The sequence below is a fragment of the Actinoplanes sp. NPDC051343 genome (assembly GCF_044455125.1).
In the GTDB taxonomy this organism is placed as follows: Bacteria; Actinomycetota; Actinomycetes; order Mycobacteriales; family Micromonosporaceae; genus Actinoplanes.
This window is the reverse complement of record NZ_JBITEL010000015.1, coordinates 113,053-169,519: the sequence shown is the minus strand read 5'-3', so window position 1 is coordinate 169,519 and position 56,467 is coordinate 113,053. Positions and strand designations below refer to the sequence as shown.

The following is a 56,467-nucleotide window of genomic DNA, read 5'->3' as shown; positions in this document are numbered from 1 at the left end:
GGTGACATAGTGCAGCCGGAACTTGATCGCCTTACCGGCGTACGCGTTGAGCGGCACCGCGATGTCGGCCCACTTGCCGCCCGAGTCGCCGGTCAGCGCCGGCTTGCCGCTCGGATCGTTCGGAATGGTCGCGCCGTTGAGCGTGCCGCCGAGCCGGTCCCAGGTGGTGCCGCCGTTGGTCGACGCCTCGAAGTAGAGGTAGTCGAAGTCCTGCTCGATGTTGTACCGGCCCTTGAGCGTGACGCTCGCGCTGGTCTTCCCAGTGAGGTCGATGTCGTGGGACAGCGAGTTGTCCAGACCGTCGGCGTTACCGGAGAAGAACTGCTTGGTGCCCGCGAAGGGTGCCCCGAGATCGGTCGTCACCTTCTTGTCCGGGAGCGTCACCACCACCGCCTGCGGCTTGGAGGTGTTGTACTCCTCCGGCCCGAGGTTGACGAGCTTCGACTGCCCGGCCTTGACCGCCTTGTAGTTGAGCCAGCCGAGCTGCAGCTTGTTCCATGCGCCCATGTCGCCGGGGCGGGTGCCCAGAGGCTCGCCGGCCGCGTTCAGGCGGCTCTGCGCCATCAGCGTCCAGTACTCGCTGTTGTTGTCGCCGAGGCCGCTCGTGTCGTAGTCGTCGGGCAGACCCAGGTCGTGGGTGTACTCGTGGGTGAAAACGCTCAGGCCGCCGTTTTCGGGCTGGATCGTGTAGTCGCCGATCCAGATGCCGCTGCCGCCGACCTGGGTGCCGCCGAGCAGGTTGTCGGACGGGCCGGTCACGCCCTGGTCCGTGGGGTACGCGTACCACCGGTGGCTCCAGATCGCGTCCTCGCCCTGCTGCGGGTCGCCGTCCGCCTCGTCACCGCCGGCGTGGACGATCTGGAAGTGGTCGATGTAGCCGTCCGGCTCGTTGAAGTTGCCGTCGCCGTCGTAGTCGTACCGGTCGTACTGGTCGAACGACTTCAGGTCCGCCGAGATCTGGGCGTCGGTGCGTCCGGCCGCCTTCTGGTCGGCCACCCACGTGTTGGCGGCGTCGCGGATCAGCGCCCAGGTGTTGTTGCAGACGTTGCTGCCGCAGAGGTTCCGGCCGTAGCGGGCCTCGTTGTACGGCACCTTGACCCAGTCGGTGACCTCGCCGTCCACGCTGTAGCGCCCAGACGACTCGGTCTGCATGTACGTCTTGAGCGACTCGGTGTTCTTCCCGGCGCCGAAGTACAGCTGGCGGTAGTGGTCGGCGTTGTAGTCAGCCTGCCAGACCGTCGAGTTGTCCTTCGTGCGGTCGGGCTGCGGGATCTTGTTGTGCAGCGGGCCGTCGAACGTCGTCGGGCCGGCCGTGTCCGGGTCGGAGTCGACATCCGGGTAGGCCGGGTCGCGCTGGTCGCCGAACTCGGCCAGGATCACGAAGATCCGGTCGGTGCGTTCGCGGCTCAGCTCGACGTACTGGTCCTTGCCTTTCCCGTGCGAGCGGTCCCGCCCGAGCTTGACCACCGTGCTGCCGTTCTTCGTCACCGGCTTGGCCTTGCCGCTGACCACATCGGACACCGCCGCGGTCCGCAGGGCGCGGCGCTTGTCTTCAAGAGGGTTGGGCAGATCGTCGATCGGTGCGGCTTTCTTGCCGGCGATGGCTGCCGGTGCCGGATCGGCCGGGGGAGCCGCGGTGGCCGCGGCCGGGAGCATGATCCCGACACTGGTCACCATCGCGGCGCCGAGCAGTCCTACGACCACCTTGCGCACTCGTTTACCTCCGCATATGCGGCCGGATCGCCTGGGTGGGGCGGAATCCGGCGTAAAAACGGCCTCGAGGTTCGAGGACATGTTTCAACGTATGTAAAGGCAGCGATGCGTGGGCACAGCGATGCGAATCGATAGCCGATGGTTACGTGTTATGTCACGGCCATAACACGGCGAAAGGCCGGCGCTTTCGGCGCCGGCCTTTCTCGTACGGGTGGGGGAGTGTCAGTCCTCGGACTTCGCCGACTGCATGCCGGCCGAGATGAGCTCCATGACGGCCGAATCCTGCAGGGTCGTCACGTCGCCGAGCGAACGATTTTCCGCCACGTCCTTGAGGAGACGGCGCATGATCTTGCCGGACCGCGTCTTCGGCAGCTCGGCCACCAGCATGATCTGCCGCGGCTTGGCGATCGGGCCGAGCGTCTTGGCCACGTGGTTACGCAGGTCGACGTTGAGCTTCTCGCCCGCGTCGCCCTCGATGTCGGTGCTGCCCCGCGGGATCACGAACGCCACGATCGCCTGGCCGGTCGTTGCGTCGGTCGCGCCGACCACCGCCGCCTCGGCCACCGACGGATGCGACACCAGGGCCGATTCCACCTCGGTGGTCGAGATGTTGTGGCCCGAGATCAGCATGACGTCGTCGACCCGGCCGAGCAGCCAGAGCGAGCCGTCCTCGTCCTTCTTGGCGCCGTCACCGGCGAAGTAGATCCACTCGTCGCCCTGGCCGGTCCCGGCGCCGAAGCGCGACCAGTAGGTGTCGATGAACCGCTTGTCGTCGCCCCAGATCGTGCGGAGCATCGACGGCCACGGCTCGCGCAGCACCAGGAAGCCGCCGCCGCCGTTCGGCACCGACTGCGCCTGGTCGTCGACCACGTCGGCCGAGATGCCGGGCAGCGCGGTCATCGCCGAGCCGGGCTTGGCCGCGGTCACGCCGGGCAGCGGCGAGATCATCACCGCGCCGGTCTCGGTCTGCCACCAGGTGTCGACGACCGGGGTGTTGTTGTGGCCGATGTGCTCGCGGTACCACATCCAGGCCTCGGGGTTGATGGGCTCGCCGACGCTGCCCAGGACGCGCAGCGAGGAGAGGTCGTAGCCGGCCGGGATGTCGTCGCCCCACTTCATCATCGTGCGGATGAGGGTGGGCGCGGTGTACAGAATGGACACCTTGTACTTGTCCACGAGCTGCCAGAACCGGTCGCGGCCGGGTGTGTCCGGGGTGCCCTCGTACATCACCTGGGTGGCGCCGTTGGAGAGCGGGCCGTAGACGATGTAGGAGTGGCCGGTCACCCAGCCGATGTCGGCCGTGCACCAGTAGACGTCGGTCGCTGGCTTGAGGTCGAAGACCGCGTTGTGCGTGTACGAAGTCTGGGTCAGGTAGCCGCCGGTGGTGTGCAGGATGCCCTTCGGCTTACCGGTCGTCCCCGACGTGTAGAGGATGAACAGCGGGTGCTCGCTGTCGAAGGCCTGGGCCTCGTGCGTGCTGCTCGCCTGCTCGACCGTCTCGTGCCACCACAGGTCCTTGTCGGTCCAGGCGACGTCCTGGCCCGTGCGGCGGACCACCAGCACGTGCTCGATGCTCGGGCACTTGGCGACCGCCTCGTCGACCGTCGGCTTGAGCGCCGACGGCTTGCCGCGCCGGTAGCCACCGTCGGCGGTGATCACGAGCTTGGCGTCGGCGTCCTGGATGCGGGTCGACAGCGCGTCGACCGAGAAGCCGCCGAAGACCACGCTGTGGGTCGCGCCGACCCGCGCGCAGGCCAGCATCGCGACCGCGGCCTCCGGGATCATCGGCAGATAGATCGCGACCCGGTCGCCGGCGGTGACGCCAAGTTCGGTGAGCGTGTTGGCCGCCTGGCTCACCAGCGTGAGCAGGTCGGCGTACGTGATGGTGCGGGTGTCGCCGGGCTCGCCCTCCCAATGGATGGCGACCTTGTCACCGAGGCCCGCCTCGACGTGGCGGTCGACGCAGTTGTACGCGACGTTCAGCTCGCCGCCGATGAACCACTTCGCGAACGGCGGGTTGGACCAGTCGAGGACCTGTTCCCACCTCTTGGCCCAGGACAGACGCTCGGCCTGGGTGGCCCAGTAGGCGAGCCGGTCACTCGTGGCCAGCTCGTAGTCCTCGGCCTTGACGTTGGCGTTCGCGGCCAGCTCAGCCGGCGGCGGGAACTGCCGCGTCTCCGAGGACAAGTTCTCCAATGTCTCACTCATGAGGGCGGCTCCTCTGCCTGACCGGGGTCTTTGCGTTGCACACTAGTCCGTGCGCGGTGACCGGCGACACTTGCGCGGTCCTGCGCGAATCTTGCCAGTTCCGCGCTACTTCGCGCACCCCATGCTTCCCTACTTTTACCGGATACCGTGTCCGGGTGGATCCACTCGCCCCGCTCCTCGACCTTGCCGACGTCGCACCCGCCCTGACCCAGGCCCGCGAACAGGTCGACGCCGCGCTGCGGCACCGCGCCCTGCGCCGCCAGGGCGGCCGGGTCGCCGCCGAGGCGAGCCTGCGGGCGGCGGTCGCCGGCGCGGCTCTTGAGGGGCACGTCCACGACCTCGACGACGTACGGGCAGGAACGGTCACCGACCCGGTCGTCCAGGGCGCTCTGCGGGTCGCTGAGGGTCTCGGCGGGCTGGTCGACCTCTGGCCCCGGGCGCCGCGGCAGGTACTGGCCAAGCTGCACGTGCTCGCCGCCCGCGGTTCGGTCCCGGCCGACGACCTGGGCCGCCTGGTCGCCGGCGCCCACCGCATCGACGCGCTGGCCGGCCTGGTCGCGGGCAACGGGCAGACCCCGCCCCTGCTGCTGGCCGCGATCGTGCACGCCGAACTGCTCACGCTGCGCCCGTTCCCCGGCCCGGCCGGCCTGGTCGCCTGCGCGGCAGCCCGGCTCACCCTGATCGGTCGCGGACTCGACCCCCGCGGCCTGATCGCGGTCGAGGTGGGCCACGCCGAGCGCGAACCCGAATATGTCGGCGCATCCGGCGCATATGCCACCGGAACCCCGGACGGCGTCCGCTCCTGGCTGCGCCACTACGCCGCCGCGGTCACCGCCGCCGCGGCTGAGCTGGACCGCATAGGCGACGCGGTGCTAGCCGCTGTCTGATCATCCATTTTCGATGGGCCAGAAGTCTTGATCGCCCTGTTCGGCGGCATTCGCCTGGAATACTGGCCCGCGTGCCTGAAACGTGGACGCGACCCTATGTGCCGGGAGCGGGCCGCTGGCTGGTGATCGCCTGGGAGGCGCCCGCGCTGGCTCTGCTCGGATGGTCCACCGCGCACAAGTTAGGCCTCAGCGGCAACGGCCTCTGGGCCATGGTGGCCGTGCTGGCCGCGATCTGGTCGATCGGCGCCTGGCGCATTCTCCGCATGGGCGTCTATGCGGGCGCCGACGGAGTGCTCATCCGGGGGTTGCTGCGCTCGCGCACGCTGCGCTGGCACGAGGTCGCCCACGTGCTCCTGCACAAGGCAACCCACCGCCTCGGCCCGTGGGAGATCGAGAGCGGCCTGACCGTACTCATCGAGCGCCGCGACGGCTCCATGGTCAACACCGAACTCTGGGCCCAGGGCGTCGACTTCCACCGCCGCCCCCGAGTCTTCCGAGCCGTCTACCAGGAACTACGCACCCTCCACCTAGACGCCGCAGCCAGCTGACGACCACACCGCCACTCCTTCGCCCCCGGGCGCAGGAAGCAGCGCCACCCTGAAGGCTCGCCCCCGAGCAAAGGTCTGCCGGCCCGGCGCGGTTTCCCCAAGCCAAAGTTCCGGTAAGCCGGCGCAGGGCTCCGCGGGACTGGCGCGGGTTGGGGGCCTGGTCCCCACAGCAAAGCGTTGTGACGCGGCGCACCGTTGAGGCTTTCGCCCCCCGAGTGAGAGGCCTAGCGGTGGTTTGGCGGTAGTCCCCCAGCGAAAGGTCCGCCGCCCGCCACCGCAGAATCGGGGTCTAGGGGCTCGCCCCAGCAACCCCCCGCCGAGCCGGCGCCGATTGGAACGCGGGGTCTGGGGCTCGCCCCAGCAACCCCCCGCCGAGCCGGCGCCGATTGGAACGCGGGGTCTGGGGCTCGCCCCAGCAACCCCCCGCCGAGCCGGCGCCGATTGGAACGCGGGGTCTGGGGGCTCGGCCCCCAGGGGAAACGCGATGAGGCCCGGTCCGCATTTTCCGCGGACACGGGCCCCCGCCTCTTCGCCCCCCGACCGGGTTATCAAGCGTGCACCTGGGTCGTTGTCGACAGTCCTCGAACCCCTGGGGGCCGAGGTCCCGCCGCAACGTGCCTGCCGTGGCTGATCGCGCGTGGGTTCCCGGTGGTGGCGCACAGATCCAGCCCTAACCGCAACTCCGGGTCGCCCGAACCGGTCTCCCGAAGCTTGCTGTGGCGGTGCTGGTTCCGCCACCTCTTTCTACGCCCGGGCTTGCTTGATCGCCAGGGCATTCCGAACAAAACCCAAGGTCAAGACCTTTTCCCGTACGGCGTGCCTTGGTCCCGTGGCGCACGCCCGGCTGGTTGCAACTCACCCTCCGGTCGCCGCTTCCGGCCGGTTCGGCGGCGGACGTTGTATTTTAGTAACAACTAAAATACAGAGCGATAGCGGAGGCGATCATGGCAGGCGGACGGCCGCGCTCGTTCGACGATGACGTGGCGCTCGATCGGGCGTTGGAGGTGTTCTGGCGCCAGGGTTACGAGGGCACGGCGATCTCCGATCTGCTCAAGGCGATGGGGATCAACAACGCGCCCAGCCTGTACAACGCCTTCGGCAACAAGGAGCAGCTGTTCGTGAAGGTGCTGGACCGCTACGCGGACGGTCCGGCCCGTTACATCCGGGAGGCGTTCGATCAGCCGACCGCGCGGGCGGCGGTGTCGGCGTTGCTGCATGGTGCTGCCGACGCGACGACTGAGCCGGATCATCCGCGGGGGTGCATCACGGTGCAGGGCGGGTTGGCGTGTTCGCCGCCGGCGGAGCCGGCGCGTGACGAGTTGACGGCGCGGCGGGCGGCCGGTGAGGCGGCTCTGCGGCAGCGGTTGCAGGCGGCCCGGGCCGACGGCGAGATCCCGGCGGATGCCGATGCCGACGGCCTGGCGCGTTACTTCACCACGGTCTATCAGGGGATCGCGGTGCAGGCGGGGGGCGGAGCGACCCGGGACCAGCTGCACGGGATCGTCGACATCGCCATGACGGTCTGGCCGTCCTGACGACGTAGGTCACACATTCGTTTCTTGACCGGGTGCTTTCGTCGGGGCTAGTTTTTTAGCGACCAATAAAAAACGAGTCGGACGAAGGGCACACATCATGGGACAGCTTGAGGGCAAGACCGCGATCGTCACCGGCGGCAGCACCGGCATCGGCCTTGCCGCTGCGCAGCGGTTCGCGGCCGAGGGAGCACACGTCTACATCACCGGTCGCCGCCAGGAGGTCCTCGACGACGCCGTCGCCACGATCGGCCACGGCGCGACCGGCGTGCGCGGCGATGTCGCCGACCTCGCCGACCTGGATCGCCTGTACGCGACCGTGGCCGGCGACAACCGGCGCATCGACGTGCTGTTCGCCAATGCCGGCGGCGGGGAGTTCTCCACCCTCGAGCAGGTCACCGAGAAGCACTTCGACGAGACGTTCGGCGGCAACACCAAGGGCATGCTGTTCACCGTGCAGAAGGCGCTGCCGCTGCTCAACGACGGCGCGTCGATCATCTTGCAGTCGTCCAACGCGGCGACCCTCGGCAACGAAGCCTTCGGCGTGTACGCCGCGTCCAAGGCCGCGGTGCGATCGTTCGCCCGCACCTGGGCCGCGGAGCTGAAGGGCCGCTCGATCCGGGTCAACGCGATCAGCCCCGGCACCATCGACACCCCCGGCATCGACGGTCTGGTGCCGAGTCAGGAGCAGGCCGTCGAGCTCAAGTCGTACATGGCGAGCACCATCCCGATGGGCCGCGTCGGCCGCCCCGACGAGGTCGCGAGCGCCGCCCTGTTTCTCGCCTCCGACCAGAGCAGCTTCATCACCGGCATCGAACTTTTCGTCGACGGCGGCCGCAACCAGATCTGACCGGCCCGCATCGAGAGGAGATCCGTCATGCAGCTGGGATCGACCGGCATCTGGAGCATCGAGTTACGCATGGCCGACCCGCACGAGATCGCCGACACCGCGGCCGAACTCGACGAACTCGGCTGGGGCACCCTGTGGTTCCCCGGCCTCGGCGGTGGCGACGTCCTCGCCGATTCCGAACGGCTGCTGCGCGCCACCCGGCGGGCCACCGTCGCCATCGGTGTCGCGAGCATGTGGCGACACCCGGCCGGCGAGATGGCCGCCGGACACGCACGCTTGCAGGAGACGTACGGCGGGCGGCACATGCTGGGTCTGGGCGTCAGCGACCCGGCTGCCGCGCGGGCCGCCGGACACCCGTACCGACCCTTGGCCGACATGGCCCGCTACCTCGACGACCTCGATCGGGCCCCGGCTCCGGTAGCGGCGGCGGACCGGCTCATGGCGGCGCTCGGCCCCCGGATGACCGAACTCGCCGGCCGCCGTACCGCGGGCGTACACCCGTTCATGGTCACCCCGGACTACACCGCCGCCGCACGCAAGCAGCTGGGCGACGGCCCGTTGATCGCGCCCTACCAGGCTGTGGTCCTGGAACGCGACCCGGCAACGGCCCGCGCCTCCGCCCGCGACTTCCTGGGCATCTTCCTGGGCATGCACCATTACGCGCAAAGCCTGCTCCGCCAGGGCTTCACCGAGCAGGACCTCGCCGCCGGCGGCAGCGACCGGCTCATCGACAGCGTCGTAGCCTGGGGCGACGTCGAGGCCATCGGCGCCCGCTTGCGCGCCCACCACCAGGCCGGAGCCGACCACGTCTGCCTCCACGTCGTAGGCGCCGGCCCAGGCATGCCCCTGCCGCAATGGCGCGAGCTGGCGGTGCTCACTGCCTGACCGTACCGACCAGGTCCGGCACGGATCCCCGGAGTTACGCACCGGGAAGGCCATCGAGGGTGCGGGGCGCGTGTGGGCGGGCCGGGGTGAGGCCGGGATGCGGGCCCGCCCGGGCGGGCCCGCGGAGCTTGCGTTGCAGTCAGCTGGGCCGTGCGCCACGGGACCTTGGCACGCCGTACTTCTGACTGCTGCGTAGCTTGAGGGGCGCGGCGTCCGTGAGTTTCGCGGAGCCGGGCCGGTGTTGCCGGACGGTCAGGCGAGGGCTTTGGTTCGGCGGTGGCGGCCGTAGAGAGCGAGGCCGATGGCTACGCCGACGCCGACTCCCAAGGCGGCCGCTACCGGTACGGCCGGGCGGTCGCGTAGGCGGCGGCCCAGGGGGATCGGGTGGCGGAAGTCGAGGATGGGCCAGCCGTTCTCGACTGCCGTTCGGCGCAGGGCGCGGTCGGGATTGACCACGCTCGGGTGGCCGACCACCTCGAGCAGGGGCAGGTCGCTGCTCGAGTCGGAATAGGCGTAGCAGTCGGCCAGGTCGTAGCCGCGATCGGCGGCCAGTGCGCGCACGCCGGCCGCTTTGCTCGGGCCGGCGGCGTAGAAATCGACGTCGCCGCTGTATTTGCCGTCGACGATGCTCATGCGGGTGGCGATGATGTCGGTGATGCCGAGCAGCGCGCCGATCGGGCGAACCATTTCGTCGCCCGAAGCGGAGACCAGCACGACGTCGCGGCCGGCCGCCTGATGTTCGGCGATCAGGCTTGCGGCCTCGGCATAGACATAAGGGTTGATGAGTTCCTCGAGCGTTTCGGCGACGATCTGTTGAACCTGTTCGACTTTCCAGCCTTTGCACAGGGCGGCCAGATAGTCGCGGGTGCGCGCCATTGCCTGCTCGTCGGAGCCGCCACCCAGCCGGAACATCAGTTGTGCATAGGCGGATTTGACAACATCACGGCGACTGATCAGGCCGTCACGATAGAAGGGCCGTCCGAAGGCCAGCGCGCTGGACTTGGCGATGACGGTCTTGTCGAGGTCGAAAAACGCGGCGCTGACGCCCACGGGCCGAAAGTGTAGCGGTAAGTCGTCGGCCGCCGCCGTCCTCGGCGCGCCGCGGAATCGCTGAGGTAACGGACCGTGAATTCGGTCAGACGGGCAGCACTATCGCAGGCCCACCGCAATCGGTACTCGACGTGCGCGGCCTCGGTGAGGCATGCTTGTCTCTGTTGCGACGGAGTTTCATGTTGTAGTTGTCGCTATTCGTTGCTCGCAGACCCTCGGTGGTTGCGCCCCCCGCGATCACCGAGTTGATTCGGCTCGACCCCCCCGGAGCCGAATCCAAGGACGGCCCCCGCCTCCCCCGGCGGGGGTCGTTCCCTATGTGCCGGTGGCCTGAGCAGCTTCTTCTTGCGTTTCCGCGTTGGCGTTGCTCTCCGTGAGGCCGAAGAACTCGGTCAGGCCGGTCACGGTGAGCACGCGGCGAAAGCCGTCTGTCGGATTGACGACGATGTATCGAACGCCGGCTCCGTCGGCCGCCTGGTAACCCTCGATGAGCGCGCCCAGGCCGGTCGAGTCGATAAAGGACGCTTGCGCAAGATCGACGCGGACCGTGGTGGGCGACCAGTCGGCGACCGCGGCGCGCAGGCGCTGCGCGAGCTCGTCGGCGTTGGAGAAGTCGATCTCGCCGTGCACGGTCACGGTGGCCGTGCCGTCGTCGGCGAGTGTGCCCAGGATCGAACTCTCCATGCCAGCTCCATCGGTCCGTGTCGGCACCAACATACCCAACACCGGTCGGCTCCATTCTCCCTGTGTGTGCGGACAGGTCGCCGAGCATCGGCAGTCCTGCGTAGCAGGTCAGCCGGTCGAGTGGGCGTTATCCACAATTCTGCGGGTTATCCACAAGCGCCGGCATCGGCCATGGCGACGCACCTCCGGGCAAGGCGATGGTGGGCGCTCGATCCGCCGACCGCCCGGGAGATCCGCGATGCCGCAACCCCGCCTGCCTCTCGTCGTTACCGCCGACACCGACCTGCTCGACGACCTCCTGCGCCTTGCCGCGGCCGGTGGGTCGGAGGTGGAAGTCGTCGCCGACCCGGCTGGTGCCCGCCCGCGCTATGCCGCCGCCCCGCTGGTCGTGGTCGGCCTCGACCAGCTGCGGCCCTGTCTGCGCGCCCGCCTCCCACGAAGATCCCGGCTGATCGTTGCCGGTCGGGGCGACCTTCCCGACGAGACCTGGGCACTGGCCGACCATCTCGGAACGGTGCACGTCGCCGCGCTTCCCGAGGCCGAGGCGTGGCTGGTCGACCGGTTCGCCGAGCGCCCGGAGCCGGACACCCGCGGCCGCGTCCTGGCCGTGATCGGCGGCCGCGGCGGGGCCGGCGCGAGCATCCTGGCCGGTGGCCTGGCGATGACCGCGTCCAGGTCCGGTCACCGCACCCTGCTGGTCGACGGCGATCCGCTGGGCGGCGGGCTCGACCTGCTCTTCGGCTGGGAAAACGTGGAAGGGGTGCGCTGGCCGGGGTTGGCCGACGCGGAGGGCCGGGTCGACCCGCCGGCGCTGCTCGAGGCGCTGCCGCATCGCGGCGATCTGGTGCTGCTCTCCTTCGATCGGGAACAGCTGCCGGCCGTGCCCACCGAGGCGATGGCGGCCACGCTCGACGCGGCCCGGCGAGGCCGCGACGTGATCGTCGCCGACCTGCCCCGGCACCTCGACGACGCGGCGGCGCTCGCCCTCCAGGCGGCCGACCGCGCCCTGCTGGTCGTCCCGGCCGAGCTGCGGGCCACCGCGGCGGCGGTCCGGGTCGCCCGGGCGGTCCGGCTGCACTGCGACAACGTCGCGCTGGTCGTCCGAGGCCCGGCGCCCGGGAAGCTGCGTCCGCGCGATGTGGCGCAGGCGCTCGGACTGCCGCTGGCCGGGTCGCTGCGACCCGATCCCGGGATGTGCCAGGCACTCGAGCGGGGCGAGGCGCCGGCCGCCGACGGCAAGGGACCACTGGCCGAACTGTGCCGCGACCTCGTGCGGGAACTGGTGGCAGCATGAGGCACGCCGACGTGACCGACCGGGTGCGGCGGCAGTTCGCGGTCGATGGGGTGGAGGCGACACCGGCGGCGGTGGTGAGCGCGGTGCGGCGCGAGACCGGGGCCGGGCTGCTCGGCGACACGGCGGTGCTGCGCCTGGCCGACCGGGTGCACGACCAGTTGGTCGGGGCGGGGCCGTTGGCGCCGCTGCTCGGCGATCCGGCCGTCACCGACATCCTGGTGAACGGCGTGCAGGTGTGGGTCGACCGAGGGGCCGGCCTGCAGCGGACGGCGATCGTGTTCCACCGGCCGGACGAGGTGCGGCGGCTGGCCCAGCGCCTGGCCGCGGCGTGCGGGCGCCGGCTCGACGACGGTCAGCCTTATGCGGATGCCCGCCTTCCCGACGGCACACGGCTGCACGCGGTGCTGCCGCCGGTGGCGACCGACGGGCCCTACCTGTCGTTGCGCACGTTCCGGCAGCGGCCGTTCACCCTCACCGACCTGGTCGAGCGGGGCACGGTCGCGCCGACCGTGGCGCCGCTGCTGTCGGCGATCGTGGCCGCCCGCCTGGCCTACCTGGTGACCGGCGGCACCGGCAGCGGCAAGACGACGCTGCTGTCGACACTGCTCGGCCTGGTGCCGCCGACCGAGCGGATCGTGCTGGTCGAGGACGCGTCCGAGCTGCGGCCGGTGCACCCGCACGTGGTGGGGTTGCAGGCGCGCACCGCCAATGTGGAGGGTGCGGGCGCGGTCGGCCTGACCGACTTGGTGCGGCAGGCGCTGCGGATGCGGCCGGACCGGCTGGTCGTCGGGGAGTGCCGTGGTGCCGAGATCGTCGACCTTCTCGGCGCTCTCAACACCGGGCACGACGGCGGGGCGGGCACCCTGCACGCCAATGCGCCTTCCGATGTGCCGGCCCGGCTCGAGGCGCTCGGGCTGCTCGGCGGGCTTCCGCGGGCGGCGTTGCACGCCCAGGTGGTTGCGGCGCTGCAAGTGGTGCTGCAGGTGAGGCGTACGGATCGGGGCCGTGCCCTCGAGTCGGTGAGCGTGCTGCTGCCCTCCGGCGAGCAGCGCCTGGCGACCGTGGTTCCGGCCTGGCGGCGCGGGCGTGGGGCCGGACCGGGTGCGGGCGCCCTGAGCCAGTGGCTGGTCGAGCGCGGCGTCGTGGTCCCGGCCGTTCTGCGGAGGCCGTCATGATCGCGGCGCTCCTCCTGGCCGGCGTCGTCGTGGTGCTCTGGCCGACCCGGCTGACCGTTCTGACCGTGCGTCGGCCCCGCGACCGCGCCGCCCTGCTGCGCGCGTTCGCGACACAGGACCCACGCCGGGCCGCGGTGGCCGGAAGTGCCCTGATCACTGCGCTGGCGCTGCTGGCCGGCGGCCCGGTCGCCGCTGTGGTGAGTGCCGCCTATTCCGCGCTCGGTGGCCGGGCCTTCTTACGGCGCTCGGCGCGGCAGCGGGCGGCCGTCGAACGTTCGGCCGCCCTCGACGGCCTGGCGGCTCTCGCTGCCGACCTTCGCGCCGGTCTGGCGACCGCAGCGGCCGTGACAAGCCCGCTGGCCGGCGCCACCGCGGCGAGTGGCCGCATCGGTGCGCTCACCGCGTCGGTCTGGCGGCTCGCCGAGCGGACCGGCGCTCCCGCCGCCGACCTGGTCGAGCGGATCGAGGCGGACGCCCGCGCGTCCGATCGGGCCGCGGCCTCGGCCGCCGCCCAGGCGGCCGGGGCGCAGGCCACGGCCCTGCTCCTGGCCGCACTTCCGATCGGTGGCATCGGCCTGGGCATGACGATCGGCGCCGATCCCGTACGCGTCCTGCTCCACACCCCGATCGGCGCGGCCTGCGCGATCGTCGCCGTGGTGCTGCAGACGGCCGGCCTGCTCTGGGCGGAACGGCTGGCCCGATGAACGACCAGTGTCTGTTGGTCAAGACGTTGGCCGCGAAAGGGCCGTCTCCGGTGCCGCTTCATCCGTGCTGCACGGCCGCAGTGGTCGCCCTGCAAGACCGCGACCGACCCACTGCGGTCTGGCTCTGCCCGCGCGAGGACGAGGAAGAGCGACCGCAGGTCGGTGCGCCGTGATCGCCCTCCTCGTGGCCGTCGGCGCAATCGTCCCCCTGGTCGTCGGCGGCGGTGGGGTCCGCAGACGTCTCGCGGCCGTGTTCCGGCGCCCCTCGCCGGGCTCGGACGGCCGCCGGACCCGCCTGCTCATCTCGGCGGTCGTCGGGCTGGGTGTCGCCGGGCTGATCGGCACCTGGTGGGGTCTGCCGCTCGGGACGGTCGCGGGCGTCGCGGCCGAGCGGTACCTGCGCCGCCGGGAACCCGCCCGGCTACGCGAGGAGCGCCGCGCCTCCGCGGCCGACCTGCCGCTCGGCTGCGACCTGCTCGCGGCCGCGCTCCGGGCCGGCGCACCGGTCGAACGCGCGGCCGAGGCGGTCGCGGATGCCCTGGCCGGCCCGCTGGGCGAACGGATGCGGCGCGCCGCCCGGTCCCTGCGCCTGGGTGCCGGTCCGGCCGAGGCGTGGGCGCACCTCGCGGAGGTACGCGGCGCCGACCGCCTGGTCGCGGCGGCCGTCCGCTCCAGCACCAGCGGCGGTGCGCTGGCGGGCGCGCTCGGCCGGCTCGCCGACGATCTGCGCGCCGACCGGGCCGTGGCCGTCGAAGCGGCCGCCCAACGCGCCGGCGTGCTGATCGTTCTTCCGCTCGGGCTGTGCTTCCTGCCCGCGTTCCTGCTCGCCGGGCTCGTACCGGTGCTCGTCGCCGTCCTCGGCGACGTCCTCTGACCCGGCGGTCCCACCCCGCCGCACGGCTCCCGCCCCATGCGGGAGCCGGATCCACCCACCAACCGAAGGAGAACCACGTGCGCAAATTCATCGCGAACTTCGCGCGTCTGCGGACCGAGGCCGCCGACGCCGGAATGAGCACCGCCGAGTACGCCGTCGGGACCCTGGCCGCCGTGGCGTTCGCCGGCGTACTACTCAAGGTCGTCACCGGCACCAACGTGCTCACGGCGCTCACCGCGGTGATCGACAAGGCCCTGAAGTGACACGGCGCCGGCCGCCCGGCCGCGACCGGGGCTCCTTTACCGCCGAACTCGCGGCCGGGCTGCCGGCGCTCATGCTCCTGCTGTTCGCGGGCCTGACCGCGGTCTCCGCGGTAACCGCCAAGGGCCAGTGCGTCGACGCGGCCCGCGAGGCGGCGCTGGCCACGGCCCGGGGCGCGCCCGCGCCGGACCAGTTCGTGCCGCCGGGTGCCACGGTGCAGATCGAGGTCGATGGCGACGTTGTGACCGCCCGGGTGAGGGCCCCGGTCCGCCTGCTGGGCGCCCACCTCCCGGTGATCACCGTGGAGGGCGCAGCCGTGGCCGCTCGCGAGCCGACGACGGTCACCCCATGACGCCGTCCCGCGCTCGGCTGGCCCGCGCTCGGCTGGCCCGCGCTCGGCTGGCCCGCGCTCGGCTGGCCCGCGCTCGGCTGGCCCGCGCGTGGTTGGCTCGCGCCTGCTTGCCTTCAGCTCGCTTGGCTCGCGCCTGGCTCGTTCGCCGTTGGGGGCTGGCGCGCGGCTGCTGGTTGGTCTGCCTTCGGCGGATGGGGCGGGCGGCGGCTGACGATCGGGGTGCGGCCTCGATCCTTGTTCTTGCGGTGGGTCTGCTGATGGTTGCCGCCGGCGTTGCTGGTTGCGCCGTCGGCAACACCCGCGTGGCCCGCCACCGCGCCCACAATGCGGCCGACCTCGGCGCACTGGCCGGCGCGACCCGAGCCGTGCACGGCGAGTCGGACGCGTGTGCGCAAGCCGCCCGGTTCGTCGTCGCCAACGGCGGCCGGATGACCGAATGCAGGGTCACCGACCTGGAGATCGTGGTGCGCGCCGAGGTGGAGGTGCGCCCGCTGCCCGGCCTGGTCCGGCAGGCCGAAGCCGTGGCGAGAGCAGGCCCGGTTTACGCGCTGCCGGGGTGAGGACCGGGTTTGATCGAGCCCGAGCCGGAGCCGGAGCCGGAGCCGGAGCCGGAGCCCGAGCCCGAGCCCGAGCCCGAGCCGGAGCCGGAGCCCGAGCCTGAGCCCGAGCCGGAGGAGGCGGGCGGAGCCGGAGAAGGGGCGAGCCGGGGGAGGGCGGTGGAGCCGACGGGGGCGAGGGCGGGGGTGGCCCTACGAGTTGTCGGCGAGCGACTGGAGGACCACGTCCAGGACCCGGATGGCGCCCGGTTTGTTGAGCGGGTTGTTGCCATTGCCGCACTTCGGGGACTGGACGCAGGACGGGCAGCCGCTTTCGCAGACGCACGACGCGATCGCCTCGCGGGTCGCGCGGAGCCACTCGGAGGCCGCCTCGTAGGCGCGTTCGGCGAAGCCCGCCCCGCCTGGATGGCCGTCGTATACGAAGACCGTTGGGGCCTCGGTGTCGATGTGGTTGGCCGTCGACAGTCCGCCGATGTCCCAGCGGTCGCATGTCGCGATCAGCGGCAGCAGGCCGATGCCCGCGTGCTCGGCCGCGTGCAGGGCACCCGGGAAGTCGGCCGGTGAGACGCCCGCTGCCTCCAGGGCTCGCGGCGACACCGTGAACCAGACCGCGACCGTTCGCAGTTCGCGGGCCGGCAGGTCGAGCGGCCGGGTGTCGATCAGCTCGCCGGTCGCGATGCGGCGGCGCTGGTAGGACACGACCTGGCTGGTCACGTCGACCTCGCCGAGGAACAGGCCGACCGGCCCGGCATCGACGTAGGACCGCACCGACACCACCGACAGGTCGATCACGTCGCGGGCCTGGGTCGTCCACTCCGGTTCTTCGGGGTGGACGAGGGCGATCGCATCCTCAAGGTTGAGGTCGTCGACCACGTACGTCACGCCCTGATGCAGGTAGACCGCGCCGGCGTGCAGCATCGAGTGGGACGACTCCGGGTCGACCGTGCCGAGCAGCCGGCCGGTCGGCTCCTCGACGACCTGGATCGGGCCGCCGCCCGTGCCGCGCAGGTCGACCTCGGGGCGCCCGCGGTGGGTCCAGTACCAACCGGACGGCCGTTTCCGCAGCGCACCCGAGGCGGTCAGCCCGTCGAGGGCCGCCTGCGCCGCATCGCCACCGAACAGCGGAAGGTCGGCGAGGGTGATCGGTGCCTCCGAGGCCGCGCAGCACAGTTGTGGTCCGAGGACGTACGGGTTGGACGGGTCGAGCACCGTCGTCTCGACCGGGCGGCCGAACAGGGCCGACGGGTGGTGCACGAGGTAGGTGTCGAGCGGGTCGTCCCGGGCGATCAGCACCGCGAGTGCTTCTCCGCCCGCGCGCCCGGCCCGTCCCGCCTGCTGCCATAGGGACGCCCGGGTGCCCGGGTAGCCGCAGATCAGGACCGCGTCGAGGCCGACCAGGTCGACGCCGAGTTCGAGCGCGTTGGTCGAGGCGAGCGCGAGCAGTTCGCCGGAGAGCAGGGAGCGTTCGATGGCCCGCCGGTCGTCGCGCAGGTAGCCGGCGCGGTAGGCGGCGACCCGCGAGCCGAGCCCGGGCACCGCTTCGTTGAGCGAGCGCCGGGCGATCGACGCCACCACCTCGGCGCCGCGGCGGGAGCGGATGAAGGCCAGTGTCCGGGTGCCGGCGATGACCGAGTCGGTGAGCAGGTCGGCCGTTTCGCTGAGGGCCGACCGCCGGACCTGGATCATGTCGGCGCCGTCGTCGGAGATGTCGGGCAGGAGGGGTGGTTCCCAGAGGGCGAAGGTGACCCCTCCACGCGGCGAGCCGTCGGCGGTCACCGCCTCGACCGGCAGGCCGACCAGCCGGGAGGCGGTCAGGCCGGGGTCGCCCGACGTCGCCGAGGCCAGCACGAACGTGGGGGAGCCGCCGTAACGGGCGGCGGCACGGCGCAGCCGCCGCACGACGTGGGCCACGTGCGACCCGAACACGCCCCGGTAGGCATGGCACTCGTCGATCACCACGTACGAAAGGCGGCGCAAGAATTGCGCCCAGCGTTGGTGGCTGGGAAGCAGCGAATGGTGAACCATGTCGGGGTTGGTGAGGATCAGGCGGGAGTTCTGCCGGACCCAGTCGCGTTCCTCGCGGGGGGTGTCACCGTCGTATGTGGCCGGGCGGATGCCGTCGAGCCCGAGTCGCGTGACCGAGCGCAACTGGTCGGCGGCGAGTGCCTTGGCCGGCGAGATGTAGAGGGCGGTGGCCCGCTCGTCGGTGAGGAGGCGGCTGAGCACCGGGAGTTGATAGCCGAGCGACTTGCCCGAGGCGGTGCCGGTGGCCAGCACCACGTGGGTGCCCGAGTTCGCGAGCGTTGCCGCCGCGGCCTGATGCGACCACGGCTGTTCGATGCCGTGCCCGGCGAGTGCCTCGATCAGGGCGGGTGAGACCCACGACGGCCAGTCGACCGGGTGACCGTCGCGGGCCGGGACCTGCTCGACGTGGGTGATCGGCGACTGTTCGCCCCGCGCGGTGCGGGCCCGGAGCCGGTGAAGCAGTTCGGCCGGGTCAAGGGCGGTGGAAGTCACGGCTTGCACTCTGACATCGGAGTGGGCCGAACCCCAAACGGGTACGACGGTGGGTGCCACGCGTCGCGGATTGTTCGGCGGTGGTTAGATTCGCTGGGGAGATCGGCGGTCACCGCAGCGCGCGCAGGCGGACGCGTAGGGTGGGCCGCCGCAACCACGCCTCGCAGGGAGGAGGACCGATGGAGCTGTCGCTGGCGGCCCGGACCGTCGCCGAGCACACGGTGCTCGAGGTGGGCGGTGAGGTCGACGTCTACACCGCCCCGAGGTTGCGGGAGAGGTTGGTCGAGTTGGTCGACGCCGGTGCACGCAATGTCGTGGTCGATCTGGGCGGTGTTGATTTCCTCGATTCGACCGGGCTCGGGGTGCTGGTCGGCGCGATGAAGCGGCTGCGGGTGGCGAACGGCACGTTCGGCCTCGTCTGCTCGAAGGAGCCGCTGCTCAAGATCTTCCGGATCACGGCGCTGGACCAGGTGTTCCCGATCTATCCGACGATCGAGGCGGCGACCGCAGACGGCGACGGCCCGACTTCGTGATGGCGACGGTCCGGCTGTCCTTCTCGCCCGCGCCCGTGCATGTCCGCACGGCCCGGCTGGTCGGCGTGGCAGTGGCTCGGCGGGCGGGGGTCGCCGAGGAACTGCTCGACGAGGTCCGGCTGGCGATCGGTGAGGCGTGCACGCGCGCGGTCGCGCTGCACAACCAATACAACATCCCCGATCTCGTCACAGTCGAAATGTCTGATTCGGACTCATATGCGGTTCGGGTGATCGACCACGCCCCGATCGAGGCGAGCGTCGGCCTGGCCAAGCTGCCGCCCGACGAGTTGGCCGACGAGTCGCTGACCGACGAGGCCCTGACCACCGGCGTCGGCTTCGCGCTACTCGCCGGATTTGTCGATGACCTGCAGGTTCGCCCGGTCGATGACGGACCCGGCACCGAGGTCCGGATGGTGTGGCCGGTGCAACGGCGCTGACCGATCCCTCGGCCGCCGAAAGATCAAAAAACCTCGTTACCCTCCTGGCGCGTCGCTAACACAGCGGCGAACATCACCACGACACGGCCGGATCCGGATGTGACCACCACCACGACCGGCCGATACAGTACGCGAGTTATTCGCTACTGCTCCTGGTCCCGCGGCCGCGGGACCCAGTTGTCGTCTCCCCGGTGACGGGGATGCGCCGGGGACGGTCACGTCCGCCGCCCCGGCGCGATCGTTGTACAGGAGGACATCGATGTCCGGGACTCCAAGAACTCTTGCCGCGGGCGGAGTGTCCCTGAGTGGTTCCAATCTCACATTCGTCATCGTCGCTATCGTCTTCGCGCTGATCGCGCTCGGCTTCGCGGCGATGTTCGTCCAGTCGGTCATCAAGACCGGCCGGGGCACCAAAAATATGCAGGAGATCGCCGGCGCCGTCCAAGAAGGCGCGTCGGCCTACCTGTTCCGCCAGTTCAAAACCCTTGCGATCTTCGTGGTGATCGCCGTCGTCCTGCTCTTCCTCCTGCCGGTGCACGACACCGACAACGAGGTCTGGGTCAAGATCGGCCGGTCGCTGTTCTTCATCGTGGGCGCGGTTTTCAGCTCGTTCATCGGCGGCGCGGGCATGGCGCTCGCGACCCGCGCCAACCTCCGGGTGGCCGCGGCGGCCGGTGAGCAGGGCGGCCGCGAGACCGCCATGGGCATCGCCTTCCGCACCGGCGGTGTGGTCGGCTTCCTCACCGTCGGCCTGGGGCTCTTCGGCGGCTCGCTGGTTGTGCTGATCTTCCGCAGCGACGCCCCGACCGTGCTCGAGGGCTTCGGCTTCGGTGCTGCCCTGCTCGCGATGTTCATGCGGGTCGGCGGCGGCATCTTCACCAAGGCCGCGGACGTCGGCGCCGACCTGGTCGGCAAGGTGGAGCAGGGCATCCCCGAGGACGACCCGCGTAACGCCGCGACCATCGCCGACAACGTGGGCGACAACGTCGGTGACTGCGCCGGCATGGCGGCCGACCTGTTCGAGTCGTACGCCGTGACCCTGGTCGCCGCGCTGATCCTCGGCCAGGCCGCCTTCGGCCAGGACGGCCTGATCTTCCCGCTGATCATCTCGACGATCGGTGTGGTCATCGCCATCCTCGGTGTGTTCATCACCCGGCTCCGCCCGTCCGACCGCAACGGCCTGACGGCGATCAACCGGGCGTTCTACATCTCCGCGGTGGTCTCGGCGATCCTGGTCGCGATCGTCACCTTTATCTACCTGCCGTCGAGCTTCGCCGGCTTCAAGGACAGCGGCATCTCGCAGGACATCATCGCGAGCGGCCGTGACCCGCGCTGGATCGCGATCGGCGCCGTCGTGATCGGCATCGTGCTGGCGGCCGCGATCCAGGCCCTGACCGGTTACTTCACCGAGACCAACCGGCGCCCGGTGCAGGACATCGGCAAGTCGTCCCAGACCGGCGCGGCGACCGTGGTGCTGGCCGGCATCAGCGTCGGCCTCGAGTCGGCGGTCTACTCGGCACTGCTGATCGGCGCCGGCGTCTACGGCGCGTTCCTGCTCGGCGGCTCGTCGCTCACCCTGTCGCTGTTCGCGGTCGCGCTGGCCGGCACCGGCCTGCTGACCACGGTCGGCGTCATCGTCGCGATGGACACCTTCGGCCCGATCTCCGACAACGCGCAGGGCATCGCCGAGATGTCCGGCGACATCGACGAGCACGGCGCGCAGATCCTGACCGAGCTCGACGCGGTCGGCAACACCACCAAGGCGATCACCAAGGGCATCGCGATCGCGACCGCCGTCCTGGCCGCCACGGCGCTGTTCGGGTCGTACACCAACAGCCTGAGCTCCTCGCTCACCGACGCGGGCGTCAAGAACGTCGGCAACGAGATCCTCGGCCTGCTCAACATCGCCAACCCGCGCAGCCTGGTCGGCCTGCTGATCGGCGCGGCCGTCGTGTTCCTCTTCTCCGGCCTCGCGATCAACGCCGTTTCCCGCTCAGCGGGCGCGGTCGTGATGGAGGTTCGCCGCCAGTTCCGCGAGCACCCGGGCATCATGGACCGCACCGAGCGGCCCGAGTACGGCCGGGTCGTCGACATCTGCACCCGCGACGCGCAGCGCGAGCTGCTCACCCCGGGTCTGCTGGCGATCCTCGCCCCGATCGCGGTCGGCTTCGGTCTCGGCGCCGGCGCGCTGGCGGCCTACCTGGCCGGCGCGATCGGCACGGGCACGCTGATGGCGGTCTTCCTGGCCAACTCCGGCGGCGCGTGGGACAACGCCAAGAAGCTGGTCGAGGACGGCTCCTACGGCGGCAAGGGATCCGACGCGCACGAAGCCACGATCATCGGTGACACGGTCGGTGACCCGTTCAAGGACACCGCCGGCCCGGCGATCAACCCGCTGCTCAAGGTGATGAACCTGGTCTCGCTGCTGATCGCCCCGGCCGTCGTGACCTGGAGCATCGGCAAGGACCAGAACACCCCGCTCCGCGTCATCATCGCCGTCGTGGCGGCGGCCATCATCGCGGCCGCCGTGGTGTGGAGCAAGCGCAAGCCGATCTCGATGGGTGACGACGCCCCGGCCGCTCCGACCGGCGACAACACGCCCAGCGAGCGCGTCAGCGCCTGACCGATCGAAGTGGAGGGCGCCCGGGTGTTTCACCGGGCGCCCTCTGCGGTAGAACGGATTGTCGGTGGGCACCCGTACCCTGCTTCCATGCGCCCGGCACGCCCCCTCGTTCTGCTGATACTCCTTGCGCTCGCTGCACCGCTCGGCGCCTGTGCCGGCTCGCACGGCGCCCGCGCCTGGGCCTCACAGGTCTGCCGGACGCTCGCACCCTGGCGCACCGAGATCGGCTCGCTGACCATCCGCACCCAGCAGCAGATGACCACCCGCACCACCCCCGGCCAGGCGAAAGAAAACCTGATGACGCTCTTCGGCGGCGCCCGCGACGCCAGTGAGAAGGCGCGGGCCGGCGTGGCCGAGGCGGGCGATCCCGACGTCAGCGACGGCAAGCAGATCGCCGACGGGTTCGTCACCTCGCTGGCCAAGGTGCGCGATGCATACGGGCGGGCCCGGACCGGCATCGGCGCGCTCGCGATCACCCCGGCCGAGGGCTTCTACGACCAGGTCGCCAAGGTCGTCACCCAGCTCAACCAGGACTATCAGGCCAGCAGCCTCGACACCAGCAATCTCAAGTCGACCGAGTTGCAGCAGGCCTTCGACGAAGTCCCCGAGTGCCGATGAGATGAATGAGACCGGTTGGCCCCTCATTCCGCGCGAGGTGCTTCCCGCGCCGATCAAGCCTGCCAAGACCCGGATCGGCCCCCGTCTCCCGGCGCCTCCGGGCGAGGCCGGGCGCCAACTCTCGATTTTCGGCGCGGACACCACGGAACCCTCGCCGGCCGATCTCGCCGGCCTTCTCGCCGGCCCCGGCCGGATCGGCCGGATGGGCGGCACGGCCCGCGTATCGGTCACGGTGGATGCCGCCTGGCGGGTGCATGCGTTGGTCACCGAACTGGTCAGCCGCGGCTTGGTGGTCAATTGGCATGAAGAAGTACGCGACGACGCGCACCCGATCGTGTCAGAGCGATCCGGACCGTCGGAACCGCAGGTAAAGAAAGAGACATCCGTCCGCAGGCCGCCGGTGGCCGCGACCTTCGACCCCGACGCCGACCCGCTGCCCGACCTCCCGTCGGACGTCGACTTCCTGACCGACAGCCTGCCCGAGCCCACCGCACTCCTCGACGAGCCCGACGAGCCCGACGAGCCCGAACCGCCGGACGAGCCCGAACCGCCGGACGAGCCCGAACCGCCGGACGAGCCCGAACTGCCCGACCAGCCCGAAGTGCCCCACGAGCCGGCCGCCCCCGACCCGTCCTCTGCCCCGGGAGGCCCCGCCGCGGCCCCCGACGGGTCAACTGCGGCCCTCGACGAGTCAACCGCCACCGTGGGTGACGATGCCGACACGTCCGCCGAAGAAGCGGCGGATGACCCGAACCCGCCCGAACCCGCCCCAAAACCCCGTTTCGAGGTCGTCACGGCGTACTCCAGTCGGCTGAACACCCTCGCCCGGGCCTGGCCCGACGCGGCCGCCCAGCTCTTCCTCAGCGGCCCCCGCCTGCGTCTCTGGGTCGCCGCGGCCGGCGAACCGGTCCCCGGCGGCTATGCCCTCGGCCTCGGAGCGGCGAGCCACAATCTGAAGGAACTTCGGGCAATCGATGCCGCGCTGGTCCGCGCCGGTCTGGCCGGCCGCCTCTCCGAGGACGGCCGCCACTACGTCATCGCAGGTCAGCGCCGCTTGAAACGCCTCGCCGAACTGGTCGGTGATCGCCCCGCCGCGGCACCGCCGGAGTTGTGGCCCGACGGCGCCGGTGCGTGATCTTCCTGGATTGTGTGCGACACAACAGCATGTTCCCGGTGTACGGTGTCGCCGTCGGACGCGTGCGGTGGCCGGACCGCTCCTGTCCGCCACAACCTGCAAAGCCGAAAGAGGGCCGGGCTTGCAGCAGCTGCGGGAATGTGTGCTCGTCCGGCGCGTTACGTTGAAAGTCTGTGCTCCACCGGTGCTGTGCCAGCCCGCGGCGGAAAACAGAAGGAAAGCCCGTCGATGAGGCGGAACGCGAGTGCGAAGTGTGGGAGTGCCGTGCCGAGTGACGCCAGGACGACCCGTCTGGTCATCGTCGAGTCTCCGTCGAAGGCCAAGACGATCGCCGGTTATCTGGGGCCCGACTATTTTGTCGAGGCCTCTTTCGGCCATGTCCGTGACCTGCCGAAAAATGCCGACGAGGTGCCCGCCAAGTACGCCGGCGAGTCGTGGGCGCGCCTCGGGGTCGACGTCGACAACGGCTTCCAGCCGCTCTACGTGGTCTCGTCCAACCGCAAGGGCCAGATCGACAAGCTGAAGAGCCTGGCCAAAGAGGTCGACGAGATCTTCCTCGCAACGGATGAGGACCGCGAGGGCGAGGCCATCGCCTGGCACCTGGTCGAGACGATCAAGCCCAAGGTGCCGGTCCACCGGATGGTCTTCCACGAGATCACCAAGCCGGCGATCCAGGCCGCGGTGGCCAACCCGCGCGAGATCGACCGCGACCTGGTCGACGCCCAGGAGGCCCGCCGCATCCTCGACCGGCTCTACGGCTACGAGGTCAGCCCGGTCCTGTGGAAGAAGGTCGGCCCCAAGCTGTCGGCCGGGCGCGTGCAGTCGGTCGCGACCCGCATCGTGGTCGAGCGGGAGCGCCAGCGCATGGCGTTCCGCACCGCCGAATACTGGGACATCCTGGCCACCCTGTCCGTTCAGGGGCAGGTCGAAGGGCCGCGCAACTTCCAGGCCACGCTGATCGCTCTCGATGGTGATCGTGTCGCCACCGGTCGGGACTTCGAGCCGACCACCGGCCAGGTCCGCCCGGGCGCCGGGGTCGTGCACCTCGACGGCGACGGCGCTCGTGGTCTCGCCGCCCGCCTGGAGGACCGCCCGTTCACGGTCACCCGGGTCGAGGAGAAGCCGTACCGGCGCCGGCCGTACGCGCCGTTCATCACGTCGACGTTGCAGCAGGAGGCGGCCCGCAAGCTGCGCTTCTCCGCGTCGCAGACGATGCGCACCGCGCAGACTCTCTACGAGAGCGGCTACATCACCTACATGCGTACCGACTCGGTCAACCTGTCCGAGACGGCGCTGACCGCCGCCCGCCGGCAGATCGCCGAGCTGTACGGCCAGGCCAACGTGCCGCCGCAGCCGCGCCGCTACACGGGCAAGGTCAAGAACGCGCAGGAGGCCCACGAGGCGATCCGGCCGGCCGGCGACAACTTCCGTACGCCGGGCGAGGTGGCCAAGGAGCTCAAGCCGGACGAGTTCCGCCTCTACGAGCTGATCTGGCGGCGCACGATCGCCTCGCAGATGACCGACGCGGTCGGTAACTCGGTGAGCGTGCGCATCCGGGCGGTCTCCACCTCCAACGAGGAGGTCGACTTCGCCGCGACCGGTAAGACGATCACCGACCCGGGATTCCTCCGGGCGTACGTCGAGTCGAGCGACGACGAGAACGCCGAGGCGGAGGACGCCGAGCGCCGTCTGCCGACCCTGGTCAAGGACCAGCCACTGACCGCCGAGGAGCTGGCCGCGGTCGGTCACCACACCTCGCCGCCCGCCCGCTACACCGAGGCGTCGCTGGTCAAGGCACTGGAGGAGCTGGGCATCGGCCGCCCGTCGACCTACGAGTCGATCATGCGGACGATCCAGGACCGGGGATACGTCGAGAAGCGCGGCCAGGCCCTGATCCCGTCGTTCCTGGCGTTCGCCGTGGTCGGCCTGCTCGAGGGCCACTACCCGCGCCTGGTGGACTACAACTTCACCGCGTCGATGGAAAGCCAGCTCGACGACATCGCGGGCGGCGACCACGCGGCGCTCGACTTCCTCACCTCTTTCTACTTCGGCAGCCAGACGGCGGGCGCCGAGGACTCGATCGCCCAGGCCGGCGGCCTGAAGAAGATGGTGACGGAAAACCTGAGCGCGATCGACGCGCGCCTGGTCAACTCGATCTTCCTGTTCGAGGACGAGAAGAACGGGCCGGTCGTGGTCCGGGTCGGCCGCTTCGGTCCCTACCTTCAGCGCAAGCTCAAGGACGCGCCCGAGGACGACCCGGGCAACCGGGTGTCGATTCCCGAGGGCATCGCGCCCGACGAGCTCACAAACGAGAAGGTCGAGGAGCTCTTCGCGTCCGGCGGCGGCGACAAGTCGGTCGGCGACGACCCGGTCACCGGCGAGCCGGTGCTGGTCAAGTCCGGCCGCTTCGGGCCGTACGTGCAGAGCGGCGAGCGCACGGCGTCGCTGTTCAAGAGCCAGTCGCCGCAGACCCTCACGCTGGAGCAGGCGCTGCAGCTGCTGACCCTGCCCCGCATCGTGGGCAAGGACCAGGACGGCGTCGAGATCACCGCGCAGAACGGCCGGTACGGGCCGTACGTCAAGCGCGGCACCGACTCCCGTTCGCTGGTCAGCGAGGACGAGCTGTTCACGGTCACGCTCGAGAAGGCGCTCGAGCTGCTGGCCCAGCCGAAGACGCGGCAGTCCCGTACGGCCAAGCCGCCGCTGAAGGAGCTGGGTCCCGACCCGGTCAGCCAGAAGCCGATGGTGATCAAGGACGGCCGGTTCGGTGCCTACGTGACCGACGGCGAGACCAACGCGACGCTGCGCCGCGGTCAGACGCCGGAAGAGATCACGCCGGAGATCGCGTCGGAGATGCTGGCCAACAAGCGGGCCAACCCGAGCACGAAGAAGGCGGCGCCGGCGAAGAAGGTGGCCAAGAAGGCCGCTTCGGGCGACGAGCCGGCCAAGAAGGCGGCGGCGAAGAAGGCCCCGGCCAAGAAGGCGGCGGCCAAGAAGGCGACTCCGGCCAAGAAGGCGGCGGCCGCCAAGAAGGCCCCGGCCAAGAAGGCCGCCCCGGCAAAGGCGACGGCCACCGCCGAGTAATTACGAGCCGAGCACCCGGTCCAGGTAGTCGTTCGCGAAGACCCGGGCCGGGTCGAACTGGTCCCGCACGGCCACGAAGTCGTCGAACTTCTCGTAGGCCGGGCGCAGGTCCTCGGCCGTACGGTAGTGGAGCTTGCCCCAATGGGGCCGTCCGCCGAGGGGTCGGCAGACCGCTTCCACCGCGCGGAAATAGGGTTCGTAGTCGTTGCCGACGAATTGGTGTACGGCTACGTAGGCCGAGTCCCGGCCGTAGCCGTGCGACATCCAGACGTCGTCGGGCCCGGTGAAGCGCACCTCGACCGGGAACTGCACCCGGAACGGGAGGCCGTCGATGATCCTGGGGAGGGCGTCGAGGACTTCCGGGAGGGCACTCCGTGGGATCTCGTACTCCATCTCGGTGAAATGCACTCGTCGTGGCGTACAGAAAACGCGGTCTGACCTCTCGGTGTAGGTCCTCGCGGTGAGCGCTCGCGCAGCGAGCGCGCTGATCGGCGGAACCGTCGCCGGCACCGCGCGGCCGATCCGGCAGACGGCGCCGAACACCGAGTTGGAGAGGAAGTCGTCGTCGAGCCAGCCGCGGAAGCGGGAGAGCGGCCGGTCGTTGTCCTCGACCTTGTTATTGATCTTGAGCTGGGCGCGGTCGGTGTACGGGTACCAGTAGAACTCGGCGTGGTCGTTGCCGGCGATCCACTCGTCGAGGCCGGCCATCACGTCGGCCAGCGCCATCGGCCGCTCGTCGGCCAACAGGGTGAACGCCTCGGTGCACCGCAGCGTGACCTCGACCAGGACTCCGAGCGCACCCAGTGAGACCCGGGCCGCCGGCAGCAGCGGGTCGCCGGGGTCGATCGTGACGACCTCGCCGGCACCGTTGACCAGTTTGACCGCTTCCACGCAGGATGCGATGGTCGAGTGCTTGGCCCCGGTTCCGTGTGTGCCGGTCGAGATCGCGCCCGCGACCGTCTGCTCGTCGATGTCACCCAGGTTGGGCATCGCCAGCCCGTGCTCCGCCAGAAGCGCGTTCAGCCTGCTCAGCGGCATGCCGGCCTGCACGGTGACGAGCGGACCGTCGATCGAGACCAGACCGTTCAGCCGGTGCAGGAGTAACCGCTGGTCATTGGCCAGAGCGATATCGGTGAACGAGTGGCCGCTGCCGACCGCCTTGATCCGGCGTCCGGTACCCGACGCCTCCTTGACCTGGGCCGCGACTTCGTCAACAGTGCCCGGAGTCAGCACGTCGACGGCAACTGCCTGCTGGTTGCCGCCCCAATTGATCCAGCGTCGGGCGTTTACGGGGCTTGTCATTTCGGCTTTGTCCTCCGTACGAGCGGTTTTCCTGGCGTCCCCGTCGATGCGACTCGCTCGTTGATCCGAGTAACGTTCCGATTATCACTGCTGAGAGGGAGTGGCGACGCGTGTCGACACCAACCGTCACCACCGGGCCGCTGCGGCGGGTCCCGGTGCAGGGCAGAAGCGTTGCCCGGGTCCAGCGCATGCTCGATGCCTGCGCCGAGCTCGTCGATGAAGTGGGCTACGAGGGCCTGACGACCACGCTGCTCGCCGAGCGGGCGGAGGTCGCGATCGGCTCGGTGTACCAGTTCTTCCCGGACAAGCGCGCGATCGTCCAGGCGCTGGCCATGCGCAACATGGACGCATACCTGCAAGGCCTGTCCGCGCGCTTCGAGAGCGAGACCTTCACCCACTGGTGGGACGGGGTCGACGCGGCCATCGACGTCTACATCCAGATGCACCGTTCGGTGGCCGGCTTCCGCACGCTGCACTTCGGCGACGTCGTCGACGTGCACCTGCTCGACCTCGAGAAGGACAACAACACGGTCATCGCCGACCGGCTGGCCGAGCTGCTGGTCGAGCAGTTCCAGCTGATCGACCGCGCGCGTCTGCGGTTCGCGCTGGAGATCTCGGTCGAGGCGGCGGACGCGCTGATCAAGCTGGCGTTCCGGCGCATCACGACCGGTGACGAGGCGGTGATACTGGAGGCGAAGGCGCTCATCCGGGAATACCTGCACCGCCACGTCGACGCGTAACGCGCTAGCCGAGGAAGGCATGGCCTTCGCCCCGGTAGGTCGGGGCCGGCGCCGCTGACTCGCCGTCGACCAGCTGCAACTCGTTGACGTGTTCGCACAGTTCGCCGGCCTTGGCATGACGGAACCAGACCCGGTCGCCGGGCCGCAGGGTGTCGGCGACCGGTCCGAGCAGGGGTGTCTGCACCTCGCCGGCGCCCTCGTCGGGCTTGAACCGCAGCCCGGCCGGCAGGTAGGGGCTGGGCTGACGGGACTTCTCGGCCGGCCCGGAAGCGATCCAGCCGCCGCCGAGCACGGTGGCGATCCGTGGCGCCGGGCGGCGCACGACGGAGAGCGCGAAGAACGCCGCCGGCGTCGGCCGCCAGGCCCGGTAGGCGTCGAAGAGCGTCGGACCGTAGAGCCCGGAACCGGCGGTGACCTCGGTGACCGCCGGATCCGCGCTGGTGGCGGCCACGCTGCCGGTGCCGCCGCCGTTCACGAACTCCAGGTCGGCGTACTGCCGCACCGCGGCCACCGCGTCGGCCCGCCGCCGGATCAACTCAGTGAGCGAGTTCTGCTGCATCACCTGGATGACCCGGCTGCGCACGGCGTTCGGCAACAGGTCGCCCACCCCGGCGATCTGCGCCTCGTAGGACATCATGCCGACCAGGCGAAAACCGGGCCGGGCCACGAGACGGCGAGCCAGGACGGCCGCTTGCGCGGCCGAGTGCACCGGCGATCGGCGTACGCCCACGTGCAGCGGCCCTGGTTTCCAGGAGGAATCGAGGTCGAGGCAGAGGCGTACATCCGGCCGCTTGCCCGGCGACGTGACCTGGTCGATCAGGTCGAGGTGGGCCGGATGATCCACCATGATCGAAATGGCGCCGGCCAGCTTCGGGTCCGAGGTCAGCTCCCGGATCGCGGTGCGATCGACTGTCGGGTACGCGACGAGGACGTCGTCAGTCACCCCTTCGCGGACTAGCCAGACCGCCTCGCGCAGGGTGTAGGCCATCACTCCGTGCCATCCGGGGCGGGCCAGCACGCGCTCCAGCAGGGTCCGGCAGCGTACCGACTTGCTGGCCACCCGCAGCGGCTTGCCGGAGGCCCGTTCGACCAGCTCGGCAGCGTTGTCGTCGAAGGCGGCGAGGTCGACCGCGGCGATCGGCGTCTCGAGGTGGGCGGTGGCCCGGTCAAGGCGCTTCTGCAGGCGAGCTTTAGAGGATCCAGTGAGGTCGACGATCACCGGTGCACGGTAACCCGTCGAATGACAATGCGAAATACCTTCATTTATGCGCCACCCGAACGTGCAGCACCGGGGAAGTCGAGGTCGCCGGATAGAGTGCTCCGGGCAGGGATCACGGGAGGTACGACCATCGACACCGAAACCCGCGACACCGGACCGGTCGAGGTAGACCTCTCCGGCGTTGCCGCCCTGCGCTACGTGCTGCGGGTACGCGGCTTCCGCCGGCTCTGGATGGTGCTCAGCGTCGCCTCGCTCGGCGACTGGATCGGCCTGCTGGCCACCGCGCTGTTCGCGTCGTCCCAGGTCAGCAGCAGCGCGGCCAAGGGTGCCGCGTTCGGTGGCACGATCGCCGTACGCCTGTTGCCGTCGCTCGTGCTCGGCCCGATCGCCGGCGTGATGGCCGACCGGTTCGACAGGCGCTACACGATGGTCGTCACCGACCTCATCCGCTTCGTCTTCTACGGCTCGATCCCGCTCGTGCCACTGCTCGGCTTCACCGGCTCGCAGTCCGTGGCCTGGGCCGCGATCGCCACGTTCGTGGGAGAAGCGGTCACCCTCATCTGGGTGCCGGCCAAGGAAGCGGCCGTACCCAACCTCATCCCGAAGTCGCTGATCGAGGTGTCCAACCAGCTCACGCTGATCACGACGTACGGCATCACCCCGATCGTCGCGGCGCTCGGGCTGTCGTCGCTGACCGGAATCGCCCAGCACTCCGGCATCGTCCTCGCCCATTGGGCCGAACCCACCCAACTGGCGCTCTGGTTCAACGGCTTCTCCCGGCTCGCCACCGCGCTTGTCGTCTTCTTCGGCATCAAGGAAATCGGCGGCAAGACCGCCGAACGCGCCCGGCAAGCCCAGCGCAGCATGTTCCGGCAGTTCCTCGACGGCTGGACCTACATCGGCGGCACGCCCCAGGTACGCGGCCTGGTGCTCGGCATCTTCGGCGCGTTCGCCGGGGCCGGCGTGGTCGTCGGCACGGCCAACGTGTTCGCGGTTTCGCTGGGCGCCGGCCCGGCCGCGTTCTACCTGCTCTTCGGCACCCTCTTCATCGGTCTCGCGATCGGCATCGCCGCCGGCCCGGTAATCGTGAAGGAGCTGTCCCGCAAACGCTGGTTCGGCATGAGCATCGTCCTGGCGAGCGCCGCCGTGCTCGTCATGGCGGTCGCGTTCCACCTGGTCGTGGCCCTGATCGGCGCGCTGCTGGTCGGCACCGGCGCGGGCATGGCATTCCTGGCCGGCACCACCCTGCTCTACAGCGAAGTCGGCGACGAAGTCCGCGGCCGCGTCTTCGCCGTGGTCAACATCGGCACCCGCATCGTCCTGCTGCTCGCCGTCGCGGTCTCCAGCACCCTGGTCGGCCTCGGCAGCTCCCGCCGCGTCAAGGTCGGCAACGTCGGCGTCGACGTGTCCTCGACCCGCGTCCTCCTGCTGATCGCCGGCGTCATCGGGCTCTGGGCAGGCATCGCCGCGTTCCGCCAGATGGACGACAAGCGCGGCGTCCCCATCCTGGCCGACCTGTGGGGCTCGATGCGCGGCCGGCCGCTCTCCCCGGCCGAGGAGTTCGTCCGCAGCGGTGTGTTCGTGGTCTTCGAGGGCGGCGAGGGCGCCGGCAAGTCCACCCAGGTCACCCGCCTCGCGTCGGCCCTGCAGGCCGAGGGCCGCGACGTGGTCGTCACCCGCGAGCCGGGCGCAACCGACGTCGGCTCACGCATCCGCGGCCTCCTCCTCGACAAGGAGTCGGCCCCCGCCCCCCGGGCCGAGGCTCTGCTCTACGCGGCCGACCGCGCCCACCACGTCGCCACGGTGGTCCGCCCGGCCCTGGCCCGCGGCGCCGTGGTCATCTCCGACCGCTACGTCGACTCCTCACTGGCCTACCAGGGCGCCGGCCGCACTCTGCCGGTCCAGGAAATCTCCTGGCTGTCGGCCTGGGCGACCGGCGGCCTCAAACCCGACCTGGTCGTCCTCCTCGACGTCGACCCCGGCGTCGGCCTGGGCCGGGTCGACTCCCGGGGCGAGGGAGCCGACCGTTTGGAAAGCGAGTCCCGAGCCTTCCACGAACGCGTCCGCTACGCCTTCCTCGACCTGGCCGCAGCCGACCCGAAGCGCTACCTGGTACTCGACGCCGCCCGCCCCGCCCCCGAAATCGCCGAAGCGGTTGCGGGCCGCCTGACTCCCCTCCTCGTGACGGCGAGCGCCCCGCACCCGGCCCCGGACCCCGCCGCCGACCCCTCGGCCCCCGACGCGGCCGAAACCGCGCCCGTCGCGGGGGCGCAGGAGACAGCTCCTGCCTCGAAGGCCACCCCGTCGGGGGAACCGATCGGCGTCCCAGCCGGTGGCGCACCGACGGTCGCGACGCCCGCGTCCGGCGCATCCGCGGAGATGGCCGCGGCTCCCCCCGCAACCGCGGGCCAGGCGCGGCAGCCGAAGGATCAAACGCCGCCACCGCTCGAGGAGATCGCCGAGGTGCTCGGCATCGACGACGAGGCTCCCGCCGACCCGCCTCACAGCGCCCGTCCGTAGCCGTTCCACTCGGCCCACGTCCCACCGCGCCGGTCCTCGCCCGCAATGGACGGCACCGGACGCAGCCGATTGCTGACGAAGCCGCCCGCGCCTACTGCGGGCTCCTGATGCCGGCCCGCGGTTCCATGGGCGTGCGTGCCGTCCGGAGAGCCCTCCCTGGCGCCCCGGGGACCTGCGCTGCGTTCCCGTGGGTCAGCTGGAAGCCGTCGGCGCACACGCTGGCGGCTCACCGCCGGGGAGGTCCGGCCCGCGCCACCGGGCGTCGTTTCGATCGGTGGGGCAACCTTCTCAGCCGGATGCGCGAGGCGGCCCCTGGCCGGCACGTCTCGCCGCGCGTTCACCGGCTCTGCGACTGTCTTACCTCAGCCCCTCCAGAGGCTGAGCATCATCGCCTCGACCGCGATCTTCGGTTTGACGTTCTGCTCGATGGCGTCGCGGCAGGCGAGGATCGCCTCCAGGCGGCGGAGGGTGCTTTCGGCGGTCCACTTGTCGGCTGCGGCTTCGGACTGCTGTGCGGTGTCGGTGTGTACCACCGGGACCGGTGCTTGCAGCTTGGTGATCAGCACGTCGCGGTAGAAGCCGGCCAGGTCGACCAGGGCGCGGTCGAGCGCGTCGCGCTGGGAGCGGGTTGCCCGCGACTTTTGCCGGCGTTCCAGGTCTTTGAGCTGGCCGGCGGCGCCGCGCATCGCGCTCGCCGCGCCGCGGCCGGTGCCGCCGGCGCCCAGGGCCTGCTCCAGGGCTGCGCGCTCGGACGAGTCGCTCTCGACGACGGCGGCCGCCGCCTCGGCCTCGGCCGCCGCGATCAACGCCGACGCGGCGTCGAAGCAGGCGCCGACGCTGCTCAGCCGCCGCGGGACCGCCAGCACCGCCTCGCGCCGCGCGCGGGCCTCGTCGTCGTTGGCCAGGCGCTTGGCCCGCCCGACGTGCCCCTGGGCCGCCGCGGCCGCCCACGCCGCCACGTCGGGCTTTATGCCGTCTCGCCGCACCAGCACCTCGGCCACTGCGTCGGCGGGGGGCTGGCGCAGCGGCACGACGCGGCAGCGCGACCGGATGGTCACCGAGATGTCGTCGGGGTGGGTCGACGGGGTGCAGAGCAGGAACACCGTGCGCGGCGGGGGCTCCTCGATGGCCTTGAGCAGCGCGTTGCCCGCCTGCTCGGTGAGCCGGTCGGCGTCTTCGATCACGACGACCTGCCACCGGCCGCCCGACGGCGCGCTGGCCGCCCGCAGCACCAGGGCCCGCATCTCGCCGACCCCGATCGAGAGGCCCTCCGGCACGACGAACCGCACGTCGGCGTGCGTCCGGCCGAGGGCGGTGTGGCAGCCGTGGCACTCGCCGCAGCCGATGCCGTCGCGCTCGCACTCGAGCGCTGCCGCGAACGCCCGGGCGGCCACCGACCGACCCGACCCCGGCGGGCCGGTGAAGATCCAGGCGTGAGTCATGGCGCCCGCGGGGACCGACTCGCCGGCCACCACCCGAGCCGCCGACGCGGCGGCCCGCCGAAGCGTCTCGACCGCCTCGTGCTGCCCCACCAGATCTGCGAAGAGGTCAACCACGCCCGGAATGGTATTGCGACCCACCGACAAAAAGCTTCCTCACCCACCGTGATGACCCAGAACTCACCGTGACGAACCGGAACAGGCTCATCCGGATGGACGGATGTCGATCAACGGTCGGCCGACCCATGGGCGCCCGGTCGTTCCGTCCTGCCCGACCAAAGTTCCGAACGGCGCGTGACCCCGCGACAACGGTCGATGAATGGCGTTGAGTGGTTTTAGACCTGCGGGGGGTGCAGGAGGTCGCGGCGCCGCATTCGGACACAGTTTCTGCATGCGGCGCCGCGTCCGTACCGGAGTCCACGATGGACCGCTCGGCGCCGGACTACATCGGCAGTGCCACGGTCAGGTCGGCGGAGCTGCGGATCAGCTCACCCGCGTACTCATAATTGTCGGCAACCACCCGCAAGACCGACGCGGCGATGTCTGCCGCACCCAGGATGTCGGCTTCGCCCGGCGGCATGCCGCCGGCGACGGTGAGCGCCGCCGCCTCGGTCGAGCTCAGCGCCTCGGCCAGCGCCCGCGCCATGTCGTCGCGAGTCTGCTGCATCCACTCCCGCAGCGCCTCAGCCAGGTCTGCGGTGGCCTCCATCCGCTCGTCGAGGCTCTCGTCACCCCCGCTGAGCTGGGCTGCCGTTCGCTGCCGAGTCTCGTCGTAGGCGTCGGCCGCCTCGCCGGTCCACGCGTCGGGCGGCGGCAAGGCCGCCGCGACCTCCACACACGTCCGGGCCTCGGCCCGGATCTCCGGCCCGGCTTCGCCGAGCGCGGCCGGCCTCAGCGTGGCGACAGCACGTGCCGCTTCTCCCGGCAGCAGGCGTACGCGTCGAAGCTCGCCCCAGACGCGATGATCGCCCGGCGCGCCCACCACCGAGAGCATCTGATCGACACGGTCGAGCATCGGTCGCGCGGTGTCGAGCAGGTCGTCGAGCCGGTCCATCACACCTCCCGGGTGAGGCGCCGACGCACCAGATCGTCGGTTTCGTCGTAGTGCCGCACCGTTGTCCGCACCGATTGCGCCAGGCCGGCCAGGCGCGACGCGGCGCCACCCGCCTCGCGTGACCGCGCGTCGAGAACCGCCGACCAATGCTCGTGCAACTCGCGCCCGAGCCGGCCCGGCAACCCGCCGCCCGAGCCGGCCGCCCCGAACGCGCCGGCGGCCACCGCGTGGCCGGGCAGGCGTTTGTCCATCATGGTCAGCGTGTCGGCGGCTTGTTCGAGCCGGTCGGCTAACTGGTCCATATCAGGACTCTCCCAATGATCGAAACTTGCCGAAGATTTCGCCGTGCAATTTTTCGCGGGCCCACCGAGCCGCCTCGGACGCTTTGGTCACCACCGTTTTGATTTCGCGCGCGAACTCCGCCGGATCGCGGTCGCGGAGGCTCACGTTAATGCACACGTCGCGAATGTCGCCCGCCGCCGACACGATCACTTCGATCGAGTTGTCGGGCGAATGCACGGAGACCAAATGCCCCGCCACCGCCTTGTCGAACTCCGCTCGCAGGTGCTCCAGCCGCGCATAACGGTCAACTGCCTCATCGATCCACGCCTCGTCGATCTCGCGGCCCACTAGCTGGCTCCTTACCGCGCGTCAGGGCGCCGTCGCGTTCCGGGATCAGACCGTATCCAATTCTCGGACACCCGCGCTACACCCCGTTCACCCCCTGTGGATAACCTCGGCTTGCGTCTGCCCACTGAGGACTGATCAGTTATCGACGGCGGCGTGTGAATACCACCGTATCCAGCCCCGTGACTTGCGGTTAGACCGATAAAAGAGCAGCCGCCAGCCACGCGACCGGAGCGACCGTATGCAAGAGCTGCAACTTCCTGAAATGGATCTCCAGCCGGTTCGTGTGACCAGAGCGAGGCTGAATGCCACGGTCGGCCCGACTCGGCACACTCCGGCCATGCCGCCCCCACCGGTCGCCTATCGCCTCCGCGACAGCCCTGACCCTGGGCCCGCACGAGGACTGCGAGTGGTCGTGCCCGTGCGAGTCGCCCTGCTCGTCGTGTTCGTGTGGCTGATCGCGGCGGCCGGCATCGCAGCGGCATGGGCTATCGGATATCTCACCCACGCCCCTGGCCTCCAGCGCGGCGCGTCCGCGGCGGCCCGGTACGGAGGCGCCGTCTTCGTCGGCCTCGTCGCACTCATCGCGATCGGCGCTGTCGTTCGGCTGGTGGTGCGGACCGTGGTCGCGTTGGTCGGCTCCGTCTTCGCCTCGGGGCGTACCACCAAGGGCCCGAGGAAGCCGCACGGATTGGTCGGTGTGCGCCCGGCGGCCGATGTCAGGGTGGGCGCCGTCGCGTTGCCCATCGGGCCCGGCGAGGTGCCCGACGATCCGGAACTCGCCAAGTGGCTGAAGATGCGGCGACCCGACTACAAGTACTGCCTGGTCCGCGTCGTGTGCTCGGTCGACGGCCGGGTGGACGGCCTCATCGTGACGGTGCGGCTGACGTCGGACACGGTGGCCGGACCACAGCCCCAGGTCGTCTCGATGTTGCCGAAAACGTCCAGATCCGACTTACGGGTGAAGAGGACCGTCAAGTTCGGCGCCAACCTCAAGCTGATCGAAGCGTCGCGCGAGGAGGAGACCAACGAATCCCGCGGACCGACGGCGATGCTGGCGCGAGGCGAACTTCAGCAGCTCGCCACGTGGACGCTTACCCGGGCGGCGCATCTGGACGAGGAGAAGCAGTTCCTGCTCGTGGTCGAGCGTCCGGCGTCCGTCAAGGCGTCGGCGACCATTCATGTGACCGCGACGATGACGCACTCGGACGGGCCCCTGGCTCTGGACTCCGAATACGCCGGCAACCCACTTGATCTGAGCTCCTGAACGCAGCGTTTGCGCGAGCCGCCGTCGGGCACCCGGGTTATCGGCAACGACGGAAGGAGCCGAATCATGACCGCCTCGCTCAAGGGCAAGCGGGTCGCTTTCCTGGCGACCGACGGCGTGGAGGAAGTCGAGTACACCGAGCCGCGCAAGGCGGTGGAGGGCGCGGGCGGAACGGCCGAACTGCTCTCGCTCGACACTGGCAAGATCCAGGCCGTCAACCACATGGACAAGGGCGGGACCTACCCGGTCGATCGCCTGGTTCGCGACGCCGACCCCGGCGACTACGACGCGCTGGTGCTGCCGGGCGGCGTCGCCAATCCCGATTTTCTGCGTACCGATGCCGATGCGGTCCAGTTCGTGCGGGGCTTCATGGAGTCCGGGAAGCCGGTCGCCGCGATCTGCCACGGGCCGTGGACGCTGGTCGAGGCCGGCGTCGTTTCCGGCCGGACGCTGACGAGCTGGCCGAGCCTGCGCACCGATCTGGCCAACGCGGGTGCCACCTGGGTCGACGAGCAGGTTCACGTCGACGGCAACCTGATCACCAGCCGCAAGCCGGACGACCTCAAGGCCTTCTCCGAGGCTCTGCTCGACAAGTTCTCCGCCTGACATGCCGGTGGGGCCGAGCGCAGGCTCGGCCCCACCGCGCGGGGGAATCGGTAGTGGCTAGGGGAGGGTGCGGCGGCGACGGCGGCCGACCAGTACGGCGGCCGCGCCGGCGATCAGAAGGGCAAGGCCGCCGGCGGCGATCAGGCCGGCCTGCGAGCCGGTGATCGGCAGGGCGGCCGCACCGCCGGAGCCGGAATCATGGTGGACGGCCTCGGGCGCGAGCGCGGCGGCCTCGAGCAGGCCGACGCTCATCTGGGCGACGACCGTGGAGTTCACGTCGCCGTACCCGTCCTTGCCGCGACCGTCGGACTTGCCGCGCTTGTCGGAGTCCGATGTGCGGCCCTCGCTGATGGCAATCTTGATTGCGGAGGCCTTGGCCGCGACGGCGTGGGCCTTGGTCACCCGGCGCACATCGCCCAGCGAGATTCGGACGGTGACGCCGTCCGCAACGGCCGGGGCCGACTCGCTGTCCGGCGTGCCCAGCGACGGCAGGCCGGGGATGCTCGGCAGCGGGAGCGCGGAGACCGGCAGCAGGCCGTCGACCTTCGGCAGGCCGCCGAGTGTGGCGGATTCCGAGGAGTGCTGGTCGCCGCCGATGGAGACGTCGGCCCAGTCGCCGGCGGCCGTCAGGAGCTTCTTCTTGCCGTCCGGCCCGGTGACCTCGACCTTCGCCGGGTGGTATTCGACCTGGCCGCCGGTGGTGGTGCCCATGCTGACGGTCAGGGTCGGCTGCTTGAGCACCTTGACCGTGACCTGGCCGTCGGCCAGGGTCAGCTTGCCGGCTTCGATGGTGGCCGCGGCTGCCGAACGAGGTTCGTTGCCGTCGCGTGCCATGGCGGTCGAGCTCAGGCTGGAAATCTTGTTCGAGGTGTGCAGCAGGTCGAGCAGGTCGACGCGCTTCAGCGCGGCCGACGAGTGCGCCGCTTCCCCGACGGCGTTCCCGCAGGCCATCGCCGTCTCCCACTGAGCGTGCGTGCCCAGGTCACCGGCGCCGTAGCCGAGCGGCCCGGCCGAGCCGGACGCCGTGTGGCGGGAAGCGTCGGCGGAGTTGGGCGGCGCCGACTGGATGAGCGGCTTGCTGAGGGGTCCGTCCCCGTCGACCATGCGGCCGACCGCGATCGCGTTGGTGCGGGCGTCGGCGATCATCGCCGTCTTGGTCTCGCCGAGACCGACGCCGGCGACCGAGGACGACGAGGAACCGCCCGACGTCTCCTCGACCGGGCCACCACCGCCCTGTCCGCCGGTGGCTTTGCCGAGTGGGCCGCCGGCGGCGGTGACGCCGCCGTTGGCGACGGACTTCAGGAGGTCGCTGGTCCCGCTGAGGAACCCGGTCACTCCCTGCCCGCTGTCGCCGAAGTCGCCGCCGGTGAGGTCCGGCGCCGATCCCAGCAACCCGTTGGCGGTGTCGGTCACCGACTGGCTCTCGCCGCGCGAGTCGCCAGAAGACGAGTCCCCAGAAGACGAGTCCCCAGAAGACGAATCCCCAGAAGACGAATCCTGGGAACCGGACAACGGGCCACCCGAAGAGGACGAATGGGACGATTTGATCTTTGGGTGCTCCAGATCCGGGCTCGTGTGCCACGCGAGCCGGTCGATCCGAAGCATCTCCGCGCCCGACTGGGCGGCATAGTTCCCGGCCTGTTCGCAGGCGGCGGGTGCCGCGTAGGCGGGTGTTGGCGCGGTGAGCGAGCTCGCGAATCCGAGCGCGATGACACTGGCGGCCAGCGATCTGGCGGGCGTCATGGCAGTTCCCTCCCGAGGTGTGCCGAGCTGAGCGGCGTCTACGGGTCTGCCCAACGACGGTCAATCCGGGCGGTTGCGTCCCATCTATCCGACAACCCCGGCGGGTACCCCAAAACAGGCATTTGGTGCGCCCGGAACGGCGTCGTAGGGTAGGTGCATGGGAATGCTGTGCGCGGTCAGCTTCAACCGGTACGGCCGCCTTTATTACCTCGACCCGGGTGATTTTGCCCCGCAGGTCGGCGATCGCGTCCTCGTGCCGACCGACGACGGTCCCGAGGTGGCCGAGTGCGTCTGGGCCGCGCAGTGGGTCGACGAGGACACGAGCGGTTTCCCCCGGGTCGCCGGCCTCGCCGATGACAGCGATCTGCGCCGCGACGAGCTGCTGCGCAAGCGCAAGGCCGAAGCCAAGGTGGCCGCCAAAAAGCTGATCAAGGCGCACGAGCTGCCGATGAAGGTCGTCGCCGTCGACCACGTCCTCGAGCAGGGCGGTTCGGGTGGCGCTCGCACGACGATCTACTTCACCGCGCCCCACCGGGTCGACTTCCGCTCGCTCGTCCGCGATCTGGGCGCCACCCTCCACTGCCGGGTCGAGCTCCGGCAGCTGTCGGCCCGCGACTCGGCCCGGGTGCAGGGCGGCATCGGTTCCTGCGGCCGCGACCTGTGCTGCGCCACGTTCCTGACCGACTTCGAACCGGTCACGATCCGCATGGCCAAAGACCAGGACCTGCCGCTCAACCCGCTCCGCATCTCGGGCGCCTGCGGCCGGCTCATGTGTTGCCTCAAATACGAGCACCCGCTCTATACGAAATTTCAGGCATCGGCGCCCGCGGTCGGCTCCCGGGTCACCACGCCCGAGGGCGACGGCCGGGTGGTCGCGCACAGCGTGCCCAAGGACGCGGTCGTCGTTCGCCTCGACGCCGACGGTTCCCGCTGCTCGTGCAGCCGCGCATCGGTGTGTGGCCCACGTCAGAGCCACGAGGAACGCTACAGCTGACGGCCTCCCGGCGTACCCCCGGAAGCGGAACCGTCAATCGGCGAAAGGCCACCGGGGGTTGCGCCGGCGGCCGAAGCCGCCGGCGCCGGGCGTACGACGATGGGCGGCTCGATCCGCCGGACCGTGTACGGTTTTGTCGGCTTCAGCCACGGCATGTGCGCCTCGGCATCGGGGTCGGCCGCCCAGTCCTGGCAGATCTTGTCGATGCCGAGCGGGTGGATCGTCAGCGTGCCGTCGGTCGCGACGTGCATCCGCAGGAAGCTCTTGGCATCCTCGATGCCTTGACCCGCGAACAACTCGTTGACGTTGACGTCGAACCACAGCCCGGCGATCAACAGGTAGAGCGCCATCAGCTGGGTCGACAGGAAACCGATGATCGGCCCGTAGGCCACCGCGGCCACCACCAGCGGACCCGGCCAGGCCCAGTTGTGCGGCGGCAGGTTGATCCAGGCCCAGGCGCCGAGCACCGCCAGCCCGATCTGGGCCGCACCGTTGAGGACCCCGAGGATCCAATGGCGTACGTGCTTGGGTGCGCCTGCCCTCGGCGGCTGGGCGAACAGGATCGTGCCGCCCATGATGATCACCAGCATGATGACCAGCGGGATGCTGAACAGCCGCTGGACGCTGCCGCCCTGGCTGGCCGCGCCGGCCATCGCCAGCATGGTCAGGGTCTGGATGATGCCGAGCATCGTGGCGAAGCCCGGGTTGCGCGCCGGCACCCGCCGGAAGACGCCCCAGCCCATGCGCCGCGAGGTCGCCTCGTCGGGGAAGCGGGAGACGAGGTCGTATTTCTTGCTTTCGCTGCGGCTGCGGGTCAGCGTGCCCTCGGCCGGCACCGTGAGCTGCTCGGGCAGTTGGTGGGTGCCCAACAGGTAGGCGCCGCCGCCGCCGCAGGTCAGCAGCTCGCGGTCGGCGCCGTGGTAGCGCGCGTAGTGGTGGAGGTCGCCGGAGACCAGCACCCGGACGTCGGCGCCGCGCGGCTCGAGGATCATGCGGATGAAGTAGTCGATCGCGTCGTAGACCTCGGGCTGGTCGGCCGCCTTGACCCACTTCGGCGACGGCGTCATCAGCACCACCCGGTCGCCGGGCTTGATCTCGCGCGCCGCCTTCTCGAAATAGAGCAGCTGCGGATCGTCGATGTACGCCTCGAACTGCTCGTCGATGCCGAACAGCCACCAGTCCGCGGGCAGCTTGACCGCGAAGTAGGACCGCCGCTGCTCGGTGCGCCACCCGCCGATGTGCCCGTCCTTGCGGCGCGCGAACAGTCGCAGGAAGGCCGTCAGGCCGTCGTACCAGTCGTGGTTGCCGGGGAGCGCGAACAGCACCGGCTGCGGTGAGTCGGCCGGCGCCTCGGGCAGCGCCGCGCGGTAGGGGCCCTTGGTGCGGTTTTCGTAGTTGTCTCCGCTGGCCACCGGGTACGTCTCGTCGCCACCCATCAGCAGCAGCCGGCCGCGCGGGAGCCGCTCGCCGCCCTCGATCTCGAGCTCGGGCAGCGCCAGAGCATAGGCCACCGAGTAGGTCGGGTGGAAGCCGTCGCCCAGGTCGGCCACGAAGTCGATCCAGATCTCGCCGTCGGCCGTACGCGAGTGATCGAACCAGTTGGCCTCGAGCGAGTTCTGCAGCTCGCGTTTGTCGAGGTAGGCCCCGAACAGCAGGGCCCCGAGCGTCTGCAGGCCGGTGCGGATCAGCTGGAGCGGCGCCAGCCAGGGCACCGGGCGCCGCGGGATGAAACCCAGCTCCTGCGGATCCATGCTGCGCGGCCGGGGCGGTCCGGCGCGCCGAGGAGATCGCTGATCGTCACTCACGCCAGGCACCTTAGCCGGGGGTTACGACAAGCTGGTTTTCCGGCGACACGGGTCCAACCCCGGAGAGAACCCGTCCGGCCATGCCGTACACTTTCTCATCGTTGCCGCCTTAGCTCAGTCGGCTAGAGCGACGCACTCGTAATGCGTAGGTCGACGGTTCGATTCCGTCAGGCGGCTCATAGCGAAAGCCCAGGTCAAAGACCTGGGCTTTCGTCTTTTCAGGCGTCAATTCGTCAGAAGCCCCGGTGCTCGACCGCGGCCCGGGCGAAGCCCGGCGTACGCCCGTTGGCCAGCGAGCCGGCGAACCACGCGCCGAAGCCGCCGACCCCGAGGGCCAGCAGTTCGACCAGGAAGAGGCCCACGCCCACCTGGTGCTCGGGTTCGCCGACCCGGACCATCAGGATGACCGCGAACAGGATCAGCGTGGCCATGTTGAGAAGGAGCCGCAGCACGCCGATCCGCTTGGTCACCGGACGCCGGACGAAGACGAGGTCGATGGCGCCGGCCACCACGGCCAGCCCGCCGGCGACCAGGCCGGCGATGACATTCCAGTAGGCCAGGGAGCCCAGGATGCTGGGGCCGCCGGACAGGTCGGCGACGTCGAAGATTCCGGCCATCACGAACAGCCCCAGAGGGAATGCCACCAGGATGGGTTGCACCGCTTGGCCCGCGATGCGGAGTCTGCTCTCCATGCGGGTCCTGCCTTCCCACCTGCGTACTCACAGGTTTGTCGTGGCTCTTTGCGACATCTGGCCTACCCGGGACCTACGTCGATAAAACGCCGGGAGCCGCCCCAAGTGACGTGCCACGCACCCGCCACTCGGCATGTACGCAATCTGCAAGGTGTCAGGTTGTCGCGTGGCGGAGTGCCTCATCGCGTGCTGTACTTATCAGTAGAGCACTTCAGGGCTGTGCTCTAGGCGAGAAGACGCAAGTAACGAGAAACGCAGCGGCACCCGGCGGCAACCGGGTGTCGCTCGTGCCTCTGGACACTGTGACCGAGGGCGGCAACACCCGGACCGAGCGAGGCAGGGAATTCTCTCTGCGGCCCATCTTGTCGCGCGCATGCACGAGCCGCAAGGTGCGCAGCCGCGACGTTCGTCATCCGCACCGACAACCGCCTCAACCAGGTTCCTCGCAATCTGCAACATGGCACCTTGAGGTATGGCGATCTGGCTGATGGCCATGCTTCACTGGTCGCACAAGGGCGGAACTTCACCACATAAAGGAGCGCAGGCACCCGGCGGCAACCGGGTGCCTTGTCGCCTCTACCGCCCGCCAGATCGGCACGTCGATCCGAAGTGTGGGGCGGGAATTCTCTCTGGTTCGTCCTTCCTCACGCGACACAGGCGACGGGGAGGGGAGTTTGTCTTGCGCACCTACTACGACGGTCCCGACGCTCTCGTTACCGACCATCACTTCATCTGGAGGACCGACCCGCTGCGCGCCTTCATCATCGGCGACCTGCGGGACGTACGCCTCGTGCAGCGTGACGTGGGCAGCCCTCGCATGATCATCGCGCTGGCGGCGATGGCCGCGGCGGCCCTGATCGTGGCGCCCGGATGGCTCCTCATCCACACCTTGGGCGGCCGGCTCGTGCTCGTCGGCGCGGCGGCGGCCGCGGTGAGCCTGGCTACTCTGGGCAGGCGTAGCGTTCATCAGTGGGAGCTTCGTGCGGCCTATCAGTCGCGTGAGGTGGTTCTCTACACGACACTCGAGATCAGAACGTTCAACCAGGTCACCAGGGCTCTGCGCCGTGCCGTCGAAGGCGACCGGAGGACTCGTGGCCACCAGCGGATGGCGGCAGCGTGAGTGATCACCGACGGGCAGCCAAACGTGACAAGTCTCGTTTTGGTGAATACCCACGTGCCCGGTTCGTCGTTTTGATAGGACAGTGGATAGCATGACGCGCGACCTCGCTGATTGCCGCATGGCAGCCAGCGAGGTAGCACGTTACTGAAGTCTTCTTCACCGACGAAGGACCGACGAAGTTCCTATGGCCGAGGAAGTCTCGCCCGCCGTCGCGCGCCGGCGCCTGCGCCTGGCTCTGCGCGACGCGAGAGAGCGTGCCGGAAAAACTCAGCAAGAAGTTGCTGAGCAGATGGAGTGGTCCCTCAGCAAGGTCATTCGCATTGAGGCCGGCGATAACACCATCGCCCCCAATGATCTTCGTCCCCTGCTCGCCTTCGTCGGCATCAAGGACCGGACGGTCGTCAACGATTTGATGGCGATCGCCAAAATCGCCCGCAAACGGCAGCGGCAGGCATGGTTCCAGAAGCCGGAATACCGCGAGCACCTCACGTACGCGATGCGGCAGCAGATCGAATACGAGGCGGAAGCCGAAGCCATTTGGTATTGGTCGGTCTTCTACATGCCCGGGCCGCTGCAGACGCCTGAGTACGCGCATGCCAACCTCGAGTCCTTCGACGACGAGGACCTCTCCGAGGAGCGGCGACGCTTTCGCGCCGACTCGCGCCGGCTACGGCGTGAGGTCGTCCTTTCCCGCCTCGGCGAACTCAAGATCTTCGCATTGCTCGACGAATCCGTCTTCCGCCGCCCGCTCGGCGGCCCCGACGTCTTCCTCGGCCAACTGCGAGAAATGCATCGGCTGGCTGCCGATGGTTTGATCAAGGTCCGGATGGTGCCCTTCGACTTCGAGGCCTCCGTGACCAACAACGCCACCTTCGACCTCCTGTCCCTGGATATGGACGACGAGGGCGCCGAAGTGCTGTACCGGGAGGTCGGCCTCAGTGACGAGATCATCGAGGACCGCACGACCACGCGGCGGCACCACGCTCGATTCGACAAAATCTGGAACGACGCCTACAACGAAGAAGACACAATCGACTTCATGCGTAGCCGCATATCAGATCTCGAGGCGTTGATCGAGCGCCGGAAGAACCCTGAGTAACTTTCGTAACAGGTCCGCAGCCTTGCTCGTCGAGGACTGCGGACCTGACTTGTGTGGAGAGGTTCGATAACAATGATCGACAACAACAACATCGCATGGCGCAAGAGCACCCGCTGCGGCAGCAACGCGTGCGTCGAGGTGGCCAAGGTCGACGGACAGTACCTGGTCCGCGACTCGAAGAACCCGCAGGTGTCCGCGCTCGCGTTCACCGAGGCGGAATGGGTGGCGTTCACCGAGGGCGTCGCCGCCGGCGAATTCCTTTTCTGAAAGTAGTCCACACCGTTCTTCCTAATGTGTGGACCACGCTTTAAAGTGTGGTACCGCCCTGCATCTCGAAGTGCAACCGAATCCGGTGACAGTTCCGGATGCAGGGCGGATCACCCGGCGCCGGATGGGTGCCATAGACGACCCTGCGCCAAGAAGATGCGACAAAAGTGTCGTTAGGTGACAAACGGTCCGTATTTTACCGTCAATGAGGGATGAATAGCTCGTCCCCCACTCTTCATTCATGCCGACTTCTGCCGACTGTCCGGCTCGTCCCTTAACGTGGATCCGAGGAACGTTAAGGAGGTGCTACATGATCGAGTCGACGGGAAAGCTGCGCTGGCACAAAGCTAGACGTTGCAACAACGGAGCATGCGTCGAAGTGGCACGGGACGGCGATCGGATCCTCGTACGGGACTCGAAGGCCCCGCAGTCCGCGCCACTGAAGTTCACTCAAGAGGAATGGGATCACTTCCTCGCCGGCGCTCGCGAGGGCGACTTCGATTTCTGATGGGGGCGGTTTCGGCAGATCAGCTGGGATGCCGCGGGCCGAGCGCGGCATACTGCGCTGGTGAGGGACTACCCGCACACCACCGACACGGAGCGCTTCGCCGTGCTGCATGAGACGGCCGACGCCCTGTTGGACGAGCTGGCCGAGCGATACATGGTCGAACGCCGCGAGACCAAGGAGCTGCTCGGGCCCGACGAGGCGCTCGTGCGGACAGTTCGGCTCATTCCCCGTACGCCCGCGGCGGCACCGCTGGCGATTTCCTTCACCGGCCTCCCGGGCCTGCGGGTGCGGCTCGGGAGGTGGTGGGTAGAGACCCTGCCCCGGTGCGGGTGCGCCGACTGCGCCGAGGACCCCGGGCACCTGGTCGAGGAGCTGCGGGTTCAGGCCAAGGCGTTGATCGAGGGCGGCCTGTGGGAACGGGTCCGGCGCGGCGTGAGCGGCTCGTGGTTCGAGACCCGGCTGATCGGTGAGGGCATCAAGGTCGGCCGCGAAGGGCCGCTGTCGTCCCGGGCAGCACGCAACGCCCGCCGTGGCGGCTTCGCCGTCGCCGTGCAGTGGGCGCCCTGGCCCCGCCGCTCCTGATCAGCGGGCTTCGGGGAGCGGGCGCAGCGCGCCTGCCAAGCACACCGCCAGGGCCAGCAGGGCGGCTACGGCGATGAGGCTGTGCTGGATCGTGACGTGGTTGCCGAGGAAGCCGATCAGCGGTGGGCCGCCGAGGAAGGCCAGGTAGCCGATCGAGGTGACCGTGCTCACCCGCGGCGCGGCGTGGGCCGGGTCGTCGGCGGCGGCGCTCATGCCGACCGGGAAGCCGAGCGAGCTGCCGATTCCCCACAGCAGCACCCCGGCGAAGGCGAACGGGGTGGCCGGCCCGAACACGAACAGCAGCAGACCGAGCAGGGCGACCACGGCCAGCGCCCGCAGCACCGGGACCCGGCCGAACCGGTCGAGCAGGTGCGGGCCGTACCAGCGGCCGACGGTTATCGCGGACAGGAAGACGGCTAAGGCGAGAGTGCCCGCCACCGCCGGGGCGCCGTAGTCGTCGATCACGGCCACGCTCACCCAGTCGATGCCGGTGCCCTCGGTGAACGTAAGTGCCAGCACGAACAGCCCGATCAGCAAGGTGCGCGACTCGCGCCAGGGTGCCGAAACGCGCGACCAGCGGGACGGCTGGGCGGCGCCGGCGACCACGACCGGGTCGGGGGCGCCCTCGTCCGGCAGGAAGTTGCGGACGCCGAAGACGACCACGACGGCGGTCAGGACGGCGCAAAGCAGCAGGTGGCCGGTGACCGGTACGTGCAGCGCGACCGCGGCGGCGCCGGTCAGCGCGCCGGCCACGGTTCCGACGCTGAAGCCGGCGTGGAAGCGGGGCATCACCGGCTTGCCCAGTCGCCGTTCGACCAGCGCGCCCTGCACGTTCATCGAGACGTCCCAGGCGCCGTTGGCGAAACCGAGCAGGAACAGGCCGGCCCAGACCGGCGCCACGCCGTACTGGTAGCCGATCGCCGCGCCGCCCAGGCCGGCCATGAACAGCACCGACATCGCGGTGACGGTGCGGCGCGAGCCGAAATGCGCGGCGATCTGGCCGGCCAGCGGCAGCGAGACCACCGAGCCGGCCGCGATCGCGAGCAGGACCAGGCCGAGGTGGGCGGGGCTGAGGTCGAGACCGTCGCGGACCTGCGGGATGCGGGCCGCCCAACTCGAACCGGCGAAGCCGAGCATGATGAAGGCCGCGTAGACGGCACGGTTGGCCGAGCGGACGCTCGGCTCGACGCCCACGGCGGTGGTCACCCGGGGACGCCCACGAAACGGGCGATTATCGTACGGGTCTCGGCGCGGCTGAAGGTCGTCGTGGACAGCGTCATGTGCATGACCAGGCCTTCGATCAGCGCGTCGACGCCGCGGGCGGTCACCGGGTCGACGAAGCGTTCCAGCACGGCGCGTGAGCGGCGCATCCAGGACTCGGTCACGTTGCGCAGCGCCGGGTTGCGCAGGGCGGCGAGGTAGAGCTCGTACGAGACGGTCCACTCCCGCGGGTCCTGGTCGGCGTCGCCGCTGATCAGGGAGGTCACCGCGTCGACGAAGCCGGCCAGATCCCGTACGTCGTCGAACCGCGCCGCGTAGCGCGGCGAGATGCCCTCGGCGAAACGTTGGAAGGCCTGCGTGAGCAGGTCTTCCAGGGTGGCGAAGTGATAGGTGAGGGAGCCGAGGGGCACGTCGGCGGCGGCCGCGATGCGTCGGCTGGTGGTGCCCGCGACGCCGTGCTCGGCGATCACGTCGATCGCCGCGTCGATGATCCGGCTCTTGCGCTCGGGGTCGTAGCGCCGCGGCGAGCGGGCGGCCGGCACGGCGGTCACCGCTCGGCCCACCCGGCAACGCGGCCCGGCTCGCCGCCATCGGACATGCCGGCCGGGCCGGCCTCTCGGGATGTGTCGACCGCGCGGAGCACGCGGGCCGGGCTGCCGGCCGCGACCACGCCCGGGGGCAGGTCGCGGGTTACGACGGCGCCGGCGCCGACCACGGTGTCGTCGCCGACCGTGATGCCGGGGAGCACGATTACGCCGCCGCCGAGCCAGACGTTGTGGCCGATCGTGATCGGCTTGGCGGCCTCCCACTTCGCGCGCCGCGGCGTCGGGTCGACCGGATGCAGCGCGGTGAGCAGCTGCACGTTCGGTCCGATCTGCACGTCGTCGCCGATCGTCACGGTCGCGACGTCGAGGCTGATCAGGCCGAAGTTGGCGAACGTGCGGGCGCCGACGAAGGTTTGGTAGCCGTAGTCGCAGCGGAACGGCGGCCGGATCTCGCTGCCCTCGCCGAACGCTCCCAGCAACTCGGTCAGCAAGGCGTGGCGCAGTGCGTCGTCGGTCGGGTCGGCCGTGTTGAGCCGGTGAGCGAGCGACGCCGCCCGGCGGGCGTCCCGAGCCAGTTCGGGGTCGTCGGCAATGTACAGCTCGCCGGCGAGCATGCGGTCGCGCATGTTCATGTGTACGAGCGTACACAACTGGACTGATTAGAATCCCCCGCGTGATCGAGCAGCCCTGGGATGTCGCGGTGGTCGGTGCCGGCCCCGCCGGATTGGCCGCGGCGCACGCCGCCGCCTCGGCCGGAGCCCGCACGATCGTGCTCGAACGGGCCGAGCACCCGCGCTACAAGACCTGCGGTGGTGGCCTGATCGGCACCTCGCTCGGCATCGCCGGCCCGCGCATCGAGGTGCCGGCCCGCGACCGCATCGACCGCATCACGTTCACCCGCAACGGCCGCCTCGCGATGACCCGGCACGGCGGCTCGCGTCCGATCCTGACCATGGTGCGCCGCGACGACTTCGACCACGCCTGGTATCAGGCGGTGGTTGCGCTGGGTGCGACGGTCCGGCAGAACGCACTTGTACGCGCGATCACTCAAGACGACAGCACGGCGACCGTCACGTTGAGCGACGGCACGGCGATCACCGCCCGCGCCGTCATCGGCGCCGACGGCTCGGCCGGCATCACGTCGCGCCACGTCGGCGTCACGTTCCAGCAGCAGGACCTCGGTCTCGAGGTCGAGCTGGCGGCCGGCGAGCGGGACCGCGCGGAGTGGCGGGGCCGGGTGCTGCTCGACTGGGGCCCCTACCCCGGGTCGTACGGCTGGGTGTTCCCCAAGGACGACGAGCTCACGGTCGGCGTGATCATGGCGAAGGGCCATGGCGCCGAGACCAAGCAATATCTGCAGGACCTCGTGGCCCGGCTCGGGCTGGCCGACCGCAAGGTGGTGCGCGACTCCGGCCACCTCACGCGCTGCCGACGCCCGGGCTCGCCCCTGGTCAAGGGCCGGGTCATGGTCGTCGGTGACGCGGCCGGGCTGCTCGAGCCGTGGACCCGCGAAGGCATCAGCTATGCGCTGCGTTCGGGGACGTGGGCGGGCGAGGTCGCTGCAGGTGGGGGCGAGCTCACCGCGTACGGGAAAAAGATCGACCAGGAACTCGAGCCGGAGATGACCGCCGGCCGTCATCTCCTCGATGTCTATGTGCGGCACCCCAATCTGGTGCATGCCTCGATGGGGACGCCGCTCGGGTGGCGCGCCTTCCAGGCTTTCTGCCGGGGCGAGCTGTCGATGGCCCGGGTCCTGCGGAGCCGCGGCATCCACGCCGCCGCGCGAATGCTCGGGAGTCTATGAAAAGCGCGCGCGGTAGAGGTCACGCAACGTGCCGATCTCGCCGCCGTGGTGCATCGTCTCACGGTTGAGGTGGAGCACCAGCTGGGCCATCGACTGGTCGGCGTAGAAACCGCCGCGCGGGCCCAGCGGCTCGAGCAGCTGCTCCTCGGTCATCTCGCGGACGCCGTCGGTCCACCAGCGATAGCTCTTCTCGAGCAGGCCGACCGCCTCGACGGCATTCGCCGGAAGCTGTTTCGGATAGTGTCGCGGGTCGGCCATGTCGGCATCGGCGGGCACGCTGCCGTCGCCGAAGAAGGTGCTCGCCCGGGCGTAGAAGACGCCGACCGCGATGTGCACGATGCGCCAGGCCAGCGTGGTGAACGGCGGCGGTTCCGGGTGCGGCCAGACGCCGTGGCCGTCGATCTGCATGGCGCCGTGCTGGTCCGGCCGGACCGACCAGCAGTCGTCGACCGGCTGCCAGAGGTATTCCTGGTCGGTCAGGCCCTGCACGCGGGGCCACAGGCTGTAGTCCCAGTAGAAGCCGAGCTGGTCGTCGATCAACGCGCTCACCCAGTTCATCGGACCCCCTGTTGTGCGAGCCACGCCTCGTCGGCCGCTCGCTTGATGGCCTGACCGTCCTCACCGTTGTAGCGGAAGAAGCGGGGGAGCGCTGCCCCGAGCGCGATCGTGCCGGCGATGCAGAGGGCACCGCCGACCCAGATCGAGCCGCCGACGCCGAGGCGGGTGCGGGCCATCGTGCCCGAGCGGAGCTGGCCGAGCAGCGGGCCGGTGGTGTACGACAGCAGCTCGATGCCGGCCAGGCGTCCGCGCAGGTGATCGGGGATGGTCTGGTTCCAGATGATGTCGCGGAAGATGCCGGAGACGAAGTCGGCCGCGCCCGCGAAGGCCAGGCAGAGCAGGGTCAGCCAGAGCAGGTGGGACAGGCCGACGCCGAGAATGCCCAAACCCCAGAAGGCTGCTGCGAGCAGCACCATCAGGCCATGCCTCTGTACGCGCGCAGTCCACCCCGAAAGCAACGTCGCGAGCATGTCGCCGGCGGCCGGGGCGGCGTAGAGCAGACCGAGCACCTTGGGGCCGCCCAGCTGCAGGGCGAGGAACGGGTAGAGCGCCTGCGGCATGCCGAAGAACATCGCGTTGATGTCGACCAGGTAGGTGCCGAGGAGTTCGGGGCGGGAGCCGGCGTACCGCACGCCGGTGATCACCGACCGGACCGAGGGGCGGTCGGCGTCCGGTGGCGGCGGCACGGCCCGGACCAGGGTGAGGCAGATCAGCGAGAACGCGAAGGTGGCCAGGTCGAACGCGTACGCCCAGGCCAGCCCGAACGCCGACAGCAGGAGGCCCGCCGAGGCCGGGCCGAGAAGCTGGGCCACGCTGAAGCCGAGGGACCGCAGGGCCATCGTGCCCGACAGTTCCTCGGGGGTGACAATGCGGGGGATCATCGCCTCGAGGGCCGGCCGCTGGATTCCGTCGATGCAGGCGGTCAGGGCGGCGATGACGTAGAGCAGCCACAGGTGCGACGAGCCGGCGACCGCGTTGACCAGCAGCACGCCGGTCAGGGCGGTGAGCGCGAACTCGCCGCCCCGCACGAGCAGGCGACGATCGAGGTAGTCGGCCAGGGCGCCCCCGACGAACGCCATGACCAGCAGCGGGATCAGCTCGCACAGGCCGAGCAGGCCGACCGCGAGCGGGTCGCCGGTCTGCTTGGCGACCTGGAACGGGATCGTGACGTAAGTGATGAACGACCCGAAACCCGACACGGTGCCACCGAGGAAGACCAGGCGGAAGTCCCGGGACGTACGCAGCGGGGCCAGGTCGACCCCGAGCCGTTCGATCAGGCCCACTACTTGAGGACCAGGCGGCCCGTGGACTCGAAGGTTGCCAGGTCGGCCAGCGTCTCCTGAACCACGAACGAGTTGTTGGGCAGCGCGTCGAGCGGGAACCAGCCGGCGTCGACCGACTCGTCGGTCTGGCGCTGCAGCTCACCCTCCCAGGTGTGGATCCGGAACGACATCAGGATCTGCTGGTACGAGTGCCCGTAGTCGTTGGTGTATTGGTAGGCGCTGTAGAACGCGAACGGGGTCAGCGAGGTCGCGCGCAGCCCGGTCTCTTCCAACACCTCGCGGATCGCGCAGTCTTCCATGCTCTCGCCCAGCTCCATCGCCCCGGCCGGGATCGCCCAGTGCCGGTTGTCGGAGCGCTGGATCATCAGCAGCCGATTTTGGTCGTCGAGCAGCACGCCACGCGCTCCGACGAAGAGAATGGTGTCGGTGTCGCCAACACTGGCCCGCACCTTGCCGAGGTAAGACTCTGCCCACGTCAATGCCACGGGGCAACTCTAGTCAGGTCTCCTCAGGCGGACTTCTTGGCCGCTTTCTTCGCGGGCGCGGCCTTCTTGGCGGGGGCTGCCTTCTTCGCCGGAGCCTTCTTCGCCGCGGCTTTCTTGATCGGAGTGGCGGCTTCGACCTCGGCCGCGCGCTTCTCGGGCGCCTCGCCGCGCGCCTTCTTGGCCCGCTCGACCGACGCCTTCAGCGCCGCCATCAGGTCGACCGCGGCGGCCGGCGCCTCCTCGGACTCCTCCGGCTGCACCACCTCGCGGCCCTCGACCTTGGCGTCGATGACCTCCTGCAGCGCCGTCCGGTAGTTGTCGGTGAACTCGTCGGCCTTGAAGCTGCCCGCCATCGAGTCGATCAGCGAGCTCGCCATCGCGAGCTCGGCCGGGCGGGTCTCGATGTCGTCGTCGAGGAAGCCGAAGTCGGGGGTGCGGATCTCGTCGGGCCACATCATGGTGTTGAGCACCAGCACGTCGTCGCGGACCCGCAGGGTGGCCAGCTGCTCCCGCTGGCGAATGGCGATCTTGACGATCGCTACCCGATCGGCGTCCTGCAGGGCGTCGCGCAGCAGGACGTACGGCTTGGCCGCCTGCCCCTCCGGCTCCAGGTAGTACGCCTTGGCGAACAGGATCGGGTCGATCTGCTCGGCCGGCACGAACTCCAGCACGTCGATCGCACGGGACGTGCTCAGCGGCAGGTCGGCGAAGTCCTCATCGGTCAGGATCACCATCTCGCCGCCGCCGATGTCGTACCCCTTGGCGATGTCGTCGAAGCTCACGACCTCGCCGTCGATCGAGCACGTGCGCTGGTACTTGATCCGCCCGCCGTCGGTGCGATGCACCTGGTGAAAGCGGATGTCCTTCTCCTCGGTCGCGGAGTAGAGCTTGACGGCGATCGACACCAGGCCGAACGAGACGGCACCCTTCCAGATCGCCCGCATCAGAAGACTCTCCTAACCCGCCGTTAGTTTTCCCTGATCAGGATGGCATTACTGAGACGCCTGCGTAAGGTGTTCCGTCCTGCCTATGGTGATCGGGTGCCCGGTGCGCCGTTGTCTCCGATGCTTGCCACCGCCGGTGCGCTGCCGGTCGGCCCGGAATGGAGCTTCGAGTTCAAGTGGGACGGAGTACGCGTCCTCGCACTGTTCGCCGGAGGTCCACCCGAGCTGTTCGCGCGCTCCGGTGCGGTGGTTACTGCCGCATACCCGGAAATCGCCGATCTCCACCTCCCCGAGGGCACGCTGCTCGACGGCGAGATGGTGGTGCTCGACGCGGCCGGGCGGCCGTCCTTCACCGCCCTCGCCGAGCGCATGCACGTGCGGGATCACAACCGGGCGGCCCGGCTGGCGGTGACCGCGCCGGTCACGTACATGATCTTCGACCTGCTCTATCACGACGGGGACGACTACACCGGCCTGCCCTACCTGGCCCGGCGGGAGCGGCTGGAGGAACTCGGCCTGGGCGGGCCGCGGTGGATGGTGCCGCCGTCGTTCGGCGACGGGCCGGCCACCGCCGACGCGGCCCGGGAAAACAGCCTCGAGGGCGTGGTCGCCAAGCGCAACGACTCGGTCTACCTGCCCGGTGCCCGCTCAGCCGAATGGATCAAGGTCAAGTTCGATCGGACCGGCGACTACGTGATCGGCGGGTGGCGCTCGGGCGCCCGCAAGCTGGGCGGCCTGCTGATCGGCGTGCCGACCCCGGACGGGCTGGCGTTCCGCGGGCGGGTCGGCGGCGGCATCGGCGCGGTGGCCGAGAAGGAACTGCTGGCGCGGCTCCAGCCGCTGGCCACCCGGGCCTCGCCGTTTGCCGACGGGGCAGTGCCGCGCGAGGATTCCCGCGGCGCGCACTGGGTGAGCCCTTCGCTGGTGGTCGAGGTGCGCTACGGCAACCGGACGCCGGACGGACGGTTGCGCTTCCCCCGGTTCCTGCGGTTGCGTGATGACAAGACGCCGGAAGAATGCGCCTACGAGGAGGAAGACCATGGCTCCTGAACGCTTCGTGGTCGCGATCGACGGCCGCGACCTGGAGCTCTCCAACCTCGACAAGGTCCTCTACCCGGCGGCCGGCTTCACCAAGGGCGAGGTGATCGACTACTACACCCGGATCGCCCCGGTGATGCTTCCCCACCTGGCCGGCCGCGCGGTCACCCGCATCCGCTTCCCCAACGGCGTCGACGGCATCCACTTCTTCGAGAAGAACAAACCCGGCGGCACGCCGTCCTGGGTGCGCCTGGCGACCCTGCCCGTGCCCGGCTCGACCAAGAGCCGCGAGACGATCGACTTCGTGGTCGTCGACGACCTGGCCACCCTGGTCTGGCTGGCCAACCTGGCCGCACTGGAACTGCACACCCCGCAGTGGAAGATCGACGCCGACCCGGATCTGCTCGTCGTCGACCTCGACCCGGGCGCACCGGCCGGGCTGCGGGAGTGCTGCGCGGTCGCGGTGCTGATGCGGGACCGGCTGGAGGCCGACGGCATCGCGGCCTATCCGAAGACGTCCGGGAAGAAGGGCATGCAGCTGTGCTGCCCGATCTCGGGGTCGCAGGATTCGGAGCTCGTCAGCGCGTACGCGAAAAAGGTGGCCGAGGAGCTGGCGGCGAAAGTCCCCAGCGGAATCACCGCGAAGATGGCCAAGGCCGTCCGGCCGGGCAAAATCTTCATCGACTGGAGTCAGAACGCGGCGGCGAAGACGACGGTGACGCCCTACTCGCTGCGGGCGCAGGAGCAGCCGACGGCGTCGACGCCGCTGACGTGGGACGAGGTCGAGGCGATCGGGACGGGCGTGGAAGAGGCTCGGCAGTTCACCGCGGCCGAGGTGCTCGAGCGGGTGGAGCGGCACGGTGACCTGCTCGCCGACCTGCTCTCGCCCGGCCCGGCATTGCCTGTGTGATGGATCAGCCTGTGTGATGGATCACACCTGAAGAGCCAACCGGATCGCGGCCCGGGCGTCTATCCCTGCGACAGTGTTTCCTCTTCCACGCAGGAGAACCCATGCGCAGATCCACCCGTGCCCTGGTCGTCACCTTCGGAGCCGTCGCGGTAGTCGTGGCCGGCGGCCTGTCGGCGGCCGCCTTCGCCGGAACCGGGAAGCCGCGGCCGGTCCCCAGCGTCTCGACCGCCGTCCCGGTTCCGGCTTCTCCCGCCGGCCCTAGTGCCAGTGCGACCGCTGCCCCGGCTTCTCCCGCCGGCCCTGGTGCCAGTGCGACCGCCGCCCCGGCGTCCTCCGCCGCCTCTCCGGGGGGCCCGACCGCGAGCGCGCTGCCCGTCACCAGGTAACGAGGCTGTTTGTGATCTTCGTTTGGCCGGCGCCGCCGTGGCAGCTGCGTTGGGCACGGCAGGCTTCCTCCAGCCCGTCCGTGCCCGCGCGGGCGGCGACGCCGGCGCTCGACGAGCTGTTCCGGGCACGCCGGCTCGGGCTGGTCCGGCTCGCCGTGCTCATGGTCGACGACCTGCCCACGGCCGAGGACGTCGTGCAGGACGTGTTCGCCCGGCTGCACCGGCGGCACGGGACTGTCCTGCACGGCCTGACCGACCCGGACGCGTACCTGACGGCCGCGGTGATGAACGCGGCCCGCTCGGTGCTGCGGCGTCGCCGGATCGCCCGGGCCTACCTGCCGCCGTCCCGCGACCCGGCTCCGGCGGCCGAGGACGAGGCGCTGCTCGGCGTGGGTGACCGCGAGGTGATCGGCGCGCTGGGCCGGCTGACCATCCGCCAGCGCCAGGTGATGGTGCTGCGTTACTGGTCGGAGCTGTCCGAGCGGGAGATCGCCGACGTGCTGCGAGTGTCGACCGGCACCGTCAAGTCGACCGCGCACCGGGCCCTGGCGCTGCTCCGGGACTATCTGGGGGAAGGATGACCGACGCCGATCTGGAACGACGGCTTCGCCGGGCCCTCGGGGCCCGGGCCGGCGGCGTCACCGCGCAGCACCTGAGGTCCGAGTCCCCTACGCCTGGGTCCGCTACATCTGCGCCGGTCAGTCCGAGCGCCGCGTTGCCGACCCCGTCGGGATCTCCGCCTACGGCGCGAATCAGTCCCTGATCTTCGCCGCCCGCTGGCCTCGTTTCCGCCTGTAGACCGTACCTTGCGTCGCAAGGTACTGTGTGCGGCATGGCAGATGCAGCGCCACTGTCGACCAGCCTGCGCCGAGGCACTCTCGAGTTCTGCGTGCTCGCGCTGGTCGAACGCGAGGACCGCTACGGCAACGAGCTCGTACGCCGGCTCGGCGACGAGCCCACCCTGGCCGCCTCCGAGGGCACGATCTATCCGCTGTTGTCCCGGCTACGCCGCGGCGGCTGGCTCGACAGCAAATGGGTCGAGTCGCCCAACGGGCCGCCGCGCCGCTACTACGGCCTGACCCCGGCCGGACGGGCCGCGCTCGAGCACTTCCGGGCCGAGTGGGTCTCGTTTCGCCAGACCGTCGATCGTCTCGTGGGAACCGGTGAGGTCGCATGAAGATCAAGAAC

General features: G+C 70.1%; 55 protein-coding genes and 1 tRNA gene (2 of these 56 running past the window's edge). 35 read left to right on the top strand and 21 right to left on the bottom strand.

The annotated features are described in order from the left end of the window. Positions 1-1,713, bottom strand: partial view of an immune inhibitor A domain-containing protein gene (locus tag ACIA5C_RS39165; RefSeq protein ID WP_396064393.1) — the 5' portion only. It extends 645 nt beyond the left edge of the window; the window shows 1,713 of its 2,358 coding nt (coding positions 1-1,713); the start codon lies at positions 1,711-1,713; the stop codon falls past the left edge of the window. 222 nt (positions 1,714-1,935) lie between these two features. Next, positions 1,936-3,921 carry an acetate--CoA ligase gene (acs, locus tag ACIA5C_RS39160; protein WP_396064391.1) on the bottom strand — a complete coding sequence of 662 codons (1,986 nt, stop codon included), beginning with the start codon at positions 3,919-3,921 and terminating at the stop codon, positions 1,936-1,938. 155 nt (positions 3,922-4,076) lie between these two features. On the opposite strand from acs, the gene ACIA5C_RS39155 reads away from it, so the two are divergent. The 5 genes from ACIA5C_RS39155 to ACIA5C_RS39135 all read left to right on the top strand — a co-directional run bounded on the left by ACIA5C_RS39155 (position 4,077) and on the right by ACIA5C_RS39135 (position 8,623). Continuing rightward, positions 4,077-4,808, top strand: coding sequence for an oxidoreductase (locus tag ACIA5C_RS39155; RefSeq protein WP_396064389.1), 732 nt, complete (start codon positions 4,077-4,079; stop codon positions 4,806-4,808). 71 nt (positions 4,809-4,879) lie between these two features. Beyond that, positions 4,880-5,356 (top strand): PH domain-containing protein, encoded by a 477-nt coding sequence (locus tag ACIA5C_RS39150; RefSeq protein WP_396064387.1) that lies wholly within the window; start codon positions 4,880-4,882, stop codon positions 5,354-5,356. Between the two features lie 944 nt (positions 5,357-6,300). After that, positions 6,301-6,891, top strand: a complete 591-nt coding sequence (locus tag ACIA5C_RS39145) for a TetR/AcrR family transcriptional regulator (protein WP_396064384.1) — start codon at positions 6,301-6,303, stop codon at positions 6,889-6,891. 97 nt (positions 6,892-6,988) lie between these two features. Continuing rightward, positions 6,989-7,738: an SDR family NAD(P)-dependent oxidoreductase gene (locus tag ACIA5C_RS39140; RefSeq protein ID WP_396064382.1), complete on the top strand. Its 750-nt coding sequence runs from the start codon at positions 6,989-6,991 to the stop codon at positions 7,736-7,738. Between the two features lie 27 nt (positions 7,739-7,765). Continuing rightward, positions 7,766-8,623 carry a TIGR03620 family F420-dependent LLM class oxidoreductase gene (locus ACIA5C_RS39135; protein WP_396064380.1) on the top strand — a complete coding sequence of 286 codons (858 nt, stop codon included), beginning with the start codon at positions 7,766-7,768 and terminating at the stop codon, positions 8,621-8,623. 252 nt (positions 8,624-8,875) lie between these two features. Here the strand turns inward: ACIA5C_RS39135 and ACIA5C_RS39130 are convergent, their stop codons facing one another. Both ACIA5C_RS39130 and ACIA5C_RS39125 read right to left on the bottom strand, forming a co-directional pair. Then, complete coding sequence (locus ACIA5C_RS39130) at positions 8,876-9,673, bottom strand: HAD family hydrolase (RefSeq protein WP_396064378.1); 798 nt, start codon at positions 9,671-9,673, stop codon at positions 8,876-8,878. Positions 9,674-9,988: 315 nt separating this feature from the next. After that, the gene (locus tag ACIA5C_RS39125; protein WP_396064376.1) at positions 9,989-10,357 is read right to left on the bottom strand and encodes an STAS domain-containing protein; all 369 of its coding nucleotides are present in this window, start codon (positions 10,355-10,357) and stop codon (positions 9,989-9,991) included. A gap of 238 nt (positions 10,358-10,595) precedes the next feature. Here ACIA5C_RS39125 and ssd point away from each other — a divergent pair, with 238 nt between their 5' ends. The 7 genes from ssd to ACIA5C_RS39090 all read left to right on the top strand — a co-directional run bounded on the left by ssd (position 10,596) and on the right by ACIA5C_RS39090 (position 15,577). Further along, entirely contained in the window at positions 10,596-11,651 is a 1,056-nt protein-coding gene (gene ssd / locus ACIA5C_RS39120; RefSeq protein WP_396064374.1) for a septum site-determining protein Ssd, read from the top strand. Then, positions 11,648-12,826: a TadA family conjugal transfer-associated ATPase gene (locus tag ACIA5C_RS39115; RefSeq protein ID WP_396064371.1), complete on the top strand. Its 1,179-nt coding sequence runs from the start codon at positions 11,648-11,650 to the stop codon at positions 12,824-12,826. The genes ssd and ACIA5C_RS39115 overlap by 4 nt, the downstream gene beginning before the upstream one ends. Beyond that, positions 12,823-13,530, top strand: a complete 708-nt coding sequence (locus tag ACIA5C_RS39110) for a hypothetical protein (RefSeq protein WP_396064369.1) — start codon at positions 12,823-12,825, stop codon at positions 13,528-13,530. The genes ACIA5C_RS39115 and ACIA5C_RS39110 overlap by 4 nt, the downstream gene beginning before the upstream one ends. Positions 13,531-13,714: 184 nt before the next feature. Further along, positions 13,715-14,404, top strand: coding sequence for a type II secretion system F family protein (locus tag ACIA5C_RS39105; RefSeq protein WP_396064658.1), 690 nt, complete (start codon positions 13,715-13,717; stop codon positions 14,402-14,404). A gap of 134 nt (positions 14,405-14,538) precedes the next feature. Next, a complete protein-coding gene (locus ACIA5C_RS39100) occupies positions 14,539-14,667 on the top strand; it encodes a DUF4244 domain-containing protein (RefSeq protein WP_396064656.1) in 129 nt (42 codons plus the stop codon). Then, positions 14,664-15,017: a TadE family type IV pilus minor pilin gene (locus ACIA5C_RS39095; RefSeq protein WP_396064367.1), complete on the top strand. Its 354-nt coding sequence runs from the start codon at positions 14,664-14,666 to the stop codon at positions 15,015-15,017. Before ACIA5C_RS39100 ends, ACIA5C_RS39095 begins: the two co-directional genes overlap by 4 nt. Before the next feature lie 191 nt (positions 15,018-15,208). Further along, positions 15,209-15,577, top strand: a complete 369-nt coding sequence (locus tag ACIA5C_RS39090; protein WP_396064365.1) for an Rv3654c family TadE-like protein — start codon at positions 15,209-15,211, stop codon at positions 15,575-15,577. A 189-nt stretch (positions 15,578-15,766) separates the two neighbouring features. On the opposite strand, the gene ACIA5C_RS39085 is transcribed toward ACIA5C_RS39090, so the two are convergent. Beyond that, complete coding sequence (locus ACIA5C_RS39085; RefSeq protein WP_396064363.1) at positions 15,767-18,100, bottom strand: DEAD/DEAH box helicase; 2,334 nt, start codon at positions 18,098-18,100, stop codon at positions 15,767-15,769. Positions 18,101-18,270: 170 nt separating this feature from the next. Here ACIA5C_RS39085 and ACIA5C_RS39080 point away from each other — a divergent pair, with 170 nt between their 5' ends. The 6 genes from ACIA5C_RS39080 to topA all read left to right on the top strand — a co-directional run bounded on the left by ACIA5C_RS39080 (position 18,271) and on the right by topA (position 26,521). Then, positions 18,271-18,624, top strand: a complete 354-nt coding sequence (locus tag ACIA5C_RS39080; protein ID WP_396064361.1) for an STAS domain-containing protein — start codon at positions 18,271-18,273, stop codon at positions 18,622-18,624. Continuing rightward, positions 18,621-19,061, top strand: a complete 441-nt coding sequence (locus ACIA5C_RS39075; RefSeq protein ID WP_396064359.1) for an ATP-binding protein — start codon at positions 18,621-18,623, stop codon at positions 19,059-19,061. The genes ACIA5C_RS39080 and ACIA5C_RS39075 overlap by 4 nt, the downstream gene beginning before the upstream one ends. Positions 19,062-19,320: 259 nt before the next feature. Beyond that, positions 19,321-21,684, top strand: a complete 2,364-nt coding sequence (locus ACIA5C_RS39070; RefSeq protein WP_396064357.1) for a sodium-translocating pyrophosphatase — start codon at positions 19,321-19,323, stop codon at positions 21,682-21,684. 87 nt (positions 21,685-21,771) lie between these two features. Next, positions 21,772-22,302, top strand: coding sequence for a hypothetical protein (locus tag ACIA5C_RS39065; protein WP_396064355.1), 531 nt, complete (start codon positions 21,772-21,774; stop codon positions 22,300-22,302). A gap of 1 nt (position 22,303) precedes the next feature. Next, positions 22,304-23,437 carry a hypothetical protein gene (locus tag ACIA5C_RS39060; RefSeq protein ID WP_396064353.1) on the top strand — a complete coding sequence of 378 codons (1,134 nt, stop codon included), beginning with the start codon at positions 22,304-22,306 and terminating at the stop codon, positions 23,435-23,437. A 264-nt stretch (positions 23,438-23,701) separates the two neighbouring features. Further along, positions 23,702-26,521 carry a type I DNA topoisomerase gene (gene topA / locus ACIA5C_RS39055; RefSeq protein WP_396064351.1) on the top strand — a complete coding sequence of 940 codons (2,820 nt, stop codon included), beginning with the start codon at positions 23,702-23,704 and terminating at the stop codon, positions 26,519-26,521. Here the strand turns inward: topA and ACIA5C_RS39050 are convergent, their stop codons facing one another. Then, entirely contained in the window at positions 26,522-27,823 is a 1,302-nt protein-coding gene (locus ACIA5C_RS39050) for a D-arabinono-1,4-lactone oxidase (protein ID WP_396064349.1), read from the bottom strand. Positions 27,824-27,933: 110 nt separating this feature from the next. On the opposite strand from ACIA5C_RS39050, the gene ACIA5C_RS39045 reads away from it, so the two are divergent. Next, complete coding sequence (locus tag ACIA5C_RS39045) at positions 27,934-28,563, top strand: TetR family transcriptional regulator (protein WP_396064347.1); 630 nt, start codon at positions 27,934-27,936, stop codon at positions 28,561-28,563. Positions 28,564-28,567: 4 nt separating this feature from the next. Here the strand turns inward: ACIA5C_RS39045 and ACIA5C_RS39040 are convergent, their stop codons facing one another. Continuing rightward, the gene (locus tag ACIA5C_RS39040; protein ID WP_396064654.1) at positions 28,568-29,779 is read right to left on the bottom strand and encodes an amino acid deaminase/aldolase; all 1,212 of its coding nucleotides are present in this window, start codon (positions 29,777-29,779) and stop codon (positions 28,568-28,570) included. A 237-nt stretch (positions 29,780-30,016) separates the two neighbouring features. Here ACIA5C_RS39040 and tmk point away from each other — a divergent pair, with 237 nt between their 5' ends. Further along, a complete protein-coding gene (gene tmk, locus ACIA5C_RS39035) occupies positions 30,017-32,302 on the top strand; it encodes a dTMP kinase (RefSeq protein WP_396064652.1) in 2,286 nt (761 codons plus the stop codon). Positions 32,303-32,664: 362 nt separating this feature from the next. Here the strand turns inward: tmk and ACIA5C_RS39030 are convergent, their stop codons facing one another. From ACIA5C_RS39030 to ACIA5C_RS39015, 4 genes are all read right to left on the bottom strand, one after another. Beyond that, positions 32,665-33,858 (bottom strand): DNA polymerase III subunit delta', encoded by a 1,194-nt coding sequence (locus ACIA5C_RS39030; RefSeq protein WP_396064345.1) that lies wholly within the window; start codon positions 33,856-33,858, stop codon positions 32,665-32,667. A gap of 325 nt (positions 33,859-34,183) precedes the next feature. Further along, positions 34,184-34,795 (bottom strand): hypothetical protein, encoded by a 612-nt coding sequence (locus tag ACIA5C_RS39025; protein ID WP_396064342.1) that lies wholly within the window; start codon positions 34,793-34,795, stop codon positions 34,184-34,186. Then, the gene (locus ACIA5C_RS39020) at positions 34,795-35,097 is read right to left on the bottom strand and encodes a hypothetical protein (protein ID WP_396064340.1); all 303 of its coding nucleotides are present in this window, start codon (positions 35,095-35,097) and stop codon (positions 34,795-34,797) included. The genes ACIA5C_RS39025 and ACIA5C_RS39020 overlap by 1 nt, the downstream gene beginning before the upstream one ends. A gap of 1 nt (position 35,098) precedes the next feature. Then, positions 35,099-35,425: a YbaB/EbfC family DNA-binding protein gene (locus tag ACIA5C_RS39015; protein WP_396064338.1), complete on the bottom strand. Its 327-nt coding sequence runs from the start codon at positions 35,423-35,425 to the stop codon at positions 35,099-35,101. Between the two features lie 412 nt (positions 35,426-35,837). Here ACIA5C_RS39015 and ACIA5C_RS39010 point away from each other — a divergent pair, with 412 nt between their 5' ends. Both ACIA5C_RS39010 and ACIA5C_RS39005 read left to right on the top strand, forming a co-directional pair. Continuing rightward, positions 35,838-36,689 (top strand): hypothetical protein, encoded by an 852-nt coding sequence (locus ACIA5C_RS39010; protein WP_396064336.1) that lies wholly within the window; start codon positions 35,838-35,840, stop codon positions 36,687-36,689. A 66-nt stretch (positions 36,690-36,755) separates the two neighbouring features. Then, entirely contained in the window at positions 36,756-37,295 is a 540-nt protein-coding gene (locus tag ACIA5C_RS39005) for a type 1 glutamine amidotransferase domain-containing protein (RefSeq protein WP_396064334.1), read from the top strand. Between the two features lie 57 nt (positions 37,296-37,352). Here ACIA5C_RS39005 and ACIA5C_RS39000 read toward each other — a convergent pair whose 3' ends face one another. Then, a complete protein-coding gene (locus ACIA5C_RS39000; RefSeq protein ID WP_396064332.1) occupies positions 37,353-38,708 on the bottom strand; it encodes an LPXTG cell wall anchor domain-containing protein in 1,356 nt (451 codons plus the stop codon). 487 nt (positions 38,709-39,195) lie between these two features. Here ACIA5C_RS39000 and ACIA5C_RS38995 point away from each other — a divergent pair, with 487 nt between their 5' ends. Then, positions 39,196-40,032: a stage 0 sporulation family protein gene (locus ACIA5C_RS38995; protein WP_396064330.1), complete on the top strand. Its 837-nt coding sequence runs from the start codon at positions 39,196-39,198 to the stop codon at positions 40,030-40,032. Here the strand turns inward: ACIA5C_RS38995 and ACIA5C_RS38990 are convergent. Beyond that, a complete protein-coding gene (locus ACIA5C_RS38990; RefSeq protein WP_396064650.1) occupies positions 40,023-41,783 on the bottom strand; it encodes a metallophosphoesterase family protein in 1,761 nt (586 codons plus the stop codon). The genes ACIA5C_RS38995 and ACIA5C_RS38990 overlap by 10 nt on opposite strands. 157 nt (positions 41,784-41,940) lie before the next feature. Here ACIA5C_RS38990 and ACIA5C_RS38985 point away from each other — a divergent pair. Further along, a tRNA-Thr gene (locus tag ACIA5C_RS38985) sits at positions 41,941-42,014 on the top strand. A 56-nt stretch (positions 42,015-42,070) separates the two neighbouring features. Here the strand turns inward: ACIA5C_RS38985 and ACIA5C_RS38980 are convergent. Further along, a complete protein-coding gene (locus tag ACIA5C_RS38980; RefSeq protein WP_396064328.1) occupies positions 42,071-42,529 on the bottom strand; it encodes a DUF2231 domain-containing protein in 459 nt (152 codons plus the stop codon). Positions 42,530-43,208: 679 nt separating this feature from the next. On the opposite strand from ACIA5C_RS38980, the gene ACIA5C_RS38975 reads away from it, so the two are divergent. From ACIA5C_RS38975 to ACIA5C_RS38955, 5 genes are all read left to right on the top strand, one after another. After that, complete coding sequence (locus ACIA5C_RS38975) at positions 43,209-43,649, top strand: DUF6232 family protein (protein WP_396064326.1); 441 nt, start codon at positions 43,209-43,211, stop codon at positions 43,647-43,649. 184 nt (positions 43,650-43,833) lie between these two features. Next, positions 43,834-44,748, top strand: coding sequence for a helix-turn-helix domain-containing protein (locus ACIA5C_RS38970; protein ID WP_396064324.1), 915 nt, complete (start codon positions 43,834-43,836; stop codon positions 44,746-44,748). A gap of 72 nt (positions 44,749-44,820) precedes the next feature. After that, positions 44,821-45,015, top strand: coding sequence for a DUF397 domain-containing protein (locus tag ACIA5C_RS38965; RefSeq protein WP_396064323.1), 195 nt, complete (start codon positions 44,821-44,823; stop codon positions 45,013-45,015). A gap of 310 nt (positions 45,016-45,325) precedes the next feature. Then, positions 45,326-45,523 carry a DUF397 domain-containing protein gene (locus tag ACIA5C_RS38960; RefSeq protein ID WP_396064321.1) on the top strand — a complete coding sequence of 66 codons (198 nt, stop codon included), beginning with the start codon at positions 45,326-45,328 and terminating at the stop codon, positions 45,521-45,523. 60 nt (positions 45,524-45,583) lie between these two features. Further along, positions 45,584-46,105 carry a DUF6226 family protein gene (locus ACIA5C_RS38955; protein WP_396064319.1) on the top strand — a complete coding sequence of 174 codons (522 nt, stop codon included), beginning with the start codon at positions 45,584-45,586 and terminating at the stop codon, positions 46,103-46,105. On the opposite strand, the gene ACIA5C_RS38950 is transcribed toward ACIA5C_RS38955, so the two are convergent. Genes ACIA5C_RS38950 through ACIA5C_RS38940 form a run of 3 tightly spaced genes read right to left on the bottom strand, consistent with a single transcriptional unit; the run spans position 46,106 to position 48,503 of the window. Continuing rightward, positions 46,106-47,311, bottom strand: a complete 1,206-nt coding sequence (locus ACIA5C_RS38950; RefSeq protein WP_396064317.1) for an MFS transporter — start codon at positions 47,309-47,311, stop codon at positions 46,106-46,108. Further along, positions 47,308-47,877 (bottom strand): TetR/AcrR family transcriptional regulator, encoded by a 570-nt coding sequence (locus ACIA5C_RS38945; RefSeq protein WP_396064315.1) that lies wholly within the window; start codon positions 47,875-47,877, stop codon positions 47,308-47,310. Before ACIA5C_RS38945 ends, ACIA5C_RS38950 begins: the two co-directional genes overlap by 4 nt. Continuing rightward, positions 47,874-48,503 carry a sugar O-acetyltransferase gene (locus ACIA5C_RS38940; protein WP_396064313.1) on the bottom strand — a complete coding sequence of 210 codons (630 nt, stop codon included), beginning with the start codon at positions 48,501-48,503 and terminating at the stop codon, positions 47,874-47,876. Before ACIA5C_RS38940 ends, ACIA5C_RS38945 begins: the two co-directional genes overlap by 4 nt. A 41-nt stretch (positions 48,504-48,544) precedes the next feature. Here ACIA5C_RS38940 and ACIA5C_RS38935 point away from each other — a divergent pair, with 41 nt between their 5' ends. Beyond that, on the top strand, positions 48,545-49,675 hold the full coding sequence (locus tag ACIA5C_RS38935; RefSeq protein ID WP_396064310.1) for a geranylgeranyl reductase family protein: 1,131 nt from the start codon (positions 48,545-48,547) through the stop codon (positions 49,673-49,675). On the opposite strand, the gene ACIA5C_RS38930 is transcribed toward ACIA5C_RS38935, so the two are convergent. Genes ACIA5C_RS38930 through ACIA5C_RS38915 form a run of 4 tightly spaced genes read right to left on the bottom strand, consistent with a single transcriptional unit; the run spans position 49,670 to position 52,945 of the window. Then, a complete protein-coding gene (locus tag ACIA5C_RS38930; RefSeq protein WP_396064308.1) occupies positions 49,670-50,233 on the bottom strand; it encodes a DinB family protein in 564 nt (187 codons plus the stop codon). The two genes, ACIA5C_RS38935 and ACIA5C_RS38930, sit on opposite strands and share 6 nt — an antisense overlap. Beyond that, on the bottom strand, positions 50,230-51,516 hold the full coding sequence (locus tag ACIA5C_RS38925) for an MFS transporter (RefSeq protein WP_396064306.1): 1,287 nt from the start codon (positions 51,514-51,516) through the stop codon (positions 50,230-50,232). The genes ACIA5C_RS38930 and ACIA5C_RS38925 overlap by 4 nt, the downstream gene beginning before the upstream one ends. Then, positions 51,516-52,001 carry an NUDIX domain-containing protein gene (locus tag ACIA5C_RS38920; RefSeq protein WP_396064303.1) on the bottom strand — a complete coding sequence of 162 codons (486 nt, stop codon included), beginning with the start codon at positions 51,999-52,001 and terminating at the stop codon, positions 51,516-51,518. Before ACIA5C_RS38920 ends, ACIA5C_RS38925 begins: the two co-directional genes overlap by 1 nt. A gap of 23 nt (positions 52,002-52,024) precedes the next feature. After that, positions 52,025-52,945, bottom strand: coding sequence for a Ku protein (locus ACIA5C_RS38915; protein WP_396064301.1), 921 nt, complete (start codon positions 52,943-52,945; stop codon positions 52,025-52,027). A gap of 96 nt (positions 52,946-53,041) precedes the next feature. Between ACIA5C_RS38915 and ligD (ACIA5C_RS38910) the strand changes: the two genes are divergently transcribed. The 5 genes from ligD (ACIA5C_RS38910) to ACIA5C_RS38890 form a co-directional block, all read left to right on the top strand. After that, the gene (gene ligD, locus ACIA5C_RS38910; protein ID WP_396064299.1) at positions 53,042-53,995 is read left to right on the top strand and encodes a non-homologous end-joining DNA ligase; all 954 of its coding nucleotides are present in this window, start codon (positions 53,042-53,044) and stop codon (positions 53,993-53,995) included. Next, a complete protein-coding gene (gene ligD, locus ACIA5C_RS38905; RefSeq protein ID WP_396064297.1) occupies positions 53,985-54,893 on the top strand; it encodes a non-homologous end-joining DNA ligase in 909 nt (302 codons plus the stop codon). The genes ligD (ACIA5C_RS38910) and ligD (ACIA5C_RS38905) overlap by 11 nt, the downstream gene beginning before the upstream one ends. Before the next feature lie 397 nt (positions 54,894-55,290). After that, entirely contained in the window at positions 55,291-55,860 is a 570-nt protein-coding gene (locus ACIA5C_RS38900) for an RNA polymerase sigma factor (RefSeq protein ID WP_396064295.1), read from the top strand. 251 nt (positions 55,861-56,111) lie between these two features. Beyond that, positions 56,112-56,456, top strand: a complete 345-nt coding sequence (locus ACIA5C_RS38895; RefSeq protein WP_396064293.1) for a PadR family transcriptional regulator — start codon at positions 56,112-56,114, stop codon at positions 56,454-56,456. Then, positions 56,453-56,467 carry the 5' portion of an HAAS signaling domain-containing protein gene (locus ACIA5C_RS38890; protein ID WP_396064291.1) on the top strand. It continues 384 nt past the right edge of the window, so only the first 15 of its 399 coding nucleotides appear in the window; it begins with the start codon at positions 56,453-56,455; its stop codon lies beyond the right edge, outside the window. The genes ACIA5C_RS38895 and ACIA5C_RS38890 overlap by 4 nt, the downstream gene beginning before the upstream one ends.

Coding starts and splice junctions, on each gene's coding strand:
- acs (WP_396064391.1), bottom strand. CDS start 3,921: ATGAGTGAGACATTGGAGAACTTGTCCTCGGAGACGCGGCAGTTCCCG.
- ACIA5C_RS39145 (WP_396064384.1), top strand. CDS start 6,301: ATGGCAGGCGGACGGCCGCGCTCGTTCGACGATGACGTGGCGCTCGAT.
- ACIA5C_RS39140 (WP_396064382.1), top strand. CDS start 6,989: ATGGGACAGCTTGAGGGCAAGACCGCGATCGTCACCGGCGGCAGCACC.
- ACIA5C_RS39135 (WP_396064380.1), top strand. CDS start 7,766: ATGCAGCTGGGATCGACCGGCATCTGGAGCATCGAGTTACGCATGGCC.
- ACIA5C_RS39125 (WP_396064376.1), bottom strand. CDS start 10,357: ATGGAGAGTTCGATCCTGGGCACACTCGCCGACGACGGCACGGCCACC.
- ssd (WP_396064374.1), top strand. CDS start 10,596: ATGCCGCAACCCCGCCTGCCTCTCGTCGTTACCGCCGACACCGACCTG.
- ACIA5C_RS39115 (WP_396064371.1), top strand. CDS start 11,648: ATGAGGCACGCCGACGTGACCGACCGGGTGCGGCGGCAGTTCGCGGTC.
- ACIA5C_RS39110 (WP_396064369.1), top strand. CDS start 12,823: ATGATCGCGGCGCTCCTCCTGGCCGGCGTCGTCGTGGTGCTCTGGCCG.
- ACIA5C_RS39100 (WP_396064656.1), top strand. CDS start 14,539: ATGAGCACCGCCGAGTACGCCGTCGGGACCCTGGCCGCCGTGGCGTTC.
- ACIA5C_RS39090 (WP_396064365.1), top strand. CDS start 15,209: ATGGGGCGGGCGGCGGCTGACGATCGGGGTGCGGCCTCGATCCTTGTT.
- ACIA5C_RS39080 (WP_396064361.1), top strand. CDS start 18,271: ATGGAGCTGTCGCTGGCGGCCCGGACCGTCGCCGAGCACACGGTGCTC.
- ACIA5C_RS39070 (WP_396064357.1), top strand. CDS start 19,321: ATGTCCGGGACTCCAAGAACTCTTGCCGCGGGCGGAGTGTCCCTGAGT.
- ACIA5C_RS39065 (WP_396064355.1), top strand. CDS start 21,772: ATGCGCCCGGCACGCCCCCTCGTTCTGCTGATACTCCTTGCGCTCGCT.
- ACIA5C_RS39060 (WP_396064353.1), top strand. CDS start 22,304: ATGAATGAGACCGGTTGGCCCCTCATTCCGCGCGAGGTGCTTCCCGCG.
- ACIA5C_RS39050 (WP_396064349.1), bottom strand. CDS start 27,823: ATGACAAGCCCCGTAAACGCCCGACGCTGGATCAATTGGGGCGGCAAC.
- ACIA5C_RS39025 (WP_396064342.1), bottom strand. CDS start 34,795: ATGGACCGGCTCGACGACCTGCTCGACACCGCGCGACCGATGCTCGAC.
- ACIA5C_RS39020 (WP_396064340.1), bottom strand. CDS start 35,097: ATGGACCAGTTAGCCGACCGGCTCGAACAAGCCGCCGACACGCTGACC.
- ACIA5C_RS39005 (WP_396064334.1), top strand. CDS start 36,756: ATGACCGCCTCGCTCAAGGGCAAGCGGGTCGCTTTCCTGGCGACCGAC.
- ACIA5C_RS38995 (WP_396064330.1), top strand. CDS start 39,196: ATGGGAATGCTGTGCGCGGTCAGCTTCAACCGGTACGGCCGCCTTTAT.
- ACIA5C_RS38990 (WP_396064650.1), bottom strand. CDS start 41,783: ATGGATCCGCAGGAGCTGGGTTTCATCCCGCGGCGCCCGGTGCCCTGG.
- ACIA5C_RS38980 (WP_396064328.1), bottom strand. CDS start 42,529: ATGGAGAGCAGACTCCGCATCGCGGGCCAAGCGGTGCAACCCATCCTG.
- ACIA5C_RS38970 (WP_396064324.1), top strand. CDS start 43,834: ATGGCCGAGGAAGTCTCGCCCGCCGTCGCGCGCCGGCGCCTGCGCCTG.
- ACIA5C_RS38965 (WP_396064323.1), top strand. CDS start 44,821: ATGATCGACAACAACAACATCGCATGGCGCAAGAGCACCCGCTGCGGC.
- ACIA5C_RS38960 (WP_396064321.1), top strand. CDS start 45,326: ATGATCGAGTCGACGGGAAAGCTGCGCTGGCACAAAGCTAGACGTTGC.
- ACIA5C_RS38940 (WP_396064313.1), bottom strand. CDS start 48,503: ATGAACATGCGCGACCGCATGCTCGCCGGCGAGCTGTACATTGCCGAC.
- ACIA5C_RS38930 (WP_396064308.1), bottom strand. CDS start 50,233: ATGAACTGGGTGAGCGCGTTGATCGACGACCAGCTCGGCTTCTACTGG.
- ACIA5C_RS38915 (WP_396064301.1), bottom strand. CDS start 52,945: ATGCGGGCGATCTGGAAGGGTGCCGTCTCGTTCGGCCTGGTGTCGATC.
- ligD (WP_396064297.1), top strand. CDS start 53,985: ATGGCTCCTGAACGCTTCGTGGTCGCGATCGACGGCCGCGACCTGGAG.
- ACIA5C_RS38895 (WP_396064293.1), top strand. CDS start 56,112: ATGGCAGATGCAGCGCCACTGTCGACCAGCCTGCGCCGAGGCACTCTC.